This window comes from Streptomyces sp. Ncost-T10-10d (assembly GCF_900091955.1).
Lineage (GTDB): Bacteria > Actinomycetota > Actinomycetes > Streptomycetales > Streptomycetaceae > Streptomyces.
Genome location: NZ_FMDF01000238.1, coordinates 55,935 through 113,605, shown reverse-complemented (window position 1 = coordinate 113,605; position 57,671 = coordinate 55,935). Strand labels below are relative to the sequence as shown.

Sequence of the window (57,671 nt, the reverse complement as noted above, 5' to 3'; positions counted from 1 at the left end):
GCGGCCGCCTCGGCACTGGCACCGGCGGGGGAACCGGTGGACGCCGCTGCCGCTCCCGCGCCGGCAGAAGCCGTCAGCAGGAGCAGGAGCGAGGTCAGGGGGACGAGCAGTTTTCTCCAGAGCACAGCGGACTCCCGATGTCGTCACGGTGAACTGGATGTTTCATCCGGCTCACGCCTTGTCTGATCGCACATCCTGAAGCACGGTTCGAGACCCGTCTCTGCGCAATCGCGGCAAGCAGCGACGTCGGAGTTTGTGCAACATGCCGAGAGGCCTGAGCGCGGTGAGGGTGCCATGCTCGGTTCCGCCGCTACGGCAGAGAGCCCACCGCCCGGTCCCGAGAGCAGAACGCCGGGAACGGAGAGAGCCCCGCGCACCGTCCGCCCCGCATGACCTGCACGGTCAATCAGGTGACGCTCCATCAGAACGAGCGTCACATGAGCGCCACGAGTGTCATTTCAGCGTCAAGATATCGCCCGTAACACCCGCAGCGCACATAATGCACACCGATAAAACCGTAGGTCAGGCGTCTTCCCGCACCGGTTCAAGGGTCGCGACGCACTCCGCGTGCGAGGTCATGCCCTCCAGCCCACAGCATCCCGCACCTGCGCCGATGGACATCTCGGGCGCAGTCGCCGAGGACCTCGCGCCGTACCGGGAGAAGTTCCGGCGGCATCTGCCGCAGTCGCTGGACGAGTTGCACGGCCCCACTCAGGGGGTCGTGGAGCTGCCGCTGCACATGGCGTGGTCGGGGCTGACGTCGTACGACATGAGCAAGCCTCGCCAGCGCATGGGCCTGTACCGCACCGTCCTGCACGAGGGCCTGCGCGGTGATCTGCCCCACTACCTCAACCGGGATCCGCTCCTCCAGATGTGGCCGGTGTTGCGCACCCTCGTCGGTCGCACCGTATGCGTCGCGTGGGAAGGCGCCTTCCCCCTGGAAAGGACCAGCACCAAGATCGGTGACACGGTGCGGGTGACCCACGAGAAGGAGACCGCGAACCTGCGCGCCCGGCTCGACGCCGCCGCCCTCTTCCTGGACCGCAACGACTCACGTTCGGAACCGGATGGTGACGGCTTGGCGCCCGGCGCGCAGAGCCGCTCGCAGGGCGGTGCCGTCGGTTTCCAGACGGCTGGCGCGCAGTTCGTGGCTGGCGTCGGCGAAGAAGCGCCTGGTTCGGGCTTCGGCCTCCGCCCGGGCCTGGAAGGCCGTGTCGATCTGGGCGAGCATCTTTGAGGCAGGCGGTCAGGCGTCCCACCTCGGTGTGGGTGGCGGCCAGTTCGGGGACGCCATGGGAGTAGTCACCGGCGGTGATAGCCGTGGCGGTCTCCTCGATACGGGTCAGGGGGCGCAGCCCGGAGCGGACGGCGAACCAGCCGGCGGCGGTCAGGAGCGTGAGCAGGGCGGCCCCCACGGTCAGGGAAAGGTTCCGCGTCTTGGTGATGGTGCGGTCGACCTCGTCGAGGGAGGTGGCCACCACGACGCTGCCTCGGTCCTCGGCCCTTTCGGGGGGAACATTTGGCCGGGCTGGGTGAGGGCGATGACCCGCCACTCGTGGTCGCCGTCCTTCGCGGGGACGGTGAAGGGGCGGCCCTCGTGGGCGAGGACGGCCGCGTGGTCGAGAACCGGGAGTTCGGGACCGCCACCCGGGGGTACGGTGCTCGCGTCGAACGCCTTGCGGGTGGCGCCGTCGTCGTCCAGATAGGTCACGGTGGTGTCGCCGAGGACGCCGAGGGCCTGCACGCTCGGCGGGGTGCTGGTGCCGGCGGGCGGGGCGAGGCGGGCAGCGATCTGCCCGGTCAGGACGAGCCGGTCGTCGACGCGGTCCTGGAGGTAGCCCTGCAGGGCCATGGTGACGATCACGCCGGTGCCGAGGAGACCGACCGCGACCAGGGCGATGGACAGGCACAGCAGGCGGGTGCGGACCTACACCGGCAGATCCTTCAGCAGGAAGGCCAGCCGGGGCACGTAGGAGCGGCTGCGGAATGATGCGTACGGAGAGCTTCGCGTTCAGATCACCGACCAGCCTCCGCGTGCACAACTGGCCAACCAGGCCGGCCCACATCACACGGCCGTTGATCGAGTATCGCCTGCCGCACCGCCGCCTGTTCCGCCTCGCCCAGCACCTGATGCATGCCCACCGGACGACCACGCGGCTGCGCGAGCGGCGCGTCCCGACCCCCGGGCCTGCCACTCCACCCACCAGTTGTCCACGGCCTTCAGCCACACCCCGAACACCGACGCAGCGTCCTCCCGGCCCCGCCCCGCGACCAGCGCTGCCATCGCTGCCATCGCTGCCATCGCCCGAGGGCGCAGAATCTCCTGCGCCAACGGCGACAAGTGCCATGTGTCCCCAACCAAATCACTCACACCCAGCTCAGCGATCCGCAATCACAAGTGTTTCGGGTCAATAGCGTTCGTGGCCGCCCCTCCGGCCGAAAATACCCCTCGCGGCGCGAGTGAAGCCCACGTCTTTCGGTGCGAATACCAGCCTCCGGTTTGGGCGTTATGCCGAAGTAGCACTCTTTTTTTGTCCAGATCCGAACAAACAAGGGGCATTTGGGGCCCACGCACAGCTCATTGACAGTTTGAATCGGGCAGCCAGATAGTGATCTTCACATTATGAAGAAGGCGTGAGGGGCACTGGCGTGACTGAAAGAACGTGGAGGAGAGCAGCCGTCGGCGCGATCTCCCTGCTGGTCGGGGCGTTGCTCACCGGTCAGCTACCAGGATCGTCCCTGCCCACCGCGGTCGCGCAGACCTTGGATGCGGCCCGGACGCAGTACCCTGCCGCCGACGATCCCGCACTGGACACCCTTTCCCCCGACATCGACCAGGCGCGGGAGCAGGCCCGGCGGGACGGGAAGCAGGTGGAGGTCGTCTCCGAACGCGGTGCGAGCCACGAGGTGTTCGTCAACCCGAGCGGCAGCCTCACCGAGATCAGGCATCTGGAACCGGTGCGCACCCGCCGGGCAGGCAAATGGGTCGACATCGACACTGGCCTGCGGCGGCTGGACGGCGTCGGCATCGCGCCCGTCGCCTCCGCCGCCGATGTGGTGTTCTCAGCGGGCGGCAGTCGGGACCCACTGGTCAGGATGGTCAAGGCAGGCCGGGAGCTGTCCCTGTCGTGGCCCGGCGCACTGCCCGCCCCGGTGCTTTCCGGATCGTCCGTGACCTATCCGGAGGTTCTGCCGGACGTGGACCTGCGGATGACCGCGGAGCCCGACGGCTTCTCCCAGGTCCTGGTCGTCAAGAGCGCCGAGGCCGCAGCGAACCCCGCGCTCGCCGAACTGAAACTGCCCATGGCCGGCAAGGGACTCACCGTCCGCTCCACTGTCGCGGGGGGGGACTTGAGGCGGTCGACACCCAGGCGGGAGGCGTGGCCTTCGAGGCGGCACAGCCGGTGATGTGGGACTCCCGCGAAGCCGGCACCGGTGCGGGTGCGAACGCGGGCACGGGCACGGGCACCCAGGCGAAAGCGTCGTCCGCCGCATCCGGCACCACCGCAAAGTCCGGCGTAGCGGAAGGCACTTCGCGTACAGCGCCCGCCCCCGATCTGTACGAAGGCCCCGGCGACGCCTCGGCGCGGGCCGATGTACGCGTCTCCGTAACCGGGGACTCCCTCCTCCTCATCCCCGACCCGGAACTGCTCTCCGGCGAGGACACCCGCTACCCGGTCTTCATCGACCCGGCCTGGTCCTCACCCCGTACGTCCGCCTACGCGATGGTCTCCCGCGCCTACCCCGACTCCCACTTCTACAAGTTCGACGGCGCCGCCGACTCGGGCATGGGCTTCTGCCCGCCGAACTTCACCGGCCTCAAGTGCGCGCCGAACGACGCCAAGCGGCTGTTCTACAAGCTGCCCGTGACCAGCTTCGCGGGGAAGAGCATCACCAGCGCCGAGTTCGTCGTCCGCGAGACGTTCGCGTACAACTGCACCAAGCAGCCGGTGGAGTTCTGGCGCACCAAGTCGCTCACCTCGACGACTTCCTGGAACGACCAGAAGGCCGGGGGCTACTGGATCGACCAGATGCCGACCGTGACGGCGGCCAAGGGCGCGACTGCCTCCTGCCCAGACGGCGACCTGGAGTTCAACGCCAAAGACGCGGTCGTCTGGGCCGCCGCCAACAAGCAGACCACGCTCACCTTCGGGCTCAAGGCGCCGAACGAGAACGCCGAGAACCAGTGGAAGCGCTTCGCGGGCAACGGCTTCCTGCGCGTCGAGTACAACAACCCGCCGAACCAGCCCAAGCAGTCGCAGCTGACCATGAGTCCGGGCGGCACCTGCACGCTGGCGCCCAAGGCGGTCAACGTCATCCCCAAGGCGACGGCCGTTCTGTCGGACCCCGACAAGGACCAGGTGTATGCGGAGTTCAAGGTCGAGTGGGACGCGGGAGACGGCTGGAAGGAACACTGGAACTCCGGCCGGATCGGCCCCAAGGCCTCCGGACAGCCGTACACGATCACGCTCCCGTCGACCATCCCGCAGAAGGTCAAGACCTCGTGGAGCGTGCGCGCCTCGGACGGCAAGTTGTGGGGGCCATGGAGCTATGCCGGTGACACCCAGACCGGCTGCTACCTGACCTTCGACTCCCAGCACCCGGCCGCGCCGACCGTGGTCTCCTCGCAGTACCCCGCCTCGCACACCGACGACCCGCTCGACCCGTGGCTGGACGGCGTCGGACGGTACGGCCGCTTCACTATCGACTCGACCGCGACGGACGTGACCAAGTACTGGTTCGGCCTGAACGCGGACCCCACCGCGGCCAACGAGCGCAAGCCCGCGACCCCCGGAGCGGCCGTCTCGATCGATGTGATGCCGACCCGGCCGGGGCTCAACAACCTCTACGTCCAGGCCTGGGACGCCAACAACAACGCCAGCACCATCGCCAACTACCAGTTTCGCGTGGCCACCGGCCAGCCGGAACGAGCCACCTGGACCCTCGACGCCCCAGCCGGCTCGACGCAGGACCCGGGCAGCGGCGGCGACCGGCCCGCCCTGCTCGGGGCAGCGCGGCACTCGGTGAACCGGGCGTCCACGGCACGGCCCTCACGCTGAACACCGCAGGCGCAGCCGACGGCTACGCGGCCGGTGGCCCACATCTGCTCGACACCGACGGCGACTTCACCGTATCCACCTGGGCGCGCCTCGACTCGGACGCCGCCACCGCCACCGCGATCAGCGTCGACGGCACCTCCCACGCGGGCTTCTACCTCGGCTACGAGGGAGGAAGCAGGCGCTGGGCGCTGCGCGTGCCCACCAAGGACGGAACCGGCGCCGACTTCGGCGCCCAGCAGGTGCTGTCACCGGCCCCGCCGGAGGTCGGCAAATGGACCCATCTCGCAGCCGTCCGTGACGCGGCGGCCGGAAGGTACACCCTGTACGTCGACGGTGTCGCGGTCGGCACGTCCGCCGTCACCACTCCCTGGCACGCCGCCGCCAACCTCCAGTTCGGCCGCGCCAAGTACAACGGCGCCTATGCCGAGCCGTGGCAGGGCGCGATCGACGAGACCGCCGTATACGACCGCCCCCTGGGCGCGGCGGACGTCGGTCGGCTGGCCCGCCAGGAGCCGATGACCACCGGCCGTCCGGCCAAGGCGGCCTGGGACTTCGACGACGCGGCCACCTCCCGGGTGGCGAAGGGCGCGAGCCAGGTAAGCCCGCTGGTCCTCAAGGGCGGCGGTGGTACGTTCGGCGTCCCGGGGAACGTGGCCGGCGCCCTGGACCTCAGCTCCACGGCGAACGGTTACGCGAGCACCGCCGGGCCGCAGCTCAATACCCTGCGCAGCTTCTCGGTGTCCGCCTGGGCCAAACTCCCCAAGGCGGAGTCGGACACGGCGCAGATCATCGCGACCCAGGCCGGCGCGCAGCAGAGCGGCTTCGAGCTCTACTACTCAAGCTCGTACCGCCGTTGGGTCTTCAACCGGTACGACTCCGACACCGCGGGCGTCCAGCCGACCCGGGCCATGGCCAACCTCGGCAAGCCCGCCGCAGACCAGGTCTACCCCGGCGACAGCTGGCACCATCTCCTCGGTGTCTACGACAGCACACTGAAGGAGCTTCGGCTCTTCGTGGACGGCGGGCTCGTCTCCACGGTGCCGTTCGTGCCCGCTCCCTGGGACGCCACCGGTCCGGTGCAGGTCGGCGCGGGGTCGTACGGCGCCCGGCCCGGCTCGTTCTTCAAGGGGCAGATCGACGATGTGCACCTGTACGACCGGGTGGTCTCCAAGGACGAGGCCGGTGACCTGTTCAAGCAGCACCCGCAGGTGAAGGGGCGCTGGAAATTCGACGCCACGACGGCGGGCACGCCGGCCTCCAGCCCCGACGACAGCGTTGGCAGGCGACCCGCGGTCCTGGGCGCCCAGGCGGCCGTGAAGCCGGGCGCCGGATGGGTCGGCGCGGGCGGTCTGGTCCTGGACGGGGCGAACGACTACGCCGCCGCCGCGACGGTCCCGGTGAACACCAAGGAGAGCTTCACCGCAACCGCCTGGGTGAACACCGCGGCACGCCCGCAGAAGAAGGTCACCGTCCTATCGGCGGAAGGCGGGGTCAACAGCGCCTTCACCGTGCGGTACGCGCCGGATCCCACGGACCCGCAGAACCAGGGCGGTTACGAACTGGAGCTGCCCACCGCGGACACGGCGGGCGCGGCACGGCCCGTGGTGCGGCATTCGAGCTTCCAGTCGGATTTCGAGTGGGACCACCTGGCTGTCGTGTACGACGCCTTCGCCGACGAGGCGCGGTTGTACGTCAACGGCCACCTGGAACAGGTCCTGGACGCCATGTCGTGGCGGACCAACGTCCTTCCCTTCCAGGCGACCAAGCAGCTCCAGTTCGGACGCAACAAGGAGAACGGGACGCCCGGCGAGTACTGGCCGGGCGTGATCGACGACGTGTGGATGTTCTCCGGCGTGGCGAGTGACGCCCAGATCATCAAACTCGGCAACGGGGAATCCCTGGACACGGTCCCAGGCCCGTAGACCGCGCCCTCGGGCGGCCCGACGACGCGTCTCCACACACCCGCGAGGCGGGGCCCGCCCGCCAGGACGGGCCCGCGAACCCGCATGGGGAGCGCCGACCGGACGGCACCCTGGCGTCCCCGGACCCGTGGGCCCGCAGGTCCGCGGGCTCGCAGGTCCGTGGGCCCGCGGGTCCTGCGAGTGACCGGAACCAACCCACCTACTACGTAAGGAACGATCGGGTTGTCCAGACCCATACCGCCGCGTCGCGCGGCCCGCTTCCACCGATATATCGCCCTGGCGGTGGCCGCACTCATGGCCGCCTCGCTGTTCCAGGCCGAGCCCGCGCTGGCCGCTCCGAAGCCCAGCGGTGCAACGCACGCACCGCCCGTCGAGGCCGACCACCCCGTCCCCGGCAAAGCGCTCGGGACCGCGCCGCGTAGGCCGGACGGGCTGGCCTCCGGCCCCCGCCGTGCGCCCCATGCCACCTGGCCGAAGGCCGGCGCCGCGCAGGTCACCCTGCCCGCCGCAGTCACCCCGGGCGCCGGTGCCGACAGGAAGGCCGCGGGCGCGCAGGCCGAGCGCACCGCCGCCGCCCCCCTGCCCGTACCGGGCCTGCCCGTCCGGCTGTTGGCCGACCCGGCGGCAACCGGCTCCGCCGAGGCGCAGGTGCGGCTCCTTCCGCAGGACACCGCCCGCGGCCTCGGGCTCGACGGAGTCCTGCTCTCTGTCAGCGGCACCGGCCCGGCGGGCGCCTCCTCCGGCGCCCGCCGCGTCGGCGTCAGCCTGGACTACTCCGCGTTCGGCGAGGCATACGGCGGTGACTACGGCGCCCGGCTGCGCCTGGTCACCCTGCCCTCCTGCGCGCTGACCACCCCGAAGCTGCCCCGCTGCCGTACGACCACCCCGGTGGCGGGCCGCAACGACAGCGAGAAGCACACGCTCTCCGCCGACGCCGTCGCGCTGCGCCCCGCCGCGTCCGCCGTCCTCCTCGCCGCCGTGGCCGACCCCGCCGGCGGCTCCGCGGGCGCCGGCGACTACACCGCGACCCCGCTGTCGTCGTCCGCTGCGTGGCAGACCAGCCTCCAGACGGGCGACTTCTCCTGGTCCTACCCGCTGACCGCGCCGACCGTGCCCGGCGGACTGCTGCCCAAGCTGTCCATCGGCTACTCCTCGGGCGCCGTGGACGGCCAGACCACCAACAGCAACAACCAGTCCTCCTGGGTCGGTTCGGGCTTCGACATGAACACCGGCTTCATCGAGCGGCGCTACAAGCCGTGCGGCGAGGACGGCGACTGGAGCAAGGACGACGCCCCCGGCGACCAGTGCTGGGGGTACGACAACGCCACCATCAGCTTCAACGGCCGTGCGGGCGAGCTGATCCCGGCGGGCAAGGACACCTGGCGGATCCGCAACGACGACGGCACCCGCGTCGAAAAGCTCAGCAACGCCACCGAGCGGGCGAACGGCGACAACGACGGTGAGTACTGGAAGGTGACGACCACCGACGGCCTCCAGTACTTCTTCGGCTACAACCGCCTCCCCAACTGGACCACGGGCAAGCCCGAGACGAAGTCCACCTGGACCGTGCCCGTCTTCGGCAACAACGCCGACGAGCCCTGCCACCAGGCCACCTTCGCCGCGTCCTGGTGCCAGCAGGCCTGGCGCTGGAACCTCGACTACGTCGAAGACCTCAACGGCAACGCCATGTCGTACTGGTACAGCCCGGAGACCAACTCCTACGGCCGCAACCGCGTGGCCGCCGACGACACCCTGTACGAGCGCGGCGGCGTCATCGACCACATCGAGTACGGCCAGCGCAGCGACACGCTCTTCACCGCCAAGGCCACCGGCAAGGTCGTCTTCACCAACACCGAGCGGTGCATCCAGCCCACGGCCGCAGCCTGCGCCCCCACGGAGATCGAGAAGGACGCCACCCGATGGGAGGACACGCCGTACTACCTGAACTGCAAGGCGGGCACCGACTGCGACAAGGGCCGGTTCGCTCCGTCCTTCTGGTCCCGCAAGCGGCTCTCCAAGGTCACCACCCAGGTCCTCCAGCCCTCGGGCGGCTACGCGGACGCCGACGCCTGGGCGTTCACCCAGAAGTGGGGCGACGCCGACATCGACCGTTCCCTGCTCCTGGAGTCGATCCAGCACACCGGTCTGTCCGCCACCCCCTCGATCACCCTGCCCAGGGTGACCTTCGGCTACAAGCAGGGGCCCAACCGTCTTGACCGGATCGGTGACGGGATCGCACCCTTCATCAAGTACCGGCTCGCCAACGTCTCCGACGAGTCGGGCGGTTCAATCGATGTCGCCTACTCGGACCCCGAGTGCGACTTCGCCGCGCTGCCCGAGCCGGAGACGAACACCACGCGCTGCTTCCCGCAGTACTGGCAGCCCGCCGGTGCACCGGACCCCGTCCAGGAGTGGTTCAACAAGTACGTCGTCACGCAGGTCACCGCGACCGACCGCACCGGTGGCGCCGACGACATGGTCACCAAGTACGCGTATCTCGACGGCGCCGCCTGGCACTACGCCGACGACGACGGCCTGACCAAGGAGAAGTACAAGACCTGGTCGCAGTGGAACGGCTACGGCCGGGTCCAGGTGCAGTCCGGCGGCTGGAACGGCATGCGCTCACTGACCGAGCACCGGTTCCTGCGAGGCATGGACGGCGACCGCAAGAACGCCGCGGGCGGCACCAAGTCGGTGACCGTCCCCGACGGCGAGGGCGGCAGCCTCACCGACCACGAGGCCTTCCAGGGAACCGAGTTCAAGACGATCGACTACACCGCGCCGGGCGGCACGGTGGAGAGCAAGACCGTGAGCACCCCATGGCGCAAGGAGACCGCCAAGCGGGCACGGGACTGGGGCACGGTCACCGCCAACCTGACCGGCACGGCGGCGACCCGCACCTGGGACCGCAAGCACGACGGCAGCTGGCAGCAGACCTCCACCGCGACCAAGTTCGACGACGAGGGAAGGGTCATCGAGGACAGCGACCTCGGTGAGGCCACGCCCGGCGACGAGGAGTGCACGACCACCTCGTACGCCGACAACGCCGCCAACTGGCTGCGCGCCCTGCCCAAGCAGGTCGAAGTCCTCGACGTGGCGTGCGGCACGGATGTCACGTACCCCGCGCACGTGCTCTCCCGCAAGCGCAACACCTACGACTCCCTCACCTTCGGCGCCGCGCCGACCCGGGGCCTTCTCACCAAGCAGGAGGAACTGACCGGCTACACCGGCACAACGCCCAACTACCGCTCCAAGAACACTGGTTACGACAGCTACGGGCGGGTACGGTCCACCTCCGACTCGTCGGGCGCCAGCAGTACGACCGTCTTCACCCCGGCGACCACCACCAAGCCCGGCACCCTCACCGTGACGGGCACCGAACTGGTCGCCGGCAACCCGGCCAGCGCACAGTCCGTCGTGACCGAGTTCGACGGCGTCCGCTCGCTGCCCACCGCCACGGTCGACGCCAACAGCAAGCGCAGCGAAGCGGAGTTCGACGCGCTGGGCCGACTCACCAAAGCCTGGCTCGCGAACCGGCCCAAGGCCTCCAGCCCGACACCCAACCTGGAGTACAACTACCGGATCTCGGAAGGCGCCATCGCCGCGGTCGTCGCCAAGAAGCTGATGAACGACGGCAGCCAGCTGGCGTCGTACATCCTCTACGACGGCTGGCTGCGGCCCCGCCAGTCGCAGTCCGCCGGTCCCGACGGCGGCCGGCTGATCGACGACACGTTCTACGACGAACGCGGCCTGGTCGAGCGGAAGTACGCGCCGTACTACGCCATCAAGGCACCGGAGGCCAAACTCTTCGGCGTGACCGAACAGGGCGCCGTGGACACCCAGACCGTCAACGAGTACGACGGCCTGGGCCGCCCGACCGTCACCAAGACGCTCCAGGGCAACGGCGTGGGCGTGGAACTGTCCCGCACCACGACCACCCACAGCGCCGACCTGATCACCGTCGACCCTCCGGCCGGCACCACCCCGACCGAGACAGTGCTCGACGCGGCGGGCCGGACCAAGGAACTGCACGAGTTCCACGGGCCGTCACCGACCGGCGCCTTCGACACCACGCTGTACGAGCACGACAGTGCCGGACACTTGACGAAGGTCACCAGCCCGGACAAGACGGTCCGCTCCTACACCTACGACCTACTCGGGCACCAGCTCACCTCCACCGACCCCGACTCGGGCACCACCAGGACGACGTACAACGACGCGGACCGGGTCACCACGACCACGGACGTCGGCCGTAAAAGGACACTCGCCTTCGTCTACGACCGGCTCGGCCGGCACACCGAGACCCGGGAAAACTCCACCACGGGCCCGCTGCTGGCCTCCTGGACCTTCGACACCGTACGCAAGGGGTACCTGGGCAGCTCCACCCGCCATGTCGGCGGCGCGGGCGGCGCGAAGTACACGCAGACGATCGACGCGTACGACAACCTGTACAGGCCACTGCGCACGACCGTGTCGATCCCGGCCTCGGAGCCCGGACTCGGCGGCACCGCGGGCATCAGCTACCAGACCAACACCAACTACAACCTGGACGGGACCGTCAAGTCCGCCAGCTACCCGGCGGCGGGGAACCTGCCCGCCGAGGTGATCGCACCGACCTACGACGCGCTCCAGCGCGTGGTGAAGACCGAAGGGCTCAGCACCTACATCGGCAACGCGCGCTACAGCCTCACCGGGAAGCTGGAGGAGCTGGAGCTGGGCGGCGCGGGCAAGCGGACCTGGATCAACAACACGTACGAGCCGGGCACCCAGCGGCTGCACACCAGCCGCACCGAACGCGAAGGCGTCCCCGGTGTCGACCGCGCGACCACCTACGACTACGACGACTCGGGCAACGTCACCTCGGTCACCGACGCCTCGCGCCAAGGCACGGACCGGCAGTGCTTCCGCTACGACTACCTCCAGCGACTGACCGAGGCGTGGACACCGGCCGGTGACTGCGCACCGGCCCCCGGCACGGCTGCGCTCGGCGGGCCGGCGCCGTACTGGCAGTCGTACACCTACACGGCGGCCGGGAACCGCGACACCGACACCGCGCACGACCCCGCCGGGAAGACCGCCGGGGACACTATACGTACCTACCGCTACAACGAGAACGGCAAGGGCCAGCCGAACACCCTGACGTCGGTCTCCTCCACGGGCGCCGCCACCGGCAAGGACACGTACACCTACGAGCCCGGCGGCGGCACCGAGTCCCGTACTCCCAGCGGTGGGGCGAAACAGTCGTTCGCCTGGGACTCCGAGGGCAATCTGGCCTCGGTGACCGAGGGTTCCTCGGTCACGGAGTACCTGTACGACGCCGACGGCAAACGGCTGATCAGCCGCGGTCCCGGTGGCGTCTCGACGCTGTACCTGGGCGCCTCGGAGATCACCTGGACGAAGGCGACCGGGAAGACGACGGCCCGGCGGTACTACGACCTCGGCGGGGCGAGCGCCGTACGCCAGGACAACGGCTCGCTCTCGTTCGTCGTCGGGGATCACCACGGCACCGGCGAACTCGCCATCGACGCCACGACCCAGGCTATGGTGCAGCGCCGCAACATGCCCTTCGGTGAGGCACGCGGCACGGCGGTGCCGGCCGGAAGCTGGCCGGGCACCAAGGGCTTCGTCGGCGGTACGCAGGACCCCACCGGCCTCACCCATCTCGGAGCCCGGGAGTACGACCCGGACACCGGCCGCTTCCTCAGCGCCGACGCGGTGGTCGACCCATCGGACCCGCAGCAACTGAACGGCTACGCCTACGGGCACAACAACCCGCTGCGGCGCAGCGACCCGACGGGCAACTACGACCCGGACGAGCGGGACTACTGCAACAAGAACCCCAAGGAGTGCTCGGGCGGAAAGGTCGTCCCCAGCAAGCCCTCGAAGCCCAAGAAGAACCCGAACCCGGGCATGCACAAGAAGCGCGCCCACATGCCGCCGGTGCAGAACGAGCGCCTCGAAAGGATCATCAAGGAGCTCTACATGAGGCCGATGGTCGCGGACAAGGACGTGGTGGGCGACGGCAAGACGGCCTCGGCCCTGATCGAGGAACTGAACGAGGGCAAGGGCTTCGGCGGTGACGGAACGAAATGGCACATCGAGAAGGCAGTCGGGAAACTTGGCGGCCTGCGTGATCTGCTGGAGGAGGACCGGAAGGCCAAGGAGGACACCGGAAAGGGGATTCTCTCCGACTCCGACCGCAAGGTCGCGCTCAACGAATCGAAGGAACTCTGGACGGCCCTCAACGCGGATGACGTGGCCGGGCAGGTGACGAAGAACGTGAAGGCGTCGGGCTTCGACAAGACGGTGTCCAAACTCATCAAGACCGTCATCTCGGCGGAGTCGATGAGCGAGGTCACCGGACAGAAGTTCGCCGTCCCCGAGAACCTGCATCCGAAGGCCGCTCAGCGGGCCGTGCCCTCGGGCGAGAGGATAAAGGGCAGGGGTTTCGCCAAGGCGTTCGGGGTGGTGGGCGGTGCCGCCAGCGTTGCGCAGTTCCCGGTGGACGCCTACAACTACGGGTTCGAGGAAGCGACGAAACAGCTCTCCGAGTCCCTGACGGACCCGCTGGACGTGATCCCCGACGGGCAGGGCGCGGGGTGTGCGTTCTTCGGTGACTGCTATGTGGTGGTCCCGGTGGCTTGATCTCACCTGACCGTCTACCAGAAGCGCGCCACCGGCCGGGAGAAGCTCCCGGCCGGTGGCGCGGTATTATTCAGCACAATACGAAGGAGTAGGAACATGCAGGCAATCTCCTCCGATGAATTGGTCACGCAGCTCATGCGGCTGCTCCCGGAAGTTGAGCCCTATTTCGAAAAGGCAGCTGAGCGCCACGGCCTGCGTGCGTCGCAGGTGACTCACTGGGACCAGGTCAACACCCACCCGGGAACGCTCCTGTCCGAAGTGCTCACTTACCCTCTCTTTCAACCCCTGATGGAGTCTCCGGAGATTGATGCGGAAGCAGAGGACTTCCTGGCGCGTTGTTTCGAGTTTATCGAGGGACTCGAGGAGGACCCCAGTGGCTGGCTGGTGGATACGGCCTACTTCACTTTCGTGGAATTCTTTTTGCAGAGCAGGGAAGTACTCGACCGCGCCTTCCGGTTCGCCCGGCCGAAGACCCGGGCGGAGATTTTGGCCATGCTGAGAGGCTGGAACGTCCCCGTGGACCCGTCCTGGGAGGACCCGTCACGGGAGGGGGAACAGCAGGAATAGCGCGGCCCCGGAGTCTTCTCAACTTCAGCTTGAGGCGTGGTGAGGGCGAGGACGGCCTACGACCTCGCATTGAGCGCGTCAAGCCCGGAGATCTCCTCATCGAGGGCCATCACGCCCTCCGCCAGGCTAGCCACCACCGCGGCCGCCGGCCTCTCGCCGGGCAGCGCGGTGAGCCGGGACCGAGCTGCTCCGACTACGGTCTCGGCGAGTTTGCCAAATCAGGAGCTGCTCAAGCCGCCTTCCAGATTGCCGCAGTGTCACCTCGTTGAAGAGTGGTTATTCTCCGACCGAGTTCGTGGGATGCTGCTGCGTTCCCTATGTCGGCGCGGCGGATGTGCGAGCTGAGTGTGTGCATGTCGCGGATGCGGATGAGCATGGGTAGACCGGGCCAGCTTGTGATGTCGTACCCATACGCTTTCCCAAACGTTTCGAGTTCAGCAGCAGTTCGTCCGAATCGCCGGCCTTGGTAGGTGTTGGCAAGGTCGACCTCCCGTGGCCCGATGGCCGCGTCATCCCGGTCGCCGAGGAGCGCATGGTGGCCGTCCAGAGGCAGTTGCCGGGGTATGCGTCACCGTGGACGAGGCCGGGGCCAAGGCGTAGTCAAGTTTCTCGAAGGCAGCAATGAGCTCGTGCGCGTGTGGCGACCCAGTCCTTCTGGGTGTCGGGCACTGAGTTCGCAGGCCGGTCCAGAAGGCGAACTCGTCCCGGCTCACGCTGAACGCCGCACGGGGGAAGTGGTCGAGGTTGCCGATATGGTCGAAGTGCAGGTGGGACACGACCACATGGTCGATGTCCTCGGGCCGGAGTCCGAAGCGGGCAAGTAACTGCACGGGGTGATGCGTGTGCAGGTAGCCCCGCGCGCGTGTGCGCACATCGTCGTAATCGGAGTCCACAAGGACCGTACGGCGGCCGTTGCGCACCAGCCAGAAGTAGAAGTCGGCGACCAGCGGTTCGTCCGGCTCGCCGTACGTCGTGTAGTGCAGGTATTTGGCCGACTTGCTGGTCCTGACCGTCCCGTAACGCAATGCTTAGGCTTCGTACACTTCGGAACTGGGCATCCGCCTCGACCTTCGTCGTGCTTCGGCTCCGCAGGGGGCATGGGTCGGTTGCGGCCGCTACGCGGTCACTCCTCCTGATTGATCTCGGCATCGTTCGGCAGTCCTCCGATCAGGGTGGGCCTGACATACCAGCCACGGCCGCCGAGCAAACGGGGAGGGCGTACCCGCAGCACCACCGTCCAGCAACTGGTATAGGGCGCCGAGCCGACCGAGGGCATGCACATCGGCCCGTGGAACACGACGCCCTGCCTGATGCTGTCCACTGAGCCTCCGCCAACTTGAAGACGCAGGTCAAAGGGCTGGTGTGGCCGGTTCTCGGGTCGCTCACGCTGGTCGCGGGCGGCAGTCTGAGCAGTAGATCGTCCGTCAGCCAGCGGTGTATCGCTGGCGCCAACGGCCCGGAGTGGGATCGGAAGAGGTCTGCGCACGTGGGGGACGGCACTGGCTCGCGGGCGGCAAGGACGGTCAGCGTTCGGCGCACTTCCGTGCTCAGTCGAAGGAGCTGGAGGCTGGTCTGGCCGCCCGTGTAGGCGTACAGGCGGATAACTTTGACCGCGATTTCGTCGCGGTCGTCGGCGAAGGTGTCTGGGAGCCCGGCGAGCAGTTCGAAGTCTTGCTTGCCGGTCGCCGCGTCGGCCACAGCGCTGAGGGGCAGGGTCTCGAACTCTGATGCGGACAAGGAAGTGTCAACCGCGACAGCGTGGGCGGCTAAAGCCGCGAAAACCTCAATGAGCCGTTCCCCCACCGCCACGTCAATACTCCAGGAGTGCAGCCGCTCTCGGCGGCGATCCTGGCGCCATGGTTCCTGGTCCAGCAGCGGCAGCAGGACGCGACCCAGGTACGCGCAGCGACGCCACAGCGTGTCGTGCTCCGGGTCATGATCGATCCTCCCTGCAGTTGAAGGGCATGCCGCCCGAGCGGCGCAGGCACTCCAACTTCCCACTACACGCGGGTTAGGTACAGGTTGGGGCTGGACGTTGTATCAGCGGTTGACTTCGAGATTTGTCAGGACGAGCAGGGCACGCAGGAGGCGCGTGGCGCGAGCGGGATCGGTACGGAGCTTGGTAAGGATCCGCCAGTTCTTGAGGTGGGCGAAGCCGTGTTCGACCGGTGCGCGTCCGATGGCGAGGACTCGGTTGGCGGTCTTCTGGCCGGGGGTGAGCTTGTGGGTGCGGCTGGCGTGGAAGCCGGTGACGATCACGGGGTCGAGTACGTCGTTGTCCAGGCTGCGGAAGCCGAGGTCGGCCAGTGCCCCGAGGCCGGCGGCGCATAGGTGGGCCAGGATGTGGTCATGGCGTGCGGCGGCGTTGTCGTGGGTGCGGCCGGGCCGAGCAGCAGATATCCAGATCAGGCGGCCTCGCTCGTCGGTCAGGGCGAGAAAGTGCAGGCCATGATGGTGGTGTTTACCGGAGTAGTTCCGCCGGTCGGCCTTCCGGTACGGCGCTGGGTGGAGATGAGGGTGCCGTCGATCAGGACCGCCTCCCCGCCCTGGTGGGCGACCTTCTTCAGGGCGCGGTCCAGGCGCGGCGCCTGGGCGGCGAGCAGGGTGATCACGGCATCCGCCGCCGCATCCTCTACCCGCCCGATCCGCCCCGAATGCCGAAGTTCAACGGTGCGTAATCAGCACCAAGTCAGCACGGGACAGGTGATCAGGGGTGCTGACATGCGATTTCAGGTCAGCACCAAACCAGCACGGGAGTCAGCACCAGGGCAATGAACCGTACCGAATAACACAATCCAGACAGGCACTTGTCGGCCTTCAATACGGTCCTCGAAGCAGTCTCGACGTGCCTGTCATGGTGGCCCCGCGCACACCCGGCCCGAGAACTATGGTGTCCCGCCACATGTGCCTCTGACCTGCCCATTCCTACGGTGTGGCGACACGAAACCGTCCCCGCCAACGTCCGGAAGTGGTGTTCATGGCTGCCTCGGCATCCGCCCCGCCTACCACCCGCTCGCTCAAGCGCATCGTCGCCGCAAGCCTCATCGGCACCACCATCGAGTGGTACGACTTCTTCCTGTACGGGTCAGCTGCCGCGCTGGTCTTCAACAAGCTGTTCTTCCCCGAGTCCGAGCCGCTCGTCGGCACGCTGCTCTCCTTCCTCACCTACGCGGTCGGCTTCGCCGCCCGGCCGCTCGGTGCCCTGGTGTTCGGGCACTACGGCGACCGGCTCGGCCGCAAGAAGCTTCTGGTGCTCAGTCTGTTGATGATGGGCGGAGCGACGTTCGCCATCGGGCTGTTGCCGACGCATGCCACCGTCGGGGCCGCCGCCCCCGTGCTGCTCACCGTCCTGCGGCTGGTGCAGGGCTTCGCCCTCGGCGGTGAGTGGGGCGGGGCCGTGCTGCTCGTCTCGGAGCACGGGGACGCCAAGCGGCGCGGGTTCTGGGCCTCCTGGCCGCAGACGGGTGCGCCGGCCGGACAGTTGCTCGCCACCGGAGTGCTCTCCGCACTCACCGCGCTGATGTCGGACTCGGCCTTCGGGGCATGGGGCTGGCGCATACCGTTCCTGCTCTCCGGTGTGCTGGTGGTCGTCGGCTTGTGGATTCGCCTCTCTGTCGATGAATCACCGGTGTTCAAGGCTGCGCTGGCACAGGCCGAGGAGCGCAAGGCGGTCTCCGCGGCGGCCGAGAAGATGCCGCTGGTCGCCGTGCTGCGACACCACTGGCGCGATGTGCTGATCGCCATGGGAGCCCGGATGGCGGAGAACATCAGCTACTACGTCATCACGGCGTTCATCCTCGTCTACGCGACCACAGCAGCGGACCTGAGCAAGCAGACAGCGCTCAACGCCGTGCTCATCGCCTCGGCCGTCCACTTCGCGGTCATCCCGATGTGGGGCGCGCTGTCCGACCGGTTCGGGCGCAAGCCCGTCTACCTCGTCGGTGCGATCGGCGTGGCGCTGTGGATGTTCCCGTTCTTCGCGCTGATCGACAGCCGCAGCTTCGGGAATCTGCTGCTCGCCGTCACGGTCGGGCTCATCTTCCACGGGGCGATGTACGCGCCGCAGGCGGCCTTCTTCTCGGAGATGTTCGCGACCCGGATGCGGTACTCGGGTGCGTCGATCGGTGCCCAGTTCTCGTCGGTCGCGGCCGGCGCCCCGGCGCCGCTCATCGCCACCGCGCTGCTCGCGGACTTCAACAGCTCGACCCCCATCTCGCTGTATGTCATCGCCGCGGCACTCCTCACCGTGCTGGCGGTTGTTTGTGCCAAGGAGACCAGGAACCGGGATCTCGCGGACATCGAAGAGGCTGCGGCGGAGCCGGACGCGCCCACGTCGCTGCCCGCCGACGCCCGGACCGTCTGAGCCCTGCTCGTCGGGCGGGTCCGGGAACCGGGCCCGCCCGACGAGCGCCGGATGTCACTGCTGGGCAGTGGGCTCGAACCAGGTGGGTTCGTCGGTCAGGGACTGCTTGATCCTGAAGAGCCCGAACTCGTTCAAGGGCGGCAGCGCGTCCACCGGGAACCAGCCCACCTCCAGCGACTCGTCGTCGTTGACGCGTGCCTCGCCGCCGGTCGCCCGGCAGCGGAAGGTGACGTCCAGGTACTGGCAGCGGTCGCCGTTGGCGTACTGCACCGGTTCCAGGGCCTGTGTGAGCACCACCCGCTCCGCCACACAGCGCACAGCTGTCTCTTCGTACACCTCACGCTCCGCCGTCGCCGCCGGCTGCTCACCCGGCTCGCAGATGCCGCCGATGACCGACCACTTGCCGGTGTCGGAACGTCGTCCGAGGAGCACTCGGCCCTCGTCGTCGAAGACCACGGCGGTGACCCCCGGCAACAGGAGCAGTTGTTGGCCCGCGGTGGCGCGGATCTCGCGGATGAAATCAGGAGTAGCCATGGGCCCGACCCTACGTGGCACGAAGTGGATCAGCGGCTCCGCCGGAGCCGTACCGAACGGACGGTGACCCAGCCGAGCCCCGCCACGGCGATCAGTGCGAGGACTCCTTCGGGGAGCGTACCCATCCGGGTCGCGGGCGTGAGCGAGGACCGCAACGGCACCTTGTCCACCAGCGCGTCCGCGGTGAACAGCTTCGTCTGCTGGACGATCGTCCCGTCGGGACGGATGACCGCGCTGACCCCACTGGTGACGGGGACGACGACGGACCTGCTGTGCTCGACCGCCCGCACCCTGGACATGGCCAACTGCTGATAGGTCATCTCACTGCGCCCGAAGGTGGCGTTGTTGCTGGGTACGGCGATCAGTTGGCTGCCGTGCTCGACCGTGTCCCGTACGGCGTCGTCGAACGCCGCCTCGTAACAGGTCACGAGCCCCACGTTCGTACCCGCCAGATCGAAGACACCGACCTGCTTTCCGGGGCCGAAGTCCCGCTGTACACGGTCCACGTCGGAGCTGAAGAGGCGTACGAAGGAGCGCATCGGGATGTATTCGCCGAACGGCTGGATGTGCCGCTTGTCGTATGTGCTGACGGGCCCCTTCTCCGGATCCCACTGGATGAGGGTGTTGCGCAGCTTGCCGGTGTCGGGCTCGACCACCGCCCCGATCACGGTGGGTACGCCGATCGCCTTCACCGCGTCGTCGATCACGATCCGGGCGTCGGCGTTCCGGTAGGGGTCGAGGTCGGAGGAGTTCTCCGGCCACAGGACGAAGTCGGGCTGGGGAACCTTGCCCGCCTTCACGTCCTGGGCGAGCTGTTCCGTGCGGCGCACATGGTTGTCGAGGACGGCGCGGCGCTGGGCGTTGAAGTCGAGTCCGAGCTGCGGCACATTACCCTGGATCGCGGCGACGGTCGCGGTGCCGTCCTCGGCCGAGTCGTCCACGAGCGGCAGGGCGGCGAATGCGGCGGCGACGGGTACGAGGACGGTCGCGGCGGCTGCGGCGACGGCGACCCGGGGCACCTCACGCGTGCTGCGCCAGGTACGGAACCGGCATACCGCTTCATAGAGGCCGAAGCCGCACAGCACCACCGCGAAGGAGAGCAGCGGCGTGCCGCCCACGGCCGCGAGCGGCAGGAACACGCTGTCCGCCTGCCCGAAGGCGATCTTCCCCCAGGGAAAGCCGCCGAACGGCACCCTGGCCCGGATCGCCTCGTCGAGGATCCAGACAGCGGCGGCCCACACCGGCCAGCAGGCGAGGCGGGAGACGGCGGCGATCCCGATGCAGCCGACCGCGATGAACAGCGCCTCCGCCGCTGCGAGCGCCAGCCACGGCACCGGACCGACCTCTTCGCCCGTCCAGTGCAGCAGCGGCAGCATGAAGCCCAGTCCGGCGAGCAGGCCGAGGCCGAACGCGGCGCGCAGTCTGCGTTCGTGCAGCACCCAGCCGAGCAGGGCGAAGCCGGGAAGAACCAGCCACCACAGGGGCCGGGGCGGGAAGCTCAGGTACAGCAGCACTCCCGAAATCACGGCGGCTGCAGGCCGTACGAGCCGCGGCATCACCCGTCTTCCCCGGGACGTGGGGGTGGGTGCGGGCCGCTGCGGGTCGTCGACTGGGGTGATGGTGGCGCTCACCCGGCGGAGTCTACGGTGGTCGGCCGGGTGTCAGGCAGCCCCGCTCGCGTGATGGAACGCCTGGCGCCGGATCGTTTCGCCACTTTCCCGCACAGATCCGGGCCGCTGGCACTACCGTGTCCGCCAGCCCCCCACCGATCGGCCGTGTCCGGCCGATCGCGGACGGGACTGTCACAAGTCGGGGGCGAACGTGACGATTGCACCAGCGGGGCGGGGCCGGGCGCGGGAACGCGGCAACGCTTCCGACGGAGCCGGGGCCGTGATCCTCGCCGCCTGCGCGATCTGGTCGTTGATCAGCGCCGGCGGACGGGAGACCGGCCCGGAGGGTGTCCTGCTGGCTCTGCTCGCCGTCGCCGCGGGCTTCTCCTGCGGACGGATCTGCGGGACGCTGCTGCCGGTGGCGACGGCCACGGTGGCCGCCGTGGGGGCGCTCCTCCTGGGGCTCCTCTCGCGTCATGGCATGCCTGACGCCACGGCCACGGTGGACACGGCGCCCGGTCACGCCGGGGCTGCCGCCGCACTGCTGGTGCTCGCCGCGGGCGCCGCCTGCTGCGCGGCGGCGGCGTCCCGGCAGGCACCGCTGCGGTTCTCCCTGCGGCTGCTGGCGCTCGGCACAGCCTGCGCCGCGCTGGCGCTGCGCTCGGTGGCCGGGTTCGCCGCGGCACTCGGGGTGCTGCTGTGTTCGCTGGCCGCCACCAGGATGCGGCAGCGGCTGCTCGGCCTCGCCGGGCTCGCCCTGGCCACCGGTCTCGTCGTCGCCATGTCATGGGCGGTCGCCGCGGACGCGCTGCCCCAGGGCCTCATGGTGTCCCTGGAGGGTCCGCTCACCGCGCACCGGGTGCTGCTGTGGCAGGACGCGTTGGAGCTGGCCGGCGAACATCCGGTGCTGGGCATCGGCCCCGGACGGTTCGCCGAGCTGAGCCCCACCGTGGAGCAGACCGTCCACTCCGACGGCAAGGCACACTCGGCGCCTCTTCAGCAGGCGGCCGAGCAGGGGGTGGTGGGGGTGGGGCTGCTGGGGTCGGCCTTCGGCTGGCTGCTGTACGTGCTGTGGCGGTCGCCCCGCACGACGGCCGTCGTCCTGACGGCGGGCGCCGCCCTCACCGCACTCGCGGTGCTGGCGAGCGTCGGCAATGCGCTGAGCTTCACTCCGGTGACCGCGGGCGCTGGGCTGCTCGCGGGGCTGGCGTCGGCCCGGCGGCCCATCGGCGACGGTACGGCAGGAGCGGACGGTACGGACGGGGCACGTGGACCGGATCGTGCGGATCAGGCACGTGGTCCGGATGACATACATCAGGCACGTGGTCCGGAGGGCGCGGACGGGGCGGCCAACCGTCCCGGCGACGCAGTCCGCCGCACACGGTGAACGGACCGCTCCACCCCGCTCTGAGCCGGGCGCGAGTCCCGGAACCGACGCATCGGGCCGCGATCAGGCCCCGGCCGGTGTGCCGGTCGCCGACAGGTGCAGGCGTTCGCGGATGAACCGTACGCCCGCTTCCGCGTCGTCGACCGTGATGGTGAACGTCCTGCCGTCACCGAGTCGGAGCACCAGGCCCTCGCCTCTGCGGACCACCACGGCCGTACCCTGCTCGGGGCGCCAGCGGTAACCCCAGCCGCCCCACTGGCGCGGGGTGACCTGGGGTGCGAACTCCGCGCCCACCACATGGGTGAGCAGAATCCGGCGGCGCGGCAGGCCCATGTGGCCGCAGCGCACTTCGAGAGCGTCCCCGTCGACCCTGACGGCCACGTTCACAAAAGCGAGTGTGCCGAACAGCATGAGCAGTCCGGCGGCGACGCAGCCGATCACCGACATCAGCAGCGGGGCGATTCCCGAGGCCCAGTCGGAGGTGACGGCCAACTGGATGCCGAGCGCCAGACAGGCCGCGCCTGCGGCGGCGAGCACCCACTGGGCCCGGTTGGTGGCCCGGCCGATCCAGACGTCGGAGTGGGGGTCGGCTCCGGTGTGCCTCGGTTTTCGGGGGTGGTCCCTCATGTCAAGCAGCGTACTTAAGATTCCGCACGCCGGGGATGGGTCGCACGGCCTTCGCCGGGTCAGCGAGCGGGGCTGACGGCCCCCAGCAGCTGCCCCTCGGCGTAGGCCAGAGCGGTTTCCGGCAGCTCGGCGGTGCGCCCGCCGAGGAGGACGGTGAGACCGTCGGCCGATTCGGCCGACGGAGCGGGTTCGGCCCCGATTCGGCGCAGTGCCTGGGCGGCGACGGCACCGGCGGAGCCGTGCAGCTCGACCGGAGGCATACCGGGCTGCCGCACGGCTGCGCGGATGCGTTCGGCGACCAGTTCGTAATGGGTGCAGCCCAGGACCACGGCCCGCACATCGCGCGGGGTGAGTGCGGCGGCTGCGGCGATGGCCCGGTCGATCGCCGGTTCGTCCGCGTGCTCCACGGCGTCGGCGAGACCCGGGCACGGGACCTCGGTGACGGCGACGGAGCCGGCGAATTCCCGGATGAGTCCGCGCTGGTAGGGGCTGCCCGTGGTGGCGGGCGTGGCCCAGATCGCGACGGGGCCGCCACCGGCGACGGACGGCTTGATGGCCGGCACCGTGCCGATGACCGGCAGTGCGGGTTCCAGCTCGGCGCGGAGCGCAGGCAGAGCGTGGACGGAGGCCGTGTTGCAGGCGACGATCAGTGCGTCGGGCCGGTGGGCGGCGGCCGCGCGGGCCACGTCCAGCGCGCGGGCGGTCACGTCCTCGGGGGTACGCGGCCCCCAGGGCATGCTGCCGGGGTCCGAGGAGAGCACCAGATCGGCGTCGGGCCTGAGCCGGCGTACCGCGGCGGCGGCCGCGAGCAGGCCGATTCCGGAATCCATGAGCGCGATCTTCACCCGGTCACCTTAGTCGACCGCCCTTGCGGTTCCGTCGCAGTGGGGCAGACTGCGGCAAATGAGTGCCGTTGCCTGGATCGCCGTGGGTTCGCTGGCCGCATGGGTGTGGCTGCTGCTGGGACAAGGGTTCTTCTGGCGGACCGATCAGCGGCTGCCACGCCGGAAGGCCCCGGAGCGCTGGCCGTCCGTGGCGATCGTGGTGCCCGCACGTGATGAGGCCGACATGCTGCCGGTGAGTCTGCCGTCGCTGATGGCGCAGGACTATCCGGGGGCCGCGGAGATCTTCCTCGTCGACGACTGCAGCAAGGACGGCACCGGGGACGTCGCCCGTGCGCTGTCCGTACGGTACGGGGGCCTGCCGGTGACGGTGGTGTCGCCCGGTGAGCCCGAGTCCGGCTGGACGGGCAAGCTCTGGGCCGTGCGGCACGGGATCTCGATGGCCCGGACCCGGGAGCCGGAGTTCCTGCTGCTGACGGACGCGGACATCGCGCATGAGCCGGACAGCCTGCGGGGGCTGGTCGCCGCTGCCGTCTCGGGCGGGTTCGACCTGGTCTCGCAGATGGCCCGGCTGCGGGTGTCGAGTGTCTGGGAGCGGCTGGTCGTACCGGCCTTCGTGTACTTCTTCTCGCAGCTCTATCCGTTCCGGTGGGTGAACCGGGCGGGGGCGCGGACGGCTGCGGCGGCGGGTGGATGTGTGCTGCTGCGGACCGGGGCGGCGGACCGGGCGCGGGTGCCGGAGTCGATCCGGCAGGCGGTGATCGACGATGTGTCGCTGGCGCGGGCGGTGCAGCGCAGCGGCGGCCGGATCTGGCTGGGGCTCGCGGAGCGGGTGGACAGCGTCCGGCCGTATCCGTGGCTGGCGGATCTGTGGCGGATGGTGTCACGGAGCGCGTACGCCCAGTTGCGGCACAGCCCGCCGCTGCTCCTCGGGACGGTGCTGGGGCTCGCACTGGTCTATCTCGCGCCGCCGGTCACGCTCGTCGCCGGGCTGCTGGGCGGTGCTCCGGTGGCGGCGTGGGCGGGCGGGATGGCGTGGGCGGTGATGGCCGGGACGTACATGCCGATGCTGGCCTACTACCGGCAGTCGCTGTGGCTGGCGCCGCTGCTGCCGTTCACCGCTGTGCTGTATCTGCTGATGACGGTCGATTCGGCGGTTCAGCACCATCGGGGGCGGGGCGCGGCCTGGAAGGGGCGTACGTACGCCCGCCCCGAGGCCGCGCCGGACCGTTGAGCGGAGCCGTCCGTGGGCCGATGGCCGCAGTGCAGGCCGGACCCGAGGGGGGTCATTTACGGCCGGGTGTCCAGTTCATGCCCCACCCATAGGCGTAGTCGATGGTGCGCTGCGGGCTCACTCCGCGCTCGGGTACGAGGTAGCGGGCCTCGCGCTGCACCGTGAGGTCTCCCCCGTTGTTCGTGAGGAGCGCGAGCGCGCAGACGGTGGACGGGACGGTGCATTCGTCGAGGGAGAAGTCGATCGGGGCGCCGTGCTGGGGGCGGAGGGTGACGGTCGCATGGAGATCGGCGAAACTCCGGGCGCCTTCATAGATGGTGACGAAGATCAGAACGCGGCGGAACTTGTCCTTCTGGTCGAGGTTGACGGTGAGGTTCTCGCCGGTGGAGACCGCGCCGGTGCGGTCGTCTCCGTCGAGATGGATATAAGGGGGCTGCCGGAGTGCGCCGAACGCGTTTCCGAGCGCCTGTACGACTCCCTTGCGGCCGTCGGTGAGTTCGTAGAGGGCGCAGAGATCGAGGTCGAGGTCCGCGTGGTTGGCGACCGCTCTGCCGAGTTTGCTTCCCCAGCCCTTGAACTGTTTGCGCACTTCCCAGTTGAGATTGACCCGGAGTGCTCCCGAAGTGCCGCCCTGTTTGGCCAGGGAGACCGATGGCGCGTCCTTGGTGAGAGTCACCTTCGACAGACGGACCGGCGGGGTGGCCGGGGGTGCGGGAGGTGCCGGTGGCGCCGTCGGCGGTGCGGGCGGAAGGACCGGCGGGGGTGGCGGCAGATGGCCGGCCCGCGTTCCCCGCTGGGTCTGTTGAGGCGATTGGGGTTGTTGATACGGCTGGGGCTGCTGTGGTTCATCGACGGAAATACCGAAGTCCGTCGCGAGACCTTCGAGGCCGGTGCTGTATCCCTGACCGACGGCACGGAATTTCCAGGCACCCTGGCGTCGGTAGAACTCGCCGAGAATGAATGCGGTCTCGACCGTCGCGTCCGCGCTGTCGAAGCGCGCGATCTCCGAGCCGTCCGCGGCGTCCGTGATCCGTACGTACAGCCCCGTCACCTGCCCGAAGGTTCCGCCGTCCGCGGAGGCTGCCAGGACCACGCGTTCGATGGCCGGCTCGATGCGCGCCAGGTCGACCGCGAGACTGTCCGTCACCCCGTCATCGGCGGTCCGCTTGCCCTCGTGACGCACCGCGCCGGATGCGTGGGAGGGCTGGTTGTAAAAGACGAAGTCGGCGTCGTTGCGCACTTTTCCCGACACGACGAGGAGCGCCGAGCCATCGACGTCCGGTGTCCCCGGGGAGGCGCGCCACCCCAATTCGACCCGCACGGCGTGAGCCGACACCGGAACATTGGCTCCCTTTAGCATGGTCATGCCCGCCCCCATCGCGAGTCCGACTGCCCGGAGACTTTTCTCCGCTCTCCGCCAACCTAATCCCCCGCTCCTCGCGGGGCCTACATCGGCGCAGTCACCGTCCGGCGATGCATCGGTAACCGCTCTCCACCAGCGTGCCGTCGGTCTGGGCTTCGTCCCACCGCCCGGACACCAGCCACAGCGAGCAGAACGCCGCCAATGGATCGGGCCGGCCGCGAGGCTGCCGGTGTGGGCTCTCCTACCGACCGGGTGGAGACCTGTTCGGGGAATCAGCGCTGATCGAGCCCACGGAGACGTGAACTGATGTACGTATCCAGGTTGTTGGGACGTAGGTTGTGCGTTGACAGTTCACGCCTCGGTTGAAAGACGGACGGTACCCATGAACGACCACGCCACATCGCCCGGACCGGCGGCGCATCAGAAGATCGATACGTCGGTGCCACACTCGGCCCGGATCTGGAACTACTGGCTGGGTGGGAAAGACAACTACCCCGTTGACGAGAAAGCCGGCGACGCATACAGCGCCGTCTTCCCCGGCATCGTCACCATCGCCCGCAGCAGCCGCGCCTTCCTGCGCCGCACCCTCACGTACCTGGTCACCGAGGTAGGCATCCGGCAGTTCCTGGACGTCGGGACCGGCCTGCCGACCGTGAACAACACCCATGAGGTCGCCCAGCGGCTCGCCCCCGAGACCAGGATCGTCTACGTCGACCACGACCCGTTGGTCCTCGCGCACGCCCGTGCCCTGCTCACCTCGACCCCCGAGGGGGCGACCGCCTACGTCGACGCCAACCTGTCCGACCCTGATCGCATCCTGGCGGCCGCCGCCGAGACGCTGGACCTCACCCGCCCCACCGCCCTGATTCTCAGCAACATCCTGGGCCACGTCGCCGACTACGACCATGCGTGTGACACCGTCACCCGCCTGATGGACGGACTGCCGTCCGGCAGCTACCTCGCCATCAACGACGGTTCACGGGGTACCGACGCCGACTACGAACAGGCCCAGGACGCGTACAACGAAACCGGCGCCGTACCGTACTTCCTGCGCCCCGTCGACGAAATCGCGGCGTTCTTCGACGGCCTGGAACTTTTGGACCCCGGGGTCGTCTCGGTCCCCTTCTGGCGCCCGGACCCCACTTCCCCCACTCCAGAACCCATCGGCGAGCACGGCGGCCTCGCCCGCAAGCCGTGACACCCTGACGAACCGGGGCACGCGTGCAACCAGACAGACCGCCATCTCGTGCGAGACGGCGGTCTTGTCACACGCACGCGTGGCCGACGTCACAACCTGCCACGAACGCCGCTCTGAGCTGAACCGGATTCCGTGGCGGCCCTGAAGCCAGGCATGATTGCCGCGGCAGATGGGAGAAACGGGTCCGATGCCTGCATCCCGGAAGATTCTGGCAACTCCCTGACCGCGTAACGCAAGCCGCACGCATCGTTTCCCTCCTCCCGGCCGCGACCGACATCGTGGCTGAGCCCGGACTGGCCGGGTTCGAGCGTGGGTGACCGGAAGGCGATGCTGTTGCGCTTGGCCATCAGGTAGAAGGACGGCCAGTTCCCGTCGGCGTGCTTCCCCTGGAAGACGATGTCGCCGCTCTCCGAGTCCCCGGGCCCGTAGGTCTTCCAGTCCTTCAGGAGCCATGGCTCCGGAGAACGTCTCCCCCCTCGTCGGCGGCCGGGACGGCGGCGCGACCGCCCCTGCTCGACCACCGTGTCGGTCCGGGGGTACTTGATCGGCCGGACAAGTCCTGGCTGAGCGCAGCATCCGGTACAGCTGTGGAAGTGCCGTACCGGGCGGGCGCGCAGCCACCCGCCCGGACGCAGGACGCGTCGTAGCTCGCCGAGGAGACGCGGCCGGTCGGCGATATGCGGGCTGAGACGCGGGAGGGCCTGGGAGGCCGCGTCGTCACAAGCCTGCTCCCCCACCCGTCGAAGCGGCGAGCCGCCCGGTTCGGCCAGTCGCACCAATGCCCGGGCCGCATGTGGTGGGAGTGGACGAAGAGGGCGGTTTCCGCAGGTCCTAAGCTCCTGCGCAGTCGAGCAGGGAGGGATGCCGTGCAGAAGCTGGGCGGGTCGGAACAGCTGAACAAGCTGGAGGAGGTCGGTGCCTGGTTGCGCCGCCGGTTGCCGGATCTGCTCGTCGAGAGCCAGGTGCCCGGGGCAGCCGTGGCGGTCCAAGCCGGTGATGAATGGGTCGAATCCGCGGCCGGTGTGCTGAGCACGGCCACCGGGGTCGACGCCACGGTGGACTCTCTCTTCCAGATCGGGTCGATCACCAAGGTGATGACCGCGACGCTGGTCATGCAGTTGGCCGACGAGGGACGACTGGATCTGGACGCTCCCGTACGGGCCGTCCTGCCGGAGTTCCGGATCGCCGACGAGGAAGCGGCGCGTGGGATCACCACGCGGCATCTGCTGAGTCACGTCGCGGGTTTCGAGGGGGACATCTTCACCGACACCGGCAAGGGTGACGACTGCCTGGAAAAGTACCTGGGCGTCCTGCGGGACGTACCGCAGCTCTTCGAGCCGGGCGCGATGTTCTCGTACAACAACGCCGGGTACTGCGTGCTCGGGCGGATCGTCGAGGTGCTGCGCGAGGAGCCGTTCGACGTCTGCGCCCGGCGGCACCTGTTCACTCTGCTGGGTATGAGTCACACCGCGAGTGACCCCTACGAGGCGATCGTCCACCGCACGGCAGTGGGTCACATCGAGACGGTGCCGGGGGCGCCGCTCGAGCCGACGCCGGTGTGGGCCCTGGCACGCTCGAACGCACCGGCCGGATCGATGCTGGCGATGCGTGCGCGCGATCTGCTGGCCTTCGCCCGGATGCACCTCGCCGGAGGCCGGGGCCCCGACGGGGTGACCGTGCTCCGCCCGGAGACCGTCCGGGCCATGCGGCGGCCACAGATCACGCTTCCCGACATCGACCAGGGCGCCGCCTGGGGGCTCGGCTGGGAGCTCTTCGACCTGTCTTCGGGCGGCACGGTCATCGGACACGACGGGAACACCATCGGTCAGTCGGCGTTCCTGCGCCTAGTGCCGGAGCGGGATGTCGCGGTGGCGATCCTCACCAACGGCGGCCTGTCACGGCGCGTGTACACGGAGATCGCGGGCCGGGTCCTCGGTGAACTCGCCGGGGTCGGTCTGCCCGCCTCGCCGGTGCCGGATGTGGGCGCTCCCGTTGCGGAGACGTCCCGGTACGTCGGTACGTACACGTCCAGCACCGCCGAGACCACGGTGAGCCGGGACACCGCTGGGCGGCTGTGGCTGGAGCGCACTCCTCGCGGAGCCATCGCCGAACTGGACGAGGCGCCGTACCGCACGGAGCTGGTCGGCAGGCGCGGTGACACCTTGATCCCGGTCGAGCCGGAGCGCGGGGTCCACGCGCCGCTCGCCTTCCTCGGTGACGACGGGCAGGGACACGCGCTGTATCTGCACACCGGCCGGGCCGAGCGGCGGGCACAGCGATGAACGAGCTGCACCGACGCGCGATCGTGGCAGACCTGCACAACGACCTGCTGTGTGCGGTGGTCGCCCGGCCGGTGGACCGCTGGGCGGAGTTCTTCCGGGAGCGCTGGCTGCCGCAACTGCGGGCCGGCGGGGTGAACCTTCAGGCGCTGCCGGTGTTCGTCGAAGATCCGTACCGGCCGGAGGGGGCGCTCCGCCGCACGCTGCGCATGATCGAGGCGGCGCACCGGCTCGCGGCCGGCAACGCCGATGCCGTCACGCTGTGCACGGACGGCGCCCAGGTCGACCGGACGCTGGCCGAGGGCCGGATCGCCCTGGTGCTGGCACTGGAGAGCGCACCCGGCGTGGGCGAGGACGTGGAGCTACTGGAGACCCTGTTCCGGCTGGGGGTCAGGATCGCGTCCCTGGCGCACTTCGGTCGCACCTCCCTGGCCGACGGCAGCGGCGAGGACGCGACGGGCGGCCGGCTGACCCGCTCCGGGGTCGCGGCGCTGGCCGAGATGGAGCGCCTCGGCATGCTCTACGACATCAGCCATCTCGGCGCGTCCGGGGTCGAGCACGTCCTGGAGCTGTCCTCACGGCCGTTGATCGCCACGCACTCCGGCGCACGGGCGCTCTTCGACCACCATCGCAACCTTGACGACGAGCAGATCCGGGGCGTCGCCGCGGGCGGCGGAGTGGTGTGCGTGAACTTCTTCGCTCCGTACCTGCACGAGAGCGACTACTCGATCGGCCGGCTGATCGACCACATCGAGCACATTGCCGGGGTGGCCGGCGTCGAGCACGTCGGGCTGGGTCCCGACTTCATCAAGGAAGTACTTGCCGACACCACTCCCCCGTGCTGCGAGCCGACCTTCGTCGAGGGAGTGCCGGCCGACGCCTATCTGCCCGGGCTTGCGGGTCCGGCCGGGCTGCCGCTGGTCACCGATGCGCTGCAACAGCGGGGGTGGCCGGAGCGCGACATCGTCGCGGTCCTGGGGGAGAACGTACGACGCCTGCTGCGGAACGAACTGGGCCGGCCCGCGTCCGCCGGCTGAGCACCGTGCGCGGCAGGAGATTCCCTTCGTGCGATCGGAACGACGCACACCCGAATGTTCAGTGAACCCGACGAACGACGCCTGAAGTACGTGTCTCGAAATCGTCGGATGGTCGAGGAGATGGAGAGCCATATCGTGCGCGCGAGCGATGGTTTTGAGAACGCACGTGAGCCCGCGGACGGCAGCCGAGTGCTGACGATCCGCAATCTGTCGGTCGAGATCCGCCGGGGCGACCGGATCGTCCACCCGGTCTCGGGCGTCAGTCTGGCGCTCGATCGCGGGGAGACCCTGGGGATCGTCGGGGAGACCGGATCCGGCAAGTCCATGACCGGCCTGGCCGTGATGGGCATGCTGCCGGCCGGTGGCCGGGTGACCGGCGGCTCGATCGACTTCGGCGGTGCGGAGCTCGTCGGGCTCCCCGCGGACCGGTACCGGGCCCTCCGCGGCAACGACATCGCGATGGTGTTCCAGGATTCGATGACGGCCTTGAACCCCACCCGCCGCATCGGCGAACAGGTCGCCGAACCGGTGCGGTTGCACCAGGGCGCGTCGAAGCAGGCCGCGCGCGCACGTGCCGCGGAGCTGCTCGACCTGGTCGGGATACCGAAGCCCGCCGAGCGGTTGGACGACTATCCGCACCAGCTCTCGGGCGGCATGCGGCAACGCGTGATGATCGCGATGGCCCTGGCGTGCGAGCCGCGGGTCGTCATCGCGGACGAGCCGACCACCGCGCTCGACGTCTCGATCCAGGCGGAGATCCTCGATCTCCTGGACGACCTCAGGTCCCGGCTGGGCATGTCGATGATCCTCATCACCCACGACATGGGAGTGATCGCCCGGCACGCCGACCGGGTGGGCGTGATGTACGCCGGGCGCGTGGCCGAGACCGGGCCGACACGAGCTCTTTTCAGCCATACCCGGCACCGCTACACCCATGCGCTGCTGTCCTCGATCCCTTCGCTCACCCAGGACCGGCGCGAGCAGCTCTTCAGCATTCCCGGCACACCTCCGGATCTGGCCGCCTCCCCCGCGGGCTGTCCTTTCGCGCCGCGCTGCGCGGCCGCGACGGACCGCTGTCACGAGGAGCGACCGCCTTTCTCGGTGGAGGAGGACGGGCACACCCACGCGTGCTGGCATCCGGTCGCCACGGCAGCAGCCCGTACCGGCTCAGGGGCATCGGCTGTCGCACGGCCCGCCGTCGCCCCCGAGGCCCCTGCCGCACGCGGGACGACGCCGCGGCTGCGGATCGTCGATCTCAGACTTGAGTACCCGGTGGGCGGACGGGGCCTCCTCGGGCGGCGCCGCACGGTCAAGGCGGTCTCCGGAGTGAGCTTCGACGTGGCGCCCGGTGAGACGTTCGGTCTGGTCGGGGAGTCAGGGTGCGGCAAGTCCTCGCTGGGCCGCATGCTCGTGGCCCTGAACCGGCCCACGTCGGGCGAGGTGATCTTCGACGGTGCGTCGGTGACCGGTATGAGTGCCCGTGAACTCGCGCCGCGCCGGGCCCAGTTGCAGATGATGTTCCAGGACTCGAACTCCTCTCTCGACCCCCGCATGCGCATCGGTGCGATCCTGCGCGAGCCCCTCGCGATCCAGGGCATCGGCAGGCGCGCCGCCCGGACCGCCCGGGCCCGCGAGCTCCTTGGGGACGTGGGGCTGCCGTCGGGCGTCCTGGAGCGTTACCCCCACGAACTCTCCGGGGGACAGCGCCAACGGGTGGGGCTGGCCCGTGCGCTGGCCCTGGACCCGAAGGTGCTGGTCGCCGACGAGCCGGTCAGCGCGCTGGACGTCTCCATCCGTTCCCAGGTCCTCAATCTGATGCACCGCGTCCAACGTGAACGCGAACTGAGCAGTGTCGTGATCTCCCACGATCTCGCGGTCGTGCGGTACCTGGCCGACCGCGTCGGAGTCATGTACCTGGGCAAGTTGATGGAGACCGGCACCACCGAGGAGGTGTACGGGTCCACCGCGCACCCGTACACCGCGGGGCTGCTCGCGGCGGTTCCCGAGGCGGACCCCGCCGCGCCGCGCCCCCGGTCGGGCACGCGCGTGCGCGGCGAACTGCCCAGTCCCATCGATCCGCCCAGCGGCTGCCGGTTCCGCACCCGATGTCCACTGGCGACCGAGGTGTGCGCGGCGACGGAGCCCGCCCTCGCGACCCTCACCGGCACGCACAAGGTCGCCTGCCACCACCCGCTGCACTCGCCGGCCGCACAGCCCGAGGAGCTCTCCGCACGATGAACCGTCACTCACCACTCCCCTGCATATCAGGGACCCCACGGATCTCCAGGAGAGGAGATGGTCACGCATGAGCTGGTACGTGGTCCGACGGCTGGCGATCTCCTTCGTCGTCGTGCTGGGCATCTCCGCGATGGTGTTCCTCCTGCTGCACGTGGTCTCGGACGACCCGGGCCGCGTGGTCCTGGGACAGCGCGCATCCCCCCAGGCCGTGGCCGACTTCAACCGGGAGCACGGGTTCGACCGGCCGCTCGTCGCGCAGTACCTCAGCTATCTGGGCCAGCTCGCCCACGGTGACCTGGGCAGGTCCTACAAGCTCAACGAAAACGTGGGGACGGTACTGCAGCAGAACGCCGGACGCAGCGCGATGCTGTCGCTCGCCGGCCTGGTCCTCGCGCTGCTGATCGCCGTCCCGCTCGGCATCCTCCAGGCGGTCCGCCGCAACAGTCTCGTCGACCGCGCCACCACGGCGGCCTCCTACGTGCTCTACGCCACTCCGTCGTTCCTGCTGGGCCTGATCCTGATCGCCGTGTTCAGCCAGTCCCTGCCGTTCTTCCCTGCCGAGGCGTCCCAGTCGCACTCCTCGTGGGTGGTCCTCACCGATCCCCGCTCCATGGCCCTGCCCGTCATCACACTCGCTGTCACCAGCGTCGCGATCTTCTCCCAGTACCAGCGCTCGTCGGCTCTCGACCAGCTCGGCCAGGACTACATCCGGGTCGCCCGGGCCAAAGGGCTCCCGGAGCGGAGCGTCCTGACGCGCCACCTGCTGCGCAACGCCTGTCTGCCGCTGATCACGCTGGTCGGCACGCTCATCCCCAGCCTCCTGGCGGGCAACCTGATCGTCGAGTCGCTCTTCAACTACCCCGGCCTCGGCCTGCTGTTCCTCAACAGCCTGCAGCACGAGGACTACCCGGTGCTCCTCGCCTACACCCTGATCGGCGGCGTCCTCACCGTGGCCGGCAACTTCGTCGCCGACATCGCGGTCGCCGCCGCCGACAGCCGAATCGAGTTGAACAAATGACCTCACGACACACGGACACAGCGGAGGCCCCGGAGGCGGGCGCCACGGCGCCGTCAGCAGCCGACCCGGTCGAACCGACCGACGTGCGCGAGCGGTTCACTCTGAAACCGGTGCTGCGCACACTGCGGCACCACCCGCTGGGCCTCGCCGGCGGGCTGCTTCTGATACTCGTCGTCGGGTTCTGCTTCCTCGGCCCCCTGCTCTACCGGACCAACCAGACCGACGTGGATCTGGTGAACGCGGCCCTGCCGCCCAGCACCGAGCATCCGCTCGGGACGGACCTCAACGGGTTCGACGTGCTCGGCCGCCTCATGGCGGGCGGCAGGGTGTCCTTGCAGATCGGGCTGCTCGCCGCGCTGTTCGCCACCACGATCGGTACGGTCTACGGCGCCGTCGCCGGACTCGCCGGCGGGGTCGTCGACGGGTTCCTGATGCGGGTGGTCGACACCCTGCTGTCGGTCCCCTTCCTCTTCTTCGTCCTGATCCTCTCGGTGCGCTTCCACCCGAACGCCGTGTCGCTGAGCCTGGTCATCGGCGGGTTCTCCTGGCTGGTCTCCGCCCGGCTCGTCCGCGGCGAGGTCCTGACCCTGCGGGTAAGGGAGTTCGTACTGGCGGCCCGGGTGATGGGAGCCTCCCGCCCACGGCTCATCCTCACCCACCTGATTCCGAACGCGCTCAGCGTGATCATCGTCGTCATCACCTTCCAGGTAGCCGACGCGATCCTCGTCGTCGCCGCTCTGGGCTTCCTGGGCTTCGGCCTGACATACCCGACCGCGGACTGGGGCAGCCAGCTCGCCAACGGCGCGACGTTCATCTCCGCCGACTACTGGTGGCTGGTGTATCCCGTCGGCATCTGCGTCATCGTCACGGTGCTGGGGCTCAACCTGCTGGCGGACGCGCTCCGCGACGCGGTCGGTCGCCGGGCCGACTGAGGCCGCTCGCCACAACCGTCGCCTCTTCACCCTCTTCCACCACACCTCGCAGGGAGCCATCCATGACACATGTGCCCGGCAAGGCGCGAGGACGCCGCTTCGCGGTGCTCGCCGCCGTGCTCGCCGTACTGGCCACGGCGTGCACCGGCGGCGACCTGGCCAAGGATCTGCAGGGCGGTTACAAGACCCTGCCGAAGGAGTCCGGAAAGCCCAAGGACGGCGGCACGGCCACCGTCGCGCTGACTCCAGGGCTCAGCCCCAACTACATCTATCCGTATCCGCCGGCATCCGCCAACGGCACCGTCATCGCCCGGGGGCTCCTGTGGCGCTCCCTCTACCGCCCCAGTGGTGAGGGCAACCAGATCGCGGACGCCGCACTGAGCCTGGCCGAGGCGCCCCGCTACAGCACCGACCGCAAGACCGTGAGCATCAAGATGAAGCACTACTCGTGGTCCAACGGCAGGCCGGTCACCGCCGACGACGTCGTCTTCTCCCTGGCCCTGCTGAAGGCCGCACTCAAGGAGAGCCCGGCCAACTGGAGCTTCTACACCCCGGGGCAGTTTCCCGACGGCATCACCGCGAAGGCCACCGCGTCGGACCAGCTCACCCTCAGGTCCACGACCGCGTACAACCCGTCCTACCTGATGTCGATGCTGACCCTGCTGTACGTGATGCCCGCCAAGGAGTGGAACATCGCCCGCACCTCGGGGCCGCACCTGGACTACACGCAGCCGAAGAACGCCAAGGCCATCTACACCTACCTCACCAAGCAGTCGGAGTCCCAGGCCACATTCGCCGACAACCCGCTCTGGCAGGTGGTCAACGGCCCGTACCGTCTCAAGAGCTTCGACCCCACGACCGGCTCGTTCTCCCTGGTCCCCAACACGTCCTACAGCGGCCCGGGCGGCTCACGGCTCGACCGGGTCGACTTCAAGTCGTTCACCTCCGCCCCGGCGGTCCTCAACCAGTTCAAGGCCGGCAACCTGACCGTCGGAACGCTGGACTCCAGCTTCATCATGCAGATCGGCGCGCTGAAGAAGAAGGGCTACCACGTCTACGGCGCCCCGGCGCCCGCCCGGCTCGACCCGCTGGTCCTGAACTTCGAGAACACCACCCACCACTTCGACAAGGTGATCGCGCAGCCGTACGTCCGCCAGGCCCTGCAACACCTGATCGACCAGCAGGGGTACATCGGAAGCCGGGGCGTGTACAACGGTGCCGCCTCCCCCAACTACACCCCCTCGGGCAACGACTCCCCGTACCCGCCCGCGTTCGGTGACAAGGCGCCCTACCCGTACGACCCGGCCGCCGCCAAGAACCTGCTCATCGACCACGGCTGGAAGGTCGAGCCGGGCGGCGCCACCACCTGCCAACGCCCGGGCACCGGGGCCGGCGAGTGCGGGGCGGGCATCCCGCGCGGGCAGACGGTCGACTTCTCCCTCGCCTCCGCGAACACCCCGGCATACGTCGGCGCCCGGGACACCGCCTTCGCGTCGGAGGCCAAGAAGCTGGGCCTCAAGGTCACGCTCGTGAGCAAGTCGCTCAACTACCTGTACACCAACTACGGCAACTCCTTCGCGCCCGCCAACAAGAACAAGTGGGCGGCACAGGACTACGGACCGCTGTACCTGGCGGCCGGGTACCCGAGCAGCAACACCGTGTTCAACACGGGAGGCAGCTTCAATCTCGGCGGGTACCGCGACGCCGAGGCGGACAAGCTGATCGACGCGTCGACGTTCGGAGCGGATTCCAGGGCCCTGTCGGCCGAGGTGACCCATCTCGGCAAGGACCTGCCGGTGCTCTACTTCCCGACTCCGCACACCCTTGTCGTGTGGAAGAACAGTCTCTCCGGGCCGCCGTCGTCGTTCAGCTCGCTGCTCAGCTTCCTGTATACGCCGGAACTCTGGTACTTCCACAACTGAATGCCGCGTGCGGGAAGGTGGTGAGCCGTCATGGATACGTTCCACGACACGTCTGCGGACATGGCTGCGCTGCGTCGACTGATCGGCGGAGCACGGGTGGTGGCGCTCGGCGAGGGCGCGCACAACATCACAGAGTTCTACGGGCTCAGGGACCTGCTGTTCCGGTTCCTGGTCCGGGAGTGCGGGTTCACCGGGCTGGTCCTGGAGTCCGGTTTCGCCGAGGGGCTGGCCGTCGACGAGTGGATCGACGGCGGGCCGGGACGGGTCGAGACCGTCGCCCGGGACGGCGTCACCTACCGCTTCGGCGAGTGCGAGCCGATGCGGAGGCAACTGCGCTGGATGCGTCGGCGCAACTCCGGCGGGTCGGCGAAGGTCTCCTTCTACGGAATGGACCTGCCGGGCTCGTCCACCTCCCCCGGCCCGGCGGTCCGTGCCTGCCTCGACCGGCTGCCCGCACGCCCGGGCGACGAGGAGTTGCTGCGGCTGAGCGATCTGGGCGACCGGTCGCAGGCAGCGGTCCGTTACGCGGCGTTGTCCTCCTCGGACCGTGCCCGGCTGCTCGACGGCCTTCGCGGACTGGACGAGCGCGCACTCCGCTCCAGCCGGCACAGCGGCCCGGACGACGAGGACGCCGAGATCGCCCTGTGGTGCGCGGCCTCGCTCCAAGCCTTCGTCGCCGAGGCCGACGAGGACGGGACCTCCTCGGAGGGGCCCTATCCGCGGGAGGCGTTCATGGCGCGCAGCGTGGAGTGGATCCTGCGCCGGGAGCGGCGCATCGTGGTGAGCGCCCACAACGCACACGTCCGCCGTACACCGCTGCACGGTCGGCCGACCCTGGGCGGTCTGCTCTCCTCCGAGCTGGGAGCGGACCTCGTCGTCATCGGGATGACGTACGGCTCCGGGCCCGAAGTCACCTTCACCCAGCGGTCGTCGCGTCCGTTCGACTGCGACGTCACGCTCGGGGCGCGGACCCTGACGCCGGAGTCCGTCGAATCGCGGCTCGACCGTCTCGGCCCGGAGGTGACCCTCCTCGATCCGCGCCGCGCGCCCGCCGGGTTCTTCGACGGCGTCGAGGGGACGCTCGCCGGTGGGGAGCTCGACCCCGTCGACGACTTCCCGGCTGCCTACGACGCACTGCTCCACGTCAGGCAGGTGAACCGGATTCCCGGGGCGTTCGAGCGGCTGCGTGCCGAGTTCGCCGCGGCCGCGCGAGCGGGCTTCGAGGCGGCCCCGGATGCAGATGCACCAGCAGATCAGTCCATGCGTCCCCGAGACCTTGACGGTCTCCGGGACACCGAGGAGTCGGAGTCACAGTGAACAGCAGCCCTCCGCCGTATCCGCCCGCGCGGACCGTCGACGCCTTCGAGGACGTCGCGGGCGTCCGGGTGCCGGACCCGTACCGGTGGCTGGAGCCGGAGACCGACGAGGTACAGCGGTGGCAGCGCCGACAGGCCGAACTCGCCACTTCGATCGCCTACGACGGGCAGGACCCTGCGGCCGTACGGAAGCTGATCGAGACCTACGATGCCGGGTCCCGCCCGGCACTGCCGAGGTTCGCGGCGGGCCGCTGGTACCGCGCCGTGAACACACCCGGTGCGGCGGCGCCCAGCGTGGTCGTCGCCGACCGGCCGTTCGGCGCGGGCCGACCCGTGGTCGACCTGACCGCGTTCGGCGACGGGCAGAACCCCGCGTTCCTGTCGTGGCTCGCGCCGTCGCCGAACGGTCGCGTCCTGGCCCTGGGCGTCTGCACCGACGGCAGCGAGCACAACACGGTCCGGCTCATCGAGGTGGACTCGGGGCGCGTACTGGACGGCGCGCCGCGGCAGGTCCTGCACAGCGCGTGGGCCGGTGGCGTGTCGTGGCTGCCCGACAGCAGCGGCTTCTTCTTCCTCGCCCTGACCGGTTCGCCGCATGACTTCCGGCAGGCCGTGTACCGTCACCGGCTCGCCACGCGGGACAGCGCGGGCAGCACCGTGGTGGAACCGATCCCCGTCGGTGAGGGCTCCCAGGAGTACACACTCGTGCAGTTCTCGGCCGACGGCCGCTGGGCCGTCGCAAGTCACCGGGTGGGCAGTCCTGTTCCGGTCGCCGTACGCGATCTGTCCCGGCCCGCCACTCCCTGGCGTCCCTTCGTCACCGACTGCGCCGGGACCGTCGCCGGACACATTGTCGGCGACCGCTACATCGCGGTGACCGATGCAGCGGCACCACGCGGGCGCGTGGTTGCGCTCCCGCTGGATGCCGCCGACCCCAACGACCCTGCCTCGTGGACGGAGTTGGTACCGGAGGGCGAGACGGTGCTGCGGTCCTTGTCTCCGGTCGGTGACCATCTGTACCTCAGTGAGTTCGACCAGACGTGCGCCCGGGTACGGATCCTCGACCGCTCCGGCGCCGTCACCGGGGAGGTTCCCCTGCCCGGGCAGGGGGCGCTCTCCGCACCGTTCTTCGCCCTGACCGGCCTGGCCGTGGGCTCTCCCCCGGACGACTTCGTCTTCGCCTTCTCCACCCTGACCAGCTCCTGGGGCGTCTATCGGCACCGTCCGGGAGAGGCGGACATCGAGACGCTGTCGGCCCCGGCGGTCACCCTCGACGCCGACGTGACGTTCGAGCGGGCCGTCGCACTCGACGGCGTGGAGATCCCTTACCACGTGGTGCGACCGGCGGGCAGCGACCCGACGCAGCCCGCGCCCACGCTGATCTCCGCGTACGGAGCGGCGAACGTGCCTCTGCTGCCGCAGTACCAGCCCGAGATGGCCGCCTTCGTCGCGGCCGGCGGCGTGCTCGTACAGGCGCATCTGCGCGGGGGCGGCGAGTTCGGCCGCGACTGGTACCTGGCCGCACACCGGGAACGCAAGCACGTGCGCGACCGCGACCTCATCACCGTCGCCGAGCACCTCATCGCCACAGGGCTCACCACACCCGAGCGGCTCGCGCTGACCGGTGGCTCCGACGGCGGTCTCATGTGCGGGATCGCCCTCACGACGCGCCCCGAGCTGTGGTGTGCCGTGCTGCCGATGGCGCCGCTCCTCGACCTCATCGGGGGCACCCGCGATCCCTATCTGGACTTCGTCATCCGCAAGGCGTGGGCGGATCCGGACGATCCTGCGGAAGTACGGCGGCTGCTGCGGCTCTCGCCCTACCAGTTGGTCGGGCCCGGCGTCTTCCCGGCGATCTATCTTCAGGCCGGGGCGACCGATCCGCGGTGTCCTCCCTGGCATGCCCGCAAGTTCGCCGCCCGCCTGCAGGCGGCACAGGAAGGGGACGCGCCGATCCTCCTGCACGTCTTCGACAACGCCGGGCACGGTGCGGCGACGTCGTACGAGGTCGCGACCGCACAGGACGCCGAGTGGCTGGCCTTTCTGATCAGGACACTCGGTCTGGGCCGTCAGGAAGCTTCCGGATGAGCGGGCGGGACGGCCTGTCCGCTCATCCGCCGTCCGGGGCGGACCTGAGCGACATCAGGTGCAACTGCAGCATGGCCGAGAGACGTGCGGACGGATCATCGAGGTCGACCCGGCCGACCTCCGCCGCGCGCCGAAGCCGGTAGCGGAACGTGTTGGGGTGCACGAACATCGAGGCGGCGGCCGTGGCGACATCGCCGAAGGCGTCGAGCCAACTCCGCAGCGTCTCGGCCAGGTTGGTCTCGTGGATCTCGTCGTAGGCGATGACGCGTGCGACGGCGCCGCTGGGCAGGTCCCCGCGCGGGACGAGGTCGGCGAGCTCCAGCAGCAGTGCCTCGACGTGGACGTCGTCCAGGCGGGCGACCGGCTGCCCGGTGGTTCCCGAGCGCAGGACGCGCGACGCCCGTTCGGCTCCGGTACGCGACCGGGCCAGCGCCGCGCTGTCCTCGGCGTACGGCCCTACGCCGATCACGGGGCGCAGCCGGGAGCCCACGCGGGCCAGGAACTCGGTGGCGATACGGGCCGCCCGTTCCTCGGCGTCGTGCCGGTTCTGCGGAAGAAGGGGCAGGATGCCGTACGCGATGTCGCCGATCAGCGCCGCGGTGGCGCGCGGGTGCAGCGCGGCCAGATGCATGGCGAACGCGTCAGTGAGGCGTTTGCGTTCGGTGGCGGTACGGGCGGGCAGCCGGTGTTCATTCGCCGCGTCGACGACGGTGAGTGCGAGAACGACGGCGGGCTCGTCCTTCAGCCCGAGGCGGCGGATCGCCTCGGGTGATCCGGGGCCGCTCTCCAGTGCGGTGGCCAGCAGCTCCGCGCGCTGCCGCCTTTCCATGTCCGCGTCCGCGCGCTGCCACACCATGTGCATCGCGACCAGCTTGGACGCCTCGTAGAGCGCTTCGCTGCGGTCCTCGCTCAGCGGCTCGGCGACGACCACCCAGATCGCGCCGAGGATCTCGTCCCCGGCGCGCACGGCGATCGCCGCGCGCGGCAGTTCGGGCGGCTGTGTCGTGTCGCCCGACTCGGGGAGAGACGCGACGAAGACGGGGCGGTCGCTGCGGTAGATCGCCTGGAACACCCCGCGTTCCTCAAGGATGCGCGTGTAGTGCTCGGGGACCTGTCGGCCCAGGATCGTCTGGACCCGCGAGGGGTCGATGTCCTCCTGCCGGCTGGAGAAAGCCAGCAGGCGCGAGTTGCGGTCCTCGATGGTGACGGGCGCGTCCAGCAGCGCGGCAATCGCGTTGGCGACCGCGAAGAGGTCGCCGGACTCGATCCGGTCGGCCGTGTGACCGTCTCTTTCCTGCCGGTTGCTGTCGGTCGTCAGCGTCCGGAGCATCCCCGCCAGGTGCGTCCAGGAGGCGCCGCGGGCGAAGGAGAGCACGGCCACGCCCGACGCCTCGGCCGCAACGATCAGCGCCTCGTCGGCGGTGAGGGGCGCGCGTACCACCAGGGCGGCGGCGCCGCGCTGCCCCAGTCGGGTGACGACTCGGGCGATGTCGGAGAGGTCGTACAGGGCTACGCCCAGTACCAGTGCGTTGTCCGGGAGTTCCGGCTCGTCGAGTGGGTCGTGGATGACGACGCCGCCGATGCCGTCGGCGCGTTCTACGTCACCGCAGACCACGTCGAGCAGGGTGGAACCGAGTTCCTCCAGGACACGCGCGAGGCTCGCTCGCGGAAGGCTGGTCACGGGAATGAGCACGGGGCCGAAACTAGCCCGGCCCACCTGCATCGGAATTGGTCGCGCATGACGTAATGATGCCAGCCCGTTCGTCCGGACGGACGAACGGGCCGGCCCGGTGGGGGCCTCAGGGGACGGGCAACCAGGTCGTCGAGTCCGTCACCTCGTCCAGAAGCTCCGGGACGGGGGTGACGCCGAGGCCAGGCCCGGTCGGCACGGCGAGATGTCCGTCCACGAGGTGGAACGGTGCGGTGATGTCGGTCCGGTAGTAGCGGTCGGAGGCCGAGGTGTCGCCGGGCAGCACGAACCCGGGCAGTGCGGCAAGCGCCACATTGGCGGCGCGGCCCAGTCCCGTCTCGAGCATGCCGCCGCACCAGACGGGGACGCCGTGCGCCGCGCAGACGTCGTGGATCCGCCGCGCCTCCAGATAGCCGCCGACGCGGCCCGGCTTGATGTTGACCACGTGGCAGGCGCCGAGCACGAGCGCGTCGGCGGCGGCGCGGGCGGAGACGACCGACTCGTCGAGGCAGATCGGGGTGGTGATGCGCTTCGCGAGTTCCGCGTGGCCGAGGAGGTCGTCCTCCGCGAGAGGCTGTTCCAGCATCAGGAGGGCGAACGGGTCGAGCCGGGCCAGATGGCGGGCGTCGCCACGGCGATAGGCGGCGTTGGCGTCCACCTGCAGCAGGATGTCGCCGAACCGTTCGCGGACGGCGCGCACCGGCTCGATGTCCCAGCCTGGTTCGATCTTCAGCTTGATCCGCAGATAGCCGGCGTCCAGATATCCGGCGACGGCGTCGAGGAGCGCGGGGATCGACTCCGTGATCCCCACCGACACCCCGCACGGCACTCTGTCGCGGACCGCGCCGAGGGCGTGTGCGAGGGGCACCCCCCGGGCCCGGAGGTCCGCGTCCAGCACCGCCGTCTCCAGGGCGGCCTTGGCCATGCGGTGCCCCTTGAACACGGCCAGAGCCGGGGCGACCTGGTGGGCGTCGAGGTCGGCCACCCCGGCGAGCGCCGGGACCAGGAAGCGGCTGAGGACGTCCGCGGCGGCGTGCGTGTACTGCGACGAGTACTGAGGAGCGGTGCCCGCGCCGCACTCGCCCCAGCCCTCGGCCTCGTCGGTGACGACGCGCACCAGGAGGGCCTCCCGCACGGTCTCGGTGCCGAACGAGGTGCGGAACGGGGATACGAGGGGTGCCTTGATGGTGCGCAGTTCGACTCCGGTGACCTTCACGCTGTCTCCTGTGGCGCTTCGTTGTGGTGTGTTCCGTGCCGGCGCGTGCCGCCGGCGACCTGCGTCGGGCTTCCGCGGTCCACGACGTACCAGCCCGCCGGGTCGAAGCCGCGCACCCGCGCGCCGTCGGCGAGCAGTCCGCCCAGCACGTCCCGTACCGCCGTGCGCCAGCTCACGGCGCACGCCGGGTCGCTCTCGCGCAGTGCCTCGATGTCTTCGGGTACGGCCACCAGTACGGTGCGTGCGTTGCCGCCGGTGCGCCCCACCGACGGCGCGCCCGTGGTGGAGACTCCGAGGGCGACGGTCGCTCCGCGCGACAGGGCGACTTCCGCGTCGGCCGGCCTGGGCCGCCCGGTGCAGACCGACTCGGCCTCCGGAGACGCCAGACGCCACCGCACCAGAATCCGGTCGCTGTCGTCGCTGCGGTTGATCCCGTCGTCGATGGGGCCGTAGAAGTCCGGCAGGTACTCGGCAGGCTCGGCAGCCAGCTTGGCGATGTTGAAGTACGCGTTGCGGCGCACCAAGGGGTCGTACGTCCAGCAGATCTCGCCCACACCCCGCGCCAGCGTCCAGGCCCGCTGGTGCAGTTTCAGGGCGAATCCGACGTTGCGCCGCCGCACGTGGGGCAGCACCCCTGCGATGTGGCTGTGCAGGGCCGCGCGCGCCGGCGGGGAGAAGAACCCGAAGCAGGAGCCGACCAGTTCGTCCCCCACGAAGGCGCCGCTGACGTAACTGCCCGCCTTCGCCAGCGCACGCAGCAGGTCGGCGGTCACCACCGGACTGTTCTCGCCGGTGCGCCAGATCTGCTCGTACAGGCGCCGAACGGCCTCGAGCTCACTGACACTGTCCAGGGAACGGATGCCGATGCCCGCGACGCGCGCGGCGGTCTCAGCCGCGGCGTACGCCGCGTCGACGGGCGGGGATTCGGTGCGGTCGCGCAGGAGATCGGTCACGCAGGTCATGGTTTCAACCCCGGTGCTCGCGCTGCTGGTTCGAGGGCACAGGATGCGGGCTCCCGCTTCGTCCGGCCGGACAGCCGTCCTGTGGTGCCAGGAGGCCGGCCACCAACGCGGTGAGCAATCGGGTCCGCCGCGGCAGCTCCGCGACGAGCAGATGTTCGTCGTCGGCATGTGCGCCGCCGCCCACCGCTCCCAGGCCGTCGAGGGTGGGGGTGCCGACTCCCGCGGCGAGATTTCCGTCGGAGGCGCCGCCGACGGCCACCTGCGTGAGCGGGCCGAGCCCGAGGTCCGTCGCGAGCCGGCACGCCCGGGCAAAGAGATCCTTCGATGCGGTGGCCTGCAAGGGCGGCCGGTTCGGACCACCCGTGACCTCCACGGCTGCGCCGGCCAGCCGGGCCCGCAGGTCGCGCATCGCCCGGTCCACACGGTGCTGCTCCGCCGCGTCCCGTACGCGGACGTCGACGTCGAAGCGTGCCGAGGCGGGGACGGTGTTGCTCGTGGTGCCCGCCTCCAGGCGGGTCGGCGTGACAGTCGTGCCGTGTGCCGCATCGCCCAGTGCGGCCACGGCCAGGATCTGGTGGGCGGCCTCGATCGTCGCGTTCACGCCGCGCTCCGGCTCAAGGCCGGAGTGGGCGGCACGTCCTCGAACCAGCACTTCGTAGCGCGACACCCCTTTGCGTTCCGTCTTCAGGGCCCCACCCGGTCCGGCGGCCTCCAGTACGAGGGCGGCAGCGTGGGAGCGGGCCTCACCCTCGATGAGCTCCCGGGACGAGGGCGAACCCGGCTCCTCGTCACCGGTGATGAGGAGGGTGACGCCGTCCAGCGGATGCGCGGCCCCGGGTCCGGACACACTCGTCCGTGCCCCCGTGCCGATCAGGTCCGCCAAGGCGTGGAACGCCATCACCAGGCCGGCCTTCATGTCGAAGCAACCGGGTCCACGCAGCACTCCGTCGCGAACCTCGAACGGATGGCTCTTCAACGACCCGACCGGCCACACCGTGTCGTGATGCCCGATGAGCAGCACGCGCGGGGTGTGCCCGAAGCGCCACCGCACATGCGTGCATCCATCGATGACTACCCGCTCCGCCTCGGCCCCGAGGTGACCGGCGCCGATCCGGGCCACCAGCTCGGCGCTGCGGGCGACCGCGGCCAGATCCTCCGAGGGGGACTCGCAGCGCACCAGCCGCTCGACGTCTGCGATCATCGCGGCCGCACGCTCTCGTTCCCGGCTCTCCGGCCGGGCACCGTCCTCCTGTCCAGTGGTTCGATTCACCACGGCGCGGTGTTCTGTCACGGCGGACACCTCCAGTCGACGCATCTGCCCAGCATCGTGAGCTGCGCCGCGGTGGGATCTGTCCGGTCGGCCAATATCGATGTGCTCGATTGGGGTGGGGCGATGAACCGGGCCTCCAGTGCAGTGAACCGGCTCAGGCCTTACCGCCCATTGCCGCGGGGACGGCAAACCATCTGACCCGCGACCCAAAGATCCTGACGACTCATCAGAAAGAGCGTCAAGATGCCTCGGAGAGCGTCATTTCAGCGCCGAGATATCGCCCGTGACCCCAACGGCGCACCTACCGCACACCACTCGAACCTTCAGGTCGGACGGCCTTTGCGGCCGGTTCAAGGATCGCCACGCACTCCACATGATGCGTCATCGGAAACACGTCACTCCTGACTGGGATGACAGAATCTACAGGTCAAGTGCAGTTTTCGAAGGCAGGTGACCTGCTGTTGGGCGCCCGGAGCGTCAAACGAGCGTCACGGCCGATACTCGTTTGACCCGCCAGATCCCACGGCTCGACAAGGAAGTCGCCGGTAGGGTCGAGGCTGATGCCGAGATACTCGGCCCCGTCCGCGGAGGTGATCAGACGCAGACCGCTCGTCCCGGTGGGATCGGGAGTCAGGACCGCGGTGAGATCGAAAGTGCGGCTGGCTCCCCCAGTTCAACCGAATCGGGGGAAGTGAGCTGTCCCGTGTGGTGCACGACGGCCCCCGGCAGGGCGAGCCGCCGAGGTCAAGAACGAGGCCGTATGCCGCTTCCGGGGACGCTGGCCGAGCCGCTGTGCGGGCGCTCGCCCGTCTCTGGTGACCACCACGTCGCCCGGCCAGGGCGCGACCTCAGGGTGGATCTCGGTGCCCGAGGCGCCCTCGACGAAGAGGCCGGCCTGTGCGATGGCAAGGAGAGCCTTGTTGCGTGTCCCGACTTCCGGGAAGCCGGGAAATAACCCGATGACCACGTAGGTCACGGGGATGTCCGCCGCCCGGGCCCCGTCGATCGCCCTGCGCAGGCGCGGCAGGTATCCGGAGTCGTCGTCAGCGATGTCCACGACGGCCTGCTGAACGTCCATCACGAGAAGGGCATGGCTCAAGTAGCCTCCACTACAGAGTCGTTGGGCGTTGGAACGGGACGGGTCCTGATGGTCGGACCCCATGCGGGCTCGGGCATGGTGACTGCTTCGGAAGGTGCGCAGGTCGGCAGGTCTGAGCGTGGGCTGCGGCCATTTCACGCTGGTCGCCTTGCGCACCACGCCGACGCTCATCCCGGCGGCGCGGAAATCAAGCGAGAGTTCACAGGAAGTCCGGGTGCCGAGTGTCACCCGGCATTCGGCCGATCTCACTCAGACGGCGGCTGAACTCCGCGTGCGCTTCCCGCATCTCGTCCTTGCGGTGTGCTCGGTAGAGCGGGCCGGCGTACCCGTCAGGAACGTTGCATTCGCTCGGAAAGCGCTCATGGGAACTCAGTTGTCCCCAGGCGACCTTGGGCTGATCGTAACCGTGCTGCCGACGCAGCTCGGCGATGCGGCGACCGGTCGCGTCGAACCACATGCTCTCCTCGTTTCGCTGTAGAACGGGGAACCTGGAGTCGTACATGGTCACTAATGCGTCCGCGCTGATACCAAGCCAGACTGCGACGAGGGCATCTATTTCGACAAGGGCCGCCCTGCGTGCGAACTCCGTACGGAGGGGGACGTCGCTGTTCCAGGTGGGGCCTACACCTTCGGTGAGTGGAGGCGTGGATTCGGGCCAGTGCGCGGAGGCGGCCCAGGCATCCTGGCGCCAGGAAGAGTCGTACAGCTCTTCCCAGAGGGGAGCATAAGCGTTGGTCTGGCAGTTCAGCCGGAGAGTACGCAGGAGCAGCGCTGATTCCAAGGGGTGTTCCGGTGAGGGCGCAGGCATGTCCCCGACGGCGGAGGTGTCCAGACGGAGGCGGCCTGATCTGCGGAGGAAGTCGTCCAAGGGAAGCGAAGCAAAGAACCCTGCTGTGAGTACCGTCAGTCGCGGCGACGGCAGTGCGGCGCTGCGCATCGTGTGGAGGTGGTTCGCCCCTGGCGGGACGAGTGCAGCATGCAGACTCCGCTCCGTGTCGGGGGAGATCAAGGCTCGCCATGCCACTCGATAGAACTCCGAGCATGGCCGTGTGCTCGCTGCTCGGAGCACTGTTTCGGCGGCCTTGTCGCGGTCTCCCCCTTGCGATTCGAGATCGGTCGCACTGACATCGGCATGCGCCGCCAGGACAGCTACCGGATCACCCAGGAGCTGAGTGAGCCGGTCGTGGTCCACCCAGCGGTCCTGGGCGCTGAGATACCGTGCGGGGGGCCCGGTAGGACGGTAGTTCGTGCGCGGCACAGCGTCCGCCGCAAGGCGCAGATGATTCCAGCTCTCGCTCTCGTGCACGCCTCTTGCTCTACCCTCCGGCGGCTGCTTGTGGAACGGCGTAGCAGCGCTGATGAACGAGCCCTGAAGGATGACGTCCTGCCAGCCTTCGACCGGTCCCGGGTACCGATCGAAGAAACCCGCTGCACGGCCGTTCGTCTCATGAAAGCCGGCGGTGATGCGAGGGCTGAGGTCGGCGAGCCGGTGCGGCCAATTCGTGAGCGCGGCGACGGCCGACTCCTCAGCTCGACTGGAATGTCCATGCAGCGGCTGCGCCCCCTGGTCGCGCAACTGCGCGCGGGTCTCCGCGTCTGTCGAGTAGACGACTGTGCCCATCAAGCCGCGGGTGAGCAGAACCTTGTAAGCGGTGCGGATCAGCCGGTCCGTTTCAGCGTCCGAAACGGACCGGCTGAACACTGGGTCCTTGGACGACGTGCGGTCCGTGACGAAGCGGTCCCCCCGCCAGACCAAGTCGGGGCCGAGGACGACTCCACTCCAGTCGTACTCGAAGCCCTGCGCCGTGTAGATGACGCCCATCTGTCCGAAGCCGGCCGGATCGGTAGCCCACAGGGCGGAAGGCGGTGCCCCGGAAACGGAGCGATCGCCCCTAAGGGTCCATGGACGGGCCCAGTCACCGATCACCACGTCCAAGGGAAGCGGGTCACCCGGCTTGGGCTCTGACGACCACCTCCAGCAGTAGCCCGCGGTCATGCGGGCGCTGTGTCCCTCGGATCGGCGAGCCGCAAGGAACGCCTCCATCTCCTCCGGGCTTTCCGCGACCAGAAGTTGCATCCGGCCGTCCGGCTCCCAGCGCGCCGGACCGCCCGGCTCCAACTCAAGGAGCCTCACCACCCAGTTCAGATATGCGGCGCTGCCGCCACAGCCGAACTGGCCCCCTAGCGGTACCACGCGGACAGGCAGGCCCTTCCTTTGGGCAGCCGCCGTGATCGCGGCCACGGTGCCCATCTCGCCCGGGCGGACGACTTGATGTTCGTCGAGGAAGAAGACAGGCACACTGGCGACATCGATGAGTTCGTCGACCTGGGCCCTGCCGGTCCGATGCGCGGCAGGGGTGTAACGGTTGGCCGAGGTTTCCCGAATGCGGTGGGCCTCGTCGCAGATCAGGACACCCAGACTGTTCTTCTCGGCGGTCATGAAGCTGTTGAAGTACTTGAACAGGTCCTGGACCTCCCGCTTCCGGGCTCCAGCGACCTTCCTCATCGTCTTGGTGAATGCCTGCGACCCTGTGGCATGCAACACTGGGACGCCGCGCCGGTACAGCTCGCCGAGCAACTGGAGAGCAATCACACTCTTGCCGGTGCCGGGCCCGCCCGTGACGATGACGACTTCCTTGCGGTCGGCGTCCTTCGCCTTCTCCACGGCGTTGAGTACCAAGCGGTACGCGACCTGCTGCTCGTCCAGAAGCATGAACTGTTGCCGGTCCCTTACCTCTTGCGCCGCGACGGCCATGAGTCGGTCGGAACGGACGGAAGTGGCCTGGAGGAGTTCGTCGGCCGCGCGTTCTCCTGCCCGGCTGTCGCTGAACCTCGCACGCAGATGGTCGAGGAACTCCCTGCGTCTTTCACCAGTGAACAAGTGGACCCGGGCATCACGTTCGAGCTCACGCAACCCGCTCAGGCCCGCTTCGGTGGCTCTGGGCAGGTAGGCGACTCCACTGACGCGTTCCGGGTTCCGGGACAGCGTTCTGGTGACCCGGATCAGGTACTCGCGGTAGCGCCGTACCTGTTCGACGGGATTGAGGACTGGACGCGAGGTGGCATCCCCGTAACACAGGACCGGATCGTCCTCATCGAGTGTGGCCCGGGTCCACGGCTTCAGCTCGACGAGCACATAGGAGGGAGCCGAATGGACGGGGTGCAAGCCTGCCAGGACCACGGAGACGTGGAAGCTGCTCATCGGAAGTCCGTACTCGATCAGCATCTCGACCTCGCCGAGACCCACGTCCATGAGCGCGGCTGCCAGCTCTGGAAGATCTTGTTCCCACGCGCGGACCCGGGCAGCGGTCGGTCGTCTCCCCAAGGCACTCACGTGCTGTTCGATGAGGAGCAGGATCAGCGACCCCCGCAGAGCGTCCGCCGCGACGACGCGAGCGGGTGCCCGGAACAGCGCGGCCCCGCCCAACGCGGCGGAGGTCTCCTGGCCACCGATATCCGAGCCCGCTACGCTCGATGCCGTAGGACTCGGTGCGCTATCGGTGCGGGGGCCTGCCAGCGCTGCGAAAGGCAACGCCTCCTCGGAGATCCGGTGGGTGCCCGCCACATCGGGCACAAGGACCGAGAAGTCCGGCAGCCTGCCCAGATAGGGCGCGAGGGCGCGGCCTACGGCCACGGTCACCTCGTGGGTCTGCGCCCTGCTCAGCCCGGTGGCCAAAAGCTCGCGCACACCGGGGCGGAAGGTGTAGAGGTCGTGCTCGCGTAGCGTCTCCGGGAGCTCCTGCGTGTCGGCCGCGTCGTCCCGGCGCTGGAGCAAACCTCCGAGCAGCACTTCCGCCACGTGCGTGGACGTGGCCTCGGGCAGGGTGGCGGTGCGCACGAGCTGCATGACGAGCGGGCTGAGCGTCGTGATGGCCGAGAGCCTGACTGCGAGACTGTAGGCCTGTGGGGAGAAGGATCCGCGGAAGGCGGCGATCAGCTTGTCCGGCGGCGCACTCTCATCTGCGGTCACCGGTTCTGCCGGCGGGCTGGCACCCGGGGACCCCAGCAGGGCGGATTCGATCATTTGTGAAGCGGTAGGCCGAGTCATCAGCTGCGCCCACGAGGCGAGCGACGACGGTGACAGTGCTACGACCGGCAGCGGCACACGGCCAGGGCCGAGTTGCAGGCACTCCCCCGTCACGGGGTCGAGCATGGACAACTCGCGTATCGCCGGGAACCGCTGGGTTGCCCTGAGGAGGCACGGCTGCGGCTGGAACCCTGTGGCGCGCCAGAGTCGCTGGGGCAGGGGTGTCAGGACAGTGACCGGTCCGCGTGCCCCCAGGGCTGCGACGGCGTTGGCCATGGCCGAGCTCGCCCAGGCCCGATGAACACCGTCCGTCAACAGGAAGACGACGGAGGGGCCGACGCTCCGCACACGGTGCCGCCGGACCAGCTCTTCCGGCGTGAACTTACGGATCTCAACGGTGCGGAAGACCCCACTGCGCTCCACTAGACGGCCGACTTCCGACAGCAGCGATCGCCACACGCGCATGGACGGGGAGTCGTCGATCAGAAAAACAGCGGTGTTCTGTAGCTCACTGGTAGGGCGGAGCACCACATCGAAGATGTCCGACTCCGCGGCGAGCCGGACCGTGGCCTCCACATCAACGACGGTACGACGCGGATGCTCCCGGTGTTCACGCAGCGGACGCAGTGACCGGACCAGGTGGTTCGCGCCCGGCAGGGCACGAGGCCCAGGGATTCTCAGCGAGTGAGCGGCGGAGCCGGTCGACGGGTCCTGCGGTCTCGTATCCGGGAAGAGCATGTGGCGCTTTCCCGGTGAGGGCGTTCCCGGCTGCTGCCTCTCCCCACCTTCCGGGCCTGTGCCGGACGTCTCCGCCAGGTCGGCCATCTGTTCGGAATCTGAGGCGGGCCCCAAGGAGTCGTCGGCCTGGAGATCGGCCTCCTTTCCCGCCCCCGATCCGGTCGTGCTGAGGACGTCCTTCCTGCTCGCTGCCATGGTTCGGGCCAGCAGGAGAACGTCCAGCAACTCCGCACTGCCGAGTGGGTGGCCGAGGCTGTCCAGGATCCGTCGTAGACGGTCAATCATCCTGGGAAGACCTCGTCAAGACGGTGCATGACAGTGTTGATCAGCTGCTCGCGACTCAGATCGGCTCCCGTCACGCGGAGGTGTACCGCGGCCAGGAGTTGATCGGTAGCGAGCGTCTGTGTGGCCGCTCTCTGCAGGAAGTTCTGGATGAGGTCTTCCGCGTCGGCAAGTGCCTCCTCACCCAGATGGAGTTGGATGATGTCGCGGAGTTTCTGCTCGTCGGGGTCCTGCAGATCGAGGCGTACGCAGCGGCGGAGGAAGGCCGGCGGGAAATCCCTCTCCCCATTACTGGTCATGACGACGATCGGAAAGTGCTGACACGACACCGTGCCGCGGTGGACCTGGACACGCTTCCTGCTTCCGGTGACGAGGACGTTCACGGTCTGCTGCTCCTCGGGTAGCCTCGCGAGTTCGGGAATCTCGAACTCTGCTTCCTCCAGCACCACGAGGAGATCATTGGGGAGATCGATGTCGGCTTTGTCGAGCTCATCGATGAGCAGAACCTGCGGGCGGTCCGGAGTGGCGAGAGCCGTCCCCAACGGGCCGAGCCGCAGATAGTCCCCGATATCCGACTGGTGGCCCCGAGCACGGTGCCGCAGCTTCCTCGGCACGCCGCGTGCCATGCGCCTCTCACGTTCCAGCGACACCTCTCGCAGCCGGCCCACCGCGTCGTAGCGGTAGAGGGCGTCCTCCAGCGTGGAGCGGCTGTTGACCGGCCAGCGAAGTACATTGCCCAATCCCAGGTCCTCAGCGATGGCATGAGCGAGAGAGCTCTTGCCGGTGCCAGGACGCCCGGTGACCAACAACGGACGACGCAGATGCAGTGCGGCATTGACGACCGCCACGTGCTGCGAGCTCAACAGGTACTGCTGAGCCGCCGGAGTCTGCTTCGAGCCCGCGAGGCTCCGCCAGGGGGGTGGAGGGGGCAGGTCTGCCGGGCCGCGGAACACCCACCAGTCCTCGGCTGACTCGCCGGGGACCTGGTCGGATGCAGCGTTGTGCGACACAGTCGCTCTCCTTGACATGGTGGTTCAGGGTTGAGTGAGCGCCCAGGCATCGGGGGCGAGCGGCGGCGGCCTGTGATCCGGCCCGTCGTAGAGAAGCGACAAGCGGCGACCATGATGTGTCAGACACTCGGGGTCCACCAATGCTCTAGCCCGTTCGAGACGTACCGTCTCCGGAATATCGGCGTGCCCGATCCCTTGCAGCAGGTCGAGCAGCCTCTTGGCTGTTTCCGTATCGTGGTTCTGCCGGTGCCACAGGACGGTGTGCACACCGGCCTGGAGACATTGTCGGAGCACTCGGTTCTGGTGCTGCTGCTCGCAACACATGATGACGATGCCCGCGTCCGGAGTCGCTTCGAGCCGCGCCTGGGCGACCGTGGGGTCCGCCGAGTGATGGTCGAGAACAAGGGGCTGAGAGGACAGAAGGGCCTTGGTACGCCGCTTCCAGCCGGAGTAGGTCTCACGTGTCCGGCTGGAACTACGCAGAACGACCCTGCGGCTGATGCCGAGCAGGAAGTCGCTGTCGTCCTCGTTCCCCGCCAACTTCCAGGTATCGACGTCGAGTCGCAGCCAGGAGGGTGCCACGAAGAACTCCACCAGGGCTTGGTCCACGTGTTCCTGTACCTCATTGCGGAGCACTCTCCGGATCCCCTCGACCACTTGCTCGCTGGAGACCTCGGAGTCCTGTACCAGAACCACCTCGTGACGCCCTTCGGCGTCCCAGACCCAGATCTGAAAGGTGAAGCGATGGCCGGGGGCCAGGGGCAGCAACTCAACCTGGACACGGGGACCCACGACAGCGGACGAACTATCACGGGGAGCGGGACGGACGTCCTCGCGGAACTGAGCGACTGCGGCTTCCGGTACTCCGAGTCGAAGTGCCACCCTCGTCACCCAGGCATCAAGGTCGCGCGCCACGGCGTTGCCGACACAGCCCTCCGTGAGGGCGATCTTGACGACCGCCTGAAGCAGAGGAGGCATCAAGCGCCCAGCAACCGGGTCGTATCCCTCCAAGAGGTCAGTGACTTCAACGAGGCCGGACGCTCGCGGCAGCTCATCGGCGTACGGAAGCACCGAGCGCAGCAGGTCCGCGGAATCGGCGTGGCAGTGGGCCAGCAGACCGACCAGATCACGCCGCTGTTGCACGGTGAGTACGTCCCGCTCGCTCACCACACGGGCCACGCTCAGCAGCTGCTCCCAGAGCCACCTTGTGGCCGGGGATTCACTGATTCCGGCATCCGCCAAGTGGTCCCGGACGACATCCAGCAGTTCTGGTATCCCGCGCCGCACGCTCAGAGCGAGGGCGAGCAGCCGGTAGCAGTCCGCAGCTTGGCCTGCCGATTCCCTGCAGAGCTTGGCGGCCAGCCTCTCCTCGCACTTGCGGACAGACTCGCTGCCCGGCAAGAGCTGCTCCAGGACAGCCAACATCTGTTGCCGGCCCAGTCCTGCCATGGGTACGGCAAGCGGCGGGAGTTCCGGAAGCTCGGCCTCGATCGTGGGCAACCCGATGGCATACAGCGGGGCTGCGGACGCCGATGCCTCACCCGCGCCTGAGGTTACATGGGCAGCGACAACGATCCCTACCACCGCCTCGCGGTCCCGGTCCCAGAGCGGTCCGCCGCTGTACCCGCCGACCAGCGAGCCTGCCACAACGTCGAGTACTACCCACGGCTCGGCCACAGCACGCGGCAGGGCACGGAGGGTTGTCAGTGTGTTGCCGCTGGCCCACAGCGCGGTGACTTCATGCCCGTCCCGCTCGGGCAGAAAGGGTGCGGGCTCCGCGCCGTCCGGAGCTGACTCTCCGAGTCTGAGCACGGCTAGATCGCCGAAGTACGGCAGTCTTCCAGCTGCGGAAGCGCCACTACCCGCCGAGGCATACGGCCTTGGCGGACGCCACATCGTGTGATCGACGCGGCCCGTGAGTTCCCGGTCGCGGTCCACATGAGGCATCCGCAACCGGATGACCTTGTCAGGCCCCGGAGTGGAGGTCTCGAAGTCGTCCCGCCCCAGTGCCGCGTTGACGACATGAGCACAGGTGAGGACCAGGGAGTCCCTGATCAGAACGGCAGCGCCGACGAAGCCGTCCGGTCCGAGGACAGATATGAACGACCGGCGAAGTGCCGCGTCATCGTGATGGGGAGGAAGCACGTCTCGCCGCTTCCGTTACGAAACGGTTGACGCAGCCGCCCCGTTCGCGGGAAGCGGCCCATCGGGGGACAGACCAGGCCCTGCGCTTCTGGTGAAGTGCCAGCTCGCTGAAACAGTGAAGCTTGCCTCGCCCTTACCTGAGAAGACCCCCAGGCTCAGATCGCTGCCGAGAGTCACCCCGAACTCCACGGTCACCTCGTCTGGTCGTTGAACGGAATCCGCTAGAGACTGATGAATCCCATCCAGAACGCCACCCAGCGGACGGAGCGCTTCCGTAAGCGCTTCGCCTCCTCGGGTGAGTGCCTGCGCCATACGGTCATGGACGCTGACAGGCTGCGCGGAGCCGAAGCCCACTGGAAGCTCAAGAGACTCATCCGCCTCGGCCTGTCCATACGCCGCCACACCGACCGCAGCAGTTTCCTTGACCGGGGCAAGGTGCAGACGCACCACCGAGCCGTCGTCAAAGGTCAGATTCACGTCCCCCATAGGCACCATGATGGCATGAACGTCCGCCTACCGTGGCCTGGACCCAGCGGGGCAGTCGGGTCGATCGGAAGTTCTCTGTCCGTCGGCTCGATCGGGTCATCATTGAAAGGACGCTTCTTGCCGTGCGCGGCGCCGGTGAGATACTCGGCGAACTGGCCGTGTTGGACTCCCAGCCGCGCACGGCCACGGTCATCGCCGCCGAGGCCTGTCAGATCCGCATCATCCCGGCTGCCGCTTTCCTCACGTTCGTTGAGGAGCATGAGCTGCTGGCCCCACTCCTGCGCCATGCCATAGCCCGGGTCAGGGAATCCGAGGCCGTGCGGCTCGAACTGGCCACCGCATCAGTGCCGCTGCGTCTGGCCTCGGCTCTGTCGCGGCTGGTCGAGGCCGCATCCGTTTCGGCTTCGGATCTTGCCGTGCGTCTGCCCCAAACGGAGCTGTCTCAGATGATTGGCGCTTCCCGCAACGCGGTGGTCAACGCGCTCAAGCCCTGGCGCGAGAAGGACTGGGTCCGCACCACGTCCAGTGGTGGGCGCCTCGTTCGCGACATCTCATCCTGCCCGCCCCCCTATGAGCGTCAAGCGACTACCTCTGGCCACAGCCTCAGGCCGGCTCGACAACGGGCCTCCCCCTCAACTTGGGGAGGCCGACCGGCTCGACCATCAGGCCAAGAAATCCGCCCAAGGGGCAAAGAGGTACCGCGCCCGCGGAAACCACATCCTCGCCCTAGTCAAATGCTAGGACCGCCTGGTCGCCAGCATCGACAAACTTCCTGGCATCTTCACCGTCTCAGACTTGCTCACCGAAGTCGGACCTCAGGCCCTAGGCTTGGAAGAGGACGACGCCGAACTCCCCCGCTACGCAGGTGCCCTGTGACCGAGTCTCGTCGTGGATGACCTGTCCGAAGAGTGGGTCGTGGACTTCCGAGTCCGCTTCCAGCAACTGCCCTACAGAATCACCGGGTTCTACCCCCAGAAGCCCGAACCGTCATCACAGGTACCGGCACGACGCAGCCAACATGTGCTCGAGCTCGTTAGCCTCTGAACCGGCTCAAGCTGTGCATGACCTGGCTCCGGGCGGGCCATGCTGCCGAGCATGAACTCCACCAACACTGCCCTCGTGTCTGCCAGCATTGCCGTGATCAGTGCGTGCATCGCCGCGTACACCACGCGCGGCAACAGCGCCCGCGCCGGCTTCGAACTCGCCCGCTCCCTCTTCAACAACCTCACCTCAGCCAACACCGCGAAGTCCCGCGGCATCCTGGAGCGCTACAGGCGCGGGACCGGGCCCACGGACGAAACCTCCGACATAGTCCTCGACCAGTACTTCAACCTGCTCTGGCAATTTGAACAGATCCACGCCGGGCGCCAATCCCTCAACCAGCAACATCGCATCAACGGCACCCGCCCCGCCGTCCGCTATCTCGACGCCATGACCAGTTGGCACATCAGCGAATGGGCACACCGCTGGCTGGAGATCCGAACGCGGCTCGAGGCCGACCGAGGTGAGTCCATCGACGACGAGCACTCGCTCGACACCTTCAACCAACTCCTCGCATCCATACACCCCAAGCACTGGCGACTGCCCAGCCTCGAAGCCGTCGTCAACGCGCAACGCCTCCGGCGCGAAGAGCGCGAACAGAGGGAGCGGCGAGAATGGGAAGGACAATCGCGCCGACAGGCGAGCACCGCACCGCTACCCAACAGGACGGGAACGCCATAGCCGCGGGATCCCCGCCTCCTACGGTGCGGCCAGAGGGCGAGCAGGGCCCGCACCGCTTCCGCAGCTGCCAGACGCTGCACCAGCACGATCGCTTCGGGCATGGCTTCACGAATCCCGAGTGGCCGACCTACATCCTCCAACGAGCAGGGTCCGGGACGAGCCCACCCAAGGTCCTGCGCGACTTTGCCTACACGGCCTGCCCACCGAGCCGTCAGGACGCCACAGGCGACCGCAGACAGCACCACCTGTCACGAGCACAGAACGGTGGGACCGAGGCGTCGCGCCAGCACCGCTCCGCAGATCAGATCGAGTGGCGCAACGCACTCCACACGATGCACCCGCCCAAGCCCCGAAAGCAGCTCGAACAAGCTCAACGAAACTGCAAAACCGCAGTTCAGACGCCCTTCGTCACTGGCTCTAGAACAGCGACACACTCAACATGATGCGTCATCGCGAACAGGTCGAAGACATCCACACGGAAGCTCCCCCGGCCAACGACGGCGCTGCATCTCCGGCGATCCGCGGCAGCGCCCCCGTTCCTCGCACCGGCTCACTCGGCGACGTCGTCGGGCCCGCGCCGCAGGGTGGTTTCGAGCAGGGCCACCAGTCGCCCGACCCGATCCTGTGCGTTCCGTCCGTCGTGTCCGCCGGTCATGAGCAGGTGGTGGAGGGCCCCGACCAGGGCGAGGGCCGCGGAGGCGGTGTCGGCCCGTACCGCGATCCGGCCGCCCCGCCGTTCGGCGTCCAAGTAGTCGGCGATCGCGTCCTGGACCGTGTCGAAGCCCGGCGCACCGCCCTCCAGGGCCTCGCGGATCCGCACGGACGCCGCAGGGCGGGTGAGC

39 protein-coding genes and 4 pseudogenes (2 of these 43 cut by a window edge) are annotated in these 57,671 nt (G+C 68.9%); 21 read left to right on the top strand and 22 right to left on the bottom strand.

The window, feature by feature from the left end; all coding sequences use genetic code 11:
- A protein-coding gene (locus GA0115254_RS42695) for an alpha/beta hydrolase family protein (RefSeq protein ID WP_093900622.1) crosses the window boundary here: on the bottom strand, positions 1-125 show its start. 730 nt of this gene lie to the left of the window's left edge; 125 of the gene's 855 nt are visible here — the first part of the coding sequence; its start codon is at positions 123-125; its stop codon lies beyond the left edge, outside the window.
- A 452-nt stretch (positions 126-577) separates the two neighbouring features.
- On the opposite strand from GA0115254_RS42695, the pseudogene GA0115254_RS42690 reads away from it, so the two are divergent.
- A pseudogene (locus GA0115254_RS42690) lies at positions 578-937 on the top strand (hypothetical protein); the annotation flags it as partial.
- 480 nt (positions 938-1,417) lie between these two features.
- Here GA0115254_RS42690 and GA0115254_RS45130 read toward each other — a convergent pair.
- Positions 1,418-1,864, bottom strand: coding sequence for a hypothetical protein (locus tag GA0115254_RS45130; RefSeq protein ID WP_176740532.1), 447 nt, complete (start codon positions 1,862-1,864; stop codon positions 1,418-1,420).
- Between the two features lie 785 nt (positions 1,865-2,649).
- On the opposite strand from GA0115254_RS45130, the gene GA0115254_RS45125 reads away from it, so the two are divergent.
- The 5 genes from GA0115254_RS45125 to GA0115254_RS42660 all read left to right on the top strand — a co-directional run bounded on the left by GA0115254_RS45125 (position 2,650) and on the right by GA0115254_RS42660 (position 14,194).
- Entirely contained in the window at positions 2,650-3,408 is a 759-nt protein-coding gene (locus tag GA0115254_RS45125) for a hypothetical protein (protein WP_176740531.1), read from the top strand.
- Positions 3,381-5,060 carry a hypothetical protein gene (locus GA0115254_RS47155; protein ID WP_256103112.1) on the top strand — a complete coding sequence of 560 codons (1,680 nt, stop codon included), beginning with the start codon at positions 3,381-3,383 and terminating at the stop codon, positions 5,058-5,060. Before GA0115254_RS45125 ends, GA0115254_RS47155 begins: the two co-directional genes overlap by 28 nt.
- Entirely contained in the window at positions 5,057-6,982 is a 1,926-nt protein-coding gene (locus GA0115254_RS42670) for a LamG domain-containing protein (protein ID WP_256103114.1), read from the top strand. The genes GA0115254_RS47155 and GA0115254_RS42670 overlap by 4 nt, the downstream gene beginning before the upstream one ends.
- A gap of 222 nt (positions 6,983-7,204) precedes the next feature.
- Positions 7,205-13,627 (top strand): RHS repeat domain-containing protein, encoded by a 6,423-nt coding sequence (locus GA0115254_RS42665; protein ID WP_141721012.1) that lies wholly within the window; start codon positions 7,205-7,207, stop codon positions 13,625-13,627.
- Between the two features lie 96 nt (positions 13,628-13,723).
- A complete protein-coding gene (locus GA0115254_RS42660; RefSeq protein WP_093900619.1) occupies positions 13,724-14,194 on the top strand; it encodes a hypothetical protein in 471 nt (156 codons plus the stop codon).
- Between the two features lie 509 nt (positions 14,195-14,703).
- On the opposite strand, the gene GA0115254_RS42655 is transcribed toward GA0115254_RS42660, so the two are convergent.
- Together GA0115254_RS42655 and GA0115254_RS45120 are read right to left on the bottom strand one after the other, a co-directional pair.
- The gene (locus GA0115254_RS42655; RefSeq protein WP_093900618.1) at positions 14,704-15,219 is read right to left on the bottom strand and encodes an MBL fold metallo-hydrolase; all 516 of its coding nucleotides are present in this window, start codon (positions 15,217-15,219) and stop codon (positions 14,704-14,706) included.
- A gap of 98 nt (positions 15,220-15,317) precedes the next feature.
- Positions 15,318-15,515: a hypothetical protein gene (locus tag GA0115254_RS45120; protein WP_176740530.1), complete on the bottom strand. Its 198-nt coding sequence runs from the start codon at positions 15,513-15,515 to the stop codon at positions 15,318-15,320.
- Positions 15,516-15,655: 140 nt separating this feature from the next.
- Here GA0115254_RS45120 and GA0115254_RS42650 point away from each other — a divergent pair, with 140 nt between their 5' ends.
- Entirely contained in the window at positions 15,656-15,922 is a 267-nt protein-coding gene (locus GA0115254_RS42650) for a hypothetical protein (RefSeq protein WP_093900617.1), read from the top strand.
- A gap of 312 nt (positions 15,923-16,234) precedes the next feature.
- On the opposite strand, the gene GA0115254_RS42645 is transcribed toward GA0115254_RS42650, so the two are convergent.
- Positions 16,235-16,639, bottom strand: a complete 405-nt coding sequence (locus GA0115254_RS42645; RefSeq protein WP_370741034.1) for a transposase family protein — start codon at positions 16,637-16,639, stop codon at positions 16,235-16,237.
- Complete coding sequence (locus GA0115254_RS47150; protein ID WP_256103111.1) at positions 16,621-16,806, bottom strand: hypothetical protein; 186 nt, start codon at positions 16,804-16,806, stop codon at positions 16,621-16,623. Before GA0115254_RS47150 ends, GA0115254_RS42645 begins: the two co-directional genes overlap by 19 nt.
- A gap of 365 nt (positions 16,807-17,171) precedes the next feature.
- Here GA0115254_RS47150 and GA0115254_RS42640 point away from each other — a divergent pair, with 365 nt between their 5' ends.
- Complete coding sequence (locus GA0115254_RS42640; RefSeq protein WP_093900616.1) at positions 17,172-18,557, top strand: MFS transporter; 1,386 nt, start codon at positions 17,172-17,174, stop codon at positions 18,555-18,557.
- A gap of 54 nt (positions 18,558-18,611) precedes the next feature.
- Here GA0115254_RS42640 and GA0115254_RS42635 read toward each other — a convergent pair whose 3' ends face one another.
- Together GA0115254_RS42635 and lnt are read right to left on the bottom strand one after the other, a co-directional pair.
- Positions 18,612-19,091 carry an NUDIX hydrolase gene (locus tag GA0115254_RS42635; RefSeq protein WP_093900615.1) on the bottom strand — a complete coding sequence of 160 codons (480 nt, stop codon included), beginning with the start codon at positions 19,089-19,091 and terminating at the stop codon, positions 18,612-18,614.
- A gap of 29 nt (positions 19,092-19,120) precedes the next feature.
- Positions 19,121-20,722 carry an apolipoprotein N-acyltransferase gene (gene lnt / locus GA0115254_RS42630; protein WP_093900614.1) on the bottom strand — a complete coding sequence of 534 codons (1,602 nt, stop codon included), beginning with the start codon at positions 20,720-20,722 and terminating at the stop codon, positions 19,121-19,123.
- A 190-nt stretch (positions 20,723-20,912) separates the two neighbouring features.
- On the opposite strand from lnt, the gene GA0115254_RS42625 reads away from it, so the two are divergent.
- The gene (locus GA0115254_RS42625) at positions 20,913-22,088 is read left to right on the top strand and encodes an O-antigen ligase family protein (RefSeq protein WP_093900613.1); all 1,176 of its coding nucleotides are present in this window, start codon (positions 20,913-20,915) and stop codon (positions 22,086-22,088) included.
- 63 nt (positions 22,089-22,151) lie between these two features.
- Here the strand turns inward: GA0115254_RS42625 and GA0115254_RS42620 are convergent, their stop codons facing one another.
- Both GA0115254_RS42620 and GA0115254_RS42615 read right to left on the bottom strand, forming a co-directional pair.
- On the bottom strand, positions 22,152-22,715 hold the full coding sequence (locus tag GA0115254_RS42620) for a hypothetical protein (RefSeq protein ID WP_093900612.1): 564 nt from the start codon (positions 22,713-22,715) through the stop codon (positions 22,152-22,154).
- Between the two features lie 59 nt (positions 22,716-22,774).
- Positions 22,775-23,560: a glutamate racemase gene (locus GA0115254_RS42615; RefSeq protein WP_093900611.1), complete on the bottom strand. Its 786-nt coding sequence runs from the start codon at positions 23,558-23,560 to the stop codon at positions 22,775-22,777.
- Positions 23,561-23,618: 58 nt separating this feature from the next.
- On the opposite strand from GA0115254_RS42615, the gene GA0115254_RS42610 reads away from it, so the two are divergent.
- Entirely contained in the window at positions 23,619-24,791 is a 1,173-nt protein-coding gene (locus GA0115254_RS42610; protein ID WP_093900610.1) for a glycosyltransferase, read from the top strand.
- Between the two features lie 52 nt (positions 24,792-24,843).
- Here GA0115254_RS42610 and GA0115254_RS42605 read toward each other — a convergent pair whose 3' ends face one another.
- Positions 24,844-26,169 (bottom strand): TerD family protein, encoded by a 1,326-nt coding sequence (locus GA0115254_RS42605; protein WP_093900609.1) that lies wholly within the window; start codon positions 26,167-26,169, stop codon positions 24,844-24,846.
- Between the two features lie 367 nt (positions 26,170-26,536).
- On the opposite strand from GA0115254_RS42605, the gene GA0115254_RS42600 reads away from it, so the two are divergent.
- The 9 genes from GA0115254_RS42600 to GA0115254_RS42555 all read left to right on the top strand — a co-directional run bounded on the left by GA0115254_RS42600 (position 26,537) and on the right by GA0115254_RS42555 (position 40,182).
- Positions 26,537-27,352, top strand: coding sequence for an SAM-dependent methyltransferase (locus GA0115254_RS42600; protein ID WP_093900608.1), 816 nt, complete (start codon positions 26,537-26,539; stop codon positions 27,350-27,352).
- 866 nt (positions 27,353-28,218) lie between these two features.
- Positions 28,219-29,634, top strand: coding sequence for a serine hydrolase domain-containing protein (locus GA0115254_RS42590; protein WP_256103110.1), 1,416 nt, complete (start codon positions 28,219-28,221; stop codon positions 29,632-29,634).
- Entirely contained in the window at positions 29,631-30,668 is a 1,038-nt protein-coding gene (locus tag GA0115254_RS42585) for a dipeptidase (protein WP_093900606.1), read from the top strand. The genes GA0115254_RS42590 and GA0115254_RS42585 overlap by 4 nt, the downstream gene beginning before the upstream one ends.
- 120 nt (positions 30,669-30,788) lie before the next feature.
- The gene (locus GA0115254_RS42580; RefSeq protein ID WP_093900631.1) at positions 30,789-32,906 is read left to right on the top strand and encodes a dipeptide ABC transporter ATP-binding protein; all 2,118 of its coding nucleotides are present in this window, start codon (positions 30,789-30,791) and stop codon (positions 32,904-32,906) included.
- A 67-nt stretch (positions 32,907-32,973) separates the two neighbouring features.
- On the top strand, positions 32,974-33,924 hold the full coding sequence (locus GA0115254_RS42575) for an ABC transporter permease (protein WP_093900605.1): 951 nt from the start codon (positions 32,974-32,976) through the stop codon (positions 33,922-33,924).
- Entirely contained in the window at positions 33,921-34,856 is a 936-nt protein-coding gene (locus tag GA0115254_RS42570) for an ABC transporter permease (RefSeq protein WP_093900604.1), read from the top strand. Before GA0115254_RS42575 ends, GA0115254_RS42570 begins: the two co-directional genes overlap by 4 nt.
- 62 nt (positions 34,857-34,918) lie before the next feature.
- Entirely contained in the window at positions 34,919-36,778 is a 1,860-nt protein-coding gene (locus GA0115254_RS42565) for an ABC transporter substrate-binding protein (RefSeq protein WP_093900603.1), read from the top strand.
- 30 nt (positions 36,779-36,808) lie between these two features.
- Positions 36,809-38,095, top strand: coding sequence for an erythromycin esterase family protein (locus tag GA0115254_RS42560; protein ID WP_093900602.1), 1,287 nt, complete (start codon positions 36,809-36,811; stop codon positions 38,093-38,095).
- Positions 38,092-40,182, top strand: coding sequence for a prolyl oligopeptidase family serine peptidase (locus tag GA0115254_RS42555; protein WP_093900601.1), 2,091 nt, complete (start codon positions 38,092-38,094; stop codon positions 40,180-40,182). The genes GA0115254_RS42560 and GA0115254_RS42555 overlap by 4 nt, the downstream gene beginning before the upstream one ends.
- A gap of 22 nt (positions 40,183-40,204) precedes the next feature.
- Here GA0115254_RS42555 and GA0115254_RS42550 read toward each other — a convergent pair whose 3' ends face one another.
- From GA0115254_RS42550 to GA0115254_RS42510, 10 genes and pseudogenes are all read right to left on the bottom strand, one after another.
- Complete coding sequence (locus tag GA0115254_RS42550; protein ID WP_093900630.1) at positions 40,205-41,863, bottom strand: PucR family transcriptional regulator; 1,659 nt, start codon at positions 41,861-41,863, stop codon at positions 40,205-40,207.
- 118 nt (positions 41,864-41,981) lie between these two features.
- On the bottom strand, positions 41,982-43,088 hold the full coding sequence (gene menC, locus GA0115254_RS42545) for an o-succinylbenzoate synthase (protein WP_093900600.1): 1,107 nt from the start codon (positions 43,086-43,088) through the stop codon (positions 41,982-41,984).
- A complete protein-coding gene (locus tag GA0115254_RS42540) occupies positions 43,085-44,041 on the bottom strand; it encodes a GNAT family N-acetyltransferase (RefSeq protein WP_218105630.1) in 957 nt (318 codons plus the stop codon). The genes menC and GA0115254_RS42540 overlap by 4 nt, the downstream gene beginning before the upstream one ends.
- A 13-nt stretch (positions 44,042-44,054) precedes the next feature.
- The gene (locus GA0115254_RS42535; RefSeq protein ID WP_093900599.1) at positions 44,055-45,251 is read right to left on the bottom strand and encodes a M20 family metallopeptidase; all 1,197 of its coding nucleotides are present in this window, start codon (positions 45,249-45,251) and stop codon (positions 44,055-44,057) included.
- Positions 45,252-46,131: 880 nt separating this feature from the next.
- A pseudogene (locus GA0115254_RS42530) lies at positions 46,132-46,419 on the bottom strand (cysteine hydrolase family protein); the annotation flags it as partial.
- A gap of 1,567 nt (positions 46,420-47,986) precedes the next feature.
- A pseudogene (locus GA0115254_RS47145) lies at positions 47,987-49,831 on the bottom strand (DUF2075 domain-containing protein); the annotation flags it as partial.
- Positions 49,832-50,029: 198 nt separating this feature from the next.
- Positions 50,030-51,469: pseudogene (locus GA0115254_RS47310) on the bottom strand (SAV_2336 N-terminal domain-related protein); the annotation flags it as partial.
- Positions 51,466-52,494, bottom strand: a complete 1,029-nt coding sequence (locus GA0115254_RS42520) for an AAA family ATPase (protein ID WP_093900597.1) — start codon at positions 52,492-52,494, stop codon at positions 51,466-51,468. The pseudogene GA0115254_RS47310 and the gene GA0115254_RS42520, both read right to left, overlap by 4 nt.
- A gap of 6 nt (positions 52,495-52,500) precedes the next feature.
- Positions 52,501-54,621, bottom strand: coding sequence for a VMAP-C domain-containing protein (locus GA0115254_RS42515; protein WP_093900596.1), 2,121 nt, complete (start codon positions 54,619-54,621; stop codon positions 52,501-52,503).
- Between the two features lie 15 nt (positions 54,622-54,636).
- Positions 54,637-55,107 (bottom strand): CU044_2847 family protein, encoded by a 471-nt coding sequence (locus GA0115254_RS42510; protein WP_256103109.1) that lies wholly within the window; start codon positions 55,105-55,107, stop codon positions 54,637-54,639.
- A 32-nt stretch (positions 55,108-55,139) separates the two neighbouring features.
- Between GA0115254_RS42510 and GA0115254_RS47140 the strand changes: the two genes are divergently transcribed.
- Together GA0115254_RS47140 and GA0115254_RS42500 are read left to right on the top strand one after the other, a co-directional pair.
- Entirely contained in the window at positions 55,140-56,003 is an 864-nt protein-coding gene (locus GA0115254_RS47140) for a Crp/Fnr family transcriptional regulator (protein WP_256103108.1), read from the top strand.
- 199 nt (positions 56,004-56,202) lie between these two features.
- Entirely contained in the window at positions 56,203-56,829 is a 627-nt protein-coding gene (locus GA0115254_RS42500; protein WP_141721011.1) for a hypothetical protein, read from the top strand.
- Between the two features lie 550 nt (positions 56,830-57,379).
- Here GA0115254_RS42500 and GA0115254_RS42495 read toward each other — a convergent pair.
- Positions 57,380-57,671: the 3' portion of a TetR/AcrR family transcriptional regulator gene (locus tag GA0115254_RS42495; protein WP_093900594.1), read on the bottom strand. The gene runs 323 nt beyond the window's last position; the window shows 292 of its 615 coding nt (coding positions 324-615); its start codon lies off the right edge, out of view — the gene reads right to left on this strand; it ends in the stop codon at positions 57,380-57,382.

Coding starts and splice junctions, on each gene's coding strand:
- GA0115254_RS42660 (WP_093900619.1), top strand. CDS start 13,724: ATGCAGGCAATCTCCTCCGATGAATTGGTCACGCAGCTCATGCGGCTG.
- GA0115254_RS42640 (WP_093900616.1), top strand. CDS start 17,172: ATGGCTGCCTCGGCATCCGCCCCGCCTACCACCCGCTCGCTCAAGCGC.
- GA0115254_RS42635 (WP_093900615.1), bottom strand. CDS start 19,091: ATGGCTACTCCTGATTTCATCCGCGAGATCCGCGCCACCGCGGGCCAA.
- GA0115254_RS42620 (WP_093900612.1), bottom strand. CDS start 22,715: ATGAGGGACCACCCCCGAAAACCGAGGCACACCGGAGCCGACCCCCAC.
- GA0115254_RS42610 (WP_093900610.1), top strand. CDS start 23,619: ATGAGTGCCGTTGCCTGGATCGCCGTGGGTTCGCTGGCCGCATGGGTG.
- GA0115254_RS42605 (WP_093900609.1), bottom strand. CDS start 26,169: ATGGGGGCGGGCATGACCATGCTAAAGGGAGCCAATGTTCCGGTGTCG.
- GA0115254_RS42600 (WP_093900608.1), top strand. CDS start 26,537: ATGAACGACCACGCCACATCGCCCGGACCGGCGGCGCATCAGAAGATC.
- GA0115254_RS42585 (WP_093900606.1), top strand. CDS start 29,631: ATGAACGAGCTGCACCGACGCGCGATCGTGGCAGACCTGCACAACGAC.
- GA0115254_RS42580 (WP_093900631.1), top strand. CDS start 30,789: ATGGAGAGCCATATCGTGCGCGCGAGCGATGGTTTTGAGAACGCACGT.
- GA0115254_RS42575 (WP_093900605.1), top strand. CDS start 32,974: ATGAGCTGGTACGTGGTCCGACGGCTGGCGATCTCCTTCGTCGTCGTG.
- GA0115254_RS42570 (WP_093900604.1), top strand. CDS start 33,921: ATGACCTCACGACACACGGACACAGCGGAGGCCCCGGAGGCGGGCGCC.
- GA0115254_RS42565 (WP_093900603.1), top strand. CDS start 34,919: ATGACACATGTGCCCGGCAAGGCGCGAGGACGCCGCTTCGCGGTGCTC.
- GA0115254_RS42560 (WP_093900602.1), top strand. CDS start 36,809: ATGGATACGTTCCACGACACGTCTGCGGACATGGCTGCGCTGCGTCGA.
- GA0115254_RS42535 (WP_093900599.1), bottom strand. CDS start 45,251: ATGATCGCAGACGTCGAGCGGCTGGTGCGCTGCGAGTCCCCCTCGGAG.
- GA0115254_RS42520 (WP_093900597.1), bottom strand. CDS start 52,494: ATGTCAAGGAGAGCGACTGTGTCGCACAACGCTGCATCCGACCAGGTC.
- GA0115254_RS42510 (WP_256103109.1), bottom strand. CDS start 55,107: ATGGGGGACGTGAATCTGACCTTTGACGACGGCTCGGTGGTGCGTCTG.
- GA0115254_RS42500 (WP_141721011.1), top strand. CDS start 56,203: ATGAACTCCACCAACACTGCCCTCGTGTCTGCCAGCATTGCCGTGATC.